This window comes from Lysinibacillus irui (assembly GCF_028877475.1).
GTDB lineage: Bacteria > Bacillota > Bacilli > Bacillales_A > Planococcaceae > Lysinibacillus > Lysinibacillus irui.
Window position 1 is genome coordinate 4,324,382 of sequence record NZ_CP113527.1, and the last position, 57,671, is coordinate 4,382,052.

General features: G+C 35.9%; 59 protein-coding genes (2 of these 59 running past the window's edge). 23 read left to right on the forward strand and 36 right to left on the reverse strand.

Going from position 1 to position 57,671, the window contains the following annotated elements:
- The 3 genes from OU989_RS21835 to adh all read right to left on the reverse strand — a co-directional run.
- Positions 1-683 carry the 5' portion of a DUF4003 family protein gene (locus OU989_RS21835; RefSeq protein ID WP_274794988.1) on the reverse strand. Its footprint begins 286 nt before the window's first position, so 683 of the gene's 969 nt are visible here — the first part of the coding sequence; it begins with the start codon at positions 681-683; its stop codon lies beyond the left edge, outside the window.
- Positions 684-1,042: 359 nt separating this feature from the next.
- A complete protein-coding gene (locus tag OU989_RS21840; RefSeq protein ID WP_274794989.1) occupies positions 1,043-1,402 on the reverse strand; it encodes a DUF779 domain-containing protein in 360 nt (119 codons plus the stop codon).
- Between the two features lie 21 nt (positions 1,403-1,423).
- The gene (adh, locus tag OU989_RS21845) at positions 1,424-2,944 is read right to left on the reverse strand and encodes an aldehyde dehydrogenase (protein ID WP_274794990.1); all 1,521 of its coding nucleotides are present in this window, start codon (positions 2,942-2,944) and stop codon (positions 1,424-1,426) included.
- A 241-nt stretch (positions 2,945-3,185) separates the two neighbouring features.
- On the opposite strand from adh, the gene rluF reads away from it, so the two are divergent.
- Positions 3,186-3,887, forward strand: a complete 702-nt coding sequence (gene rluF, locus OU989_RS21850) for a 23S rRNA pseudouridine(2604) synthase RluF (RefSeq protein ID WP_274794991.1) — start codon at positions 3,186-3,188, stop codon at positions 3,885-3,887.
- A gap of 24 nt (positions 3,888-3,911) precedes the next feature.
- Complete coding sequence (locus OU989_RS21855) at positions 3,912-4,631, forward strand: DUF6904 family protein (protein ID WP_274794992.1); 720 nt, start codon at positions 3,912-3,914, stop codon at positions 4,629-4,631.
- 40 nt (positions 4,632-4,671) lie between these two features.
- Here the strand turns inward: OU989_RS21855 and OU989_RS21860 are convergent, their stop codons facing one another.
- The 12 genes from OU989_RS21860 to OU989_RS21915 all read right to left on the reverse strand — a co-directional run bounded on the left by OU989_RS21860 (position 4,672) and on the right by OU989_RS21915 (position 16,566).
- A complete protein-coding gene (locus OU989_RS21860) occupies positions 4,672-5,169 on the reverse strand; it encodes a cupin domain-containing protein (protein ID WP_274794993.1) in 498 nt (165 codons plus the stop codon).
- Positions 5,170-5,285: 116 nt separating this feature from the next.
- The gene (locus OU989_RS21865) at positions 5,286-5,993 is read right to left on the reverse strand and encodes an ABC transporter ATP-binding protein (protein WP_048395515.1); all 708 of its coding nucleotides are present in this window, start codon (positions 5,991-5,993) and stop codon (positions 5,286-5,288) included.
- On the reverse strand, positions 5,993-6,772 hold the full coding sequence (locus OU989_RS21870; protein ID WP_274794994.1) for an ABC transporter ATP-binding protein: 780 nt from the start codon (positions 6,770-6,772) through the stop codon (positions 5,993-5,995). The genes OU989_RS21865 and OU989_RS21870 overlap by 1 nt, the downstream gene beginning before the upstream one ends.
- On the reverse strand, positions 6,772-7,707 hold the full coding sequence (locus tag OU989_RS21875; protein WP_274794995.1) for a branched-chain amino acid ABC transporter permease: 936 nt from the start codon (positions 7,705-7,707) through the stop codon (positions 6,772-6,774). The genes OU989_RS21870 and OU989_RS21875 overlap by 1 nt, the downstream gene beginning before the upstream one ends.
- A gap of 12 nt (positions 7,708-7,719) precedes the next feature.
- Positions 7,720-8,595: a branched-chain amino acid ABC transporter permease gene (locus tag OU989_RS21880; RefSeq protein WP_274794996.1), complete on the reverse strand. Its 876-nt coding sequence runs from the start codon at positions 8,593-8,595 to the stop codon at positions 7,720-7,722.
- Between the two features lie 144 nt (positions 8,596-8,739).
- The gene (locus OU989_RS21885; RefSeq protein ID WP_274794997.1) at positions 8,740-9,960 is read right to left on the reverse strand and encodes an ABC transporter substrate-binding protein; all 1,221 of its coding nucleotides are present in this window, start codon (positions 9,958-9,960) and stop codon (positions 8,740-8,742) included.
- A 429-nt stretch (positions 9,961-10,389) separates the two neighbouring features.
- Positions 10,390-10,992, reverse strand: coding sequence for a class I SAM-dependent methyltransferase (locus OU989_RS21890; protein ID WP_274794998.1), 603 nt, complete (start codon positions 10,990-10,992; stop codon positions 10,390-10,392).
- Positions 10,993-11,079: 87 nt separating this feature from the next.
- The gene (locus OU989_RS21895) at positions 11,080-12,855 is read right to left on the reverse strand and encodes a CotH kinase family protein (protein ID WP_274794999.1); all 1,776 of its coding nucleotides are present in this window, start codon (positions 12,853-12,855) and stop codon (positions 11,080-11,082) included.
- A gap of 42 nt (positions 12,856-12,897) precedes the next feature.
- Positions 12,898-13,581, reverse strand: coding sequence for a DUF4956 domain-containing protein (locus OU989_RS21900; protein ID WP_274795000.1), 684 nt, complete (start codon positions 13,579-13,581; stop codon positions 12,898-12,900).
- A 17-nt stretch (positions 13,582-13,598) separates the two neighbouring features.
- The gene (locus OU989_RS21905; RefSeq protein WP_274795002.1) at positions 13,599-14,300 is read right to left on the reverse strand and encodes a polyphosphate polymerase domain-containing protein; all 702 of its coding nucleotides are present in this window, start codon (positions 14,298-14,300) and stop codon (positions 13,599-13,601) included.
- Between the two features lie 180 nt (positions 14,301-14,480).
- Positions 14,481-15,896 carry a sensor histidine kinase gene (locus OU989_RS21910; protein WP_274795003.1) on the reverse strand — a complete coding sequence of 472 codons (1,416 nt, stop codon included), beginning with the start codon at positions 15,894-15,896 and terminating at the stop codon, positions 14,481-14,483.
- A complete protein-coding gene (locus OU989_RS21915; RefSeq protein WP_274795004.1) occupies positions 15,880-16,566 on the reverse strand; it encodes a response regulator transcription factor in 687 nt (228 codons plus the stop codon). The genes OU989_RS21910 and OU989_RS21915 overlap by 17 nt, the downstream gene beginning before the upstream one ends.
- 216 nt (positions 16,567-16,782) lie before the next feature.
- Between OU989_RS21915 and OU989_RS21920 the strand changes: the two genes are divergently transcribed.
- The gene (locus OU989_RS21920; RefSeq protein WP_274795005.1) at positions 16,783-17,118 is read left to right on the forward strand and encodes a heme oxygenase; all 336 of its coding nucleotides are present in this window, start codon (positions 16,783-16,785) and stop codon (positions 17,116-17,118) included.
- 107 nt (positions 17,119-17,225) lie between these two features.
- Here the strand turns inward: OU989_RS21920 and OU989_RS21925 are convergent, their stop codons facing one another.
- Entirely contained in the window at positions 17,226-18,245 is a 1,020-nt protein-coding gene (locus OU989_RS21925; RefSeq protein ID WP_274795006.1) for a YeiH family protein, read from the reverse strand.
- 113 nt (positions 18,246-18,358) lie between these two features.
- Between OU989_RS21925 and OU989_RS21930 the strand changes: the two genes are divergently transcribed.
- Complete coding sequence (locus OU989_RS21930; RefSeq protein ID WP_274795007.1) at positions 18,359-19,240, forward strand: LysR family transcriptional regulator; 882 nt, start codon at positions 18,359-18,361, stop codon at positions 19,238-19,240.
- Positions 19,241-19,255: 15 nt separating this feature from the next.
- Here the strand turns inward: OU989_RS21930 and OU989_RS21935 are convergent, their stop codons facing one another.
- Positions 19,256-20,173, reverse strand: a complete 918-nt coding sequence (locus OU989_RS21935; RefSeq protein ID WP_274795008.1) for a LysR family transcriptional regulator — start codon at positions 20,171-20,173, stop codon at positions 19,256-19,258.
- Between the two features lie 122 nt (positions 20,174-20,295).
- Here OU989_RS21935 and OU989_RS21940 point away from each other — a divergent pair, with 122 nt between their 5' ends.
- Complete coding sequence (locus tag OU989_RS21940; RefSeq protein WP_274795009.1) at positions 20,296-21,486, forward strand: coenzyme F420-0:L-glutamate ligase; 1,191 nt, start codon at positions 20,296-20,298, stop codon at positions 21,484-21,486.
- Between the two features lie 210 nt (positions 21,487-21,696).
- Here the strand turns inward: OU989_RS21940 and OU989_RS21945 are convergent, their stop codons facing one another.
- Together OU989_RS21945 and OU989_RS21950 are read right to left on the reverse strand one after the other, a co-directional pair.
- Positions 21,697-22,332 (reverse strand): RNA ligase family protein, encoded by a 636-nt coding sequence (locus OU989_RS21945; RefSeq protein WP_274795010.1) that lies wholly within the window; start codon positions 22,330-22,332, stop codon positions 21,697-21,699.
- Positions 22,333-22,356: 24 nt separating this feature from the next.
- Positions 22,357-23,313: an AAA family ATPase gene (locus OU989_RS21950; protein WP_274795011.1), complete on the reverse strand. Its 957-nt coding sequence runs from the start codon at positions 23,311-23,313 to the stop codon at positions 22,357-22,359.
- 424 nt (positions 23,314-23,737) lie between these two features.
- Here OU989_RS21950 and helD point away from each other — a divergent pair, with 424 nt between their 5' ends.
- A complete protein-coding gene (gene helD / locus OU989_RS21955) occupies positions 23,738-26,041 on the forward strand; it encodes an RNA polymerase recycling motor HelD (protein ID WP_274795012.1) in 2,304 nt (767 codons plus the stop codon).
- 44 nt (positions 26,042-26,085) lie between these two features.
- On the opposite strand, the gene OU989_RS21960 is transcribed toward helD, so the two are convergent.
- The 5 genes from OU989_RS21960 to OU989_RS21980 all read right to left on the reverse strand — a co-directional run bounded on the left by OU989_RS21960 (position 26,086) and on the right by OU989_RS21980 (position 30,425).
- A complete protein-coding gene (locus OU989_RS21960; protein ID WP_274795013.1) occupies positions 26,086-26,841 on the reverse strand; it encodes an amino acid ABC transporter ATP-binding protein in 756 nt (251 codons plus the stop codon).
- A 13-nt stretch (positions 26,842-26,854) separates the two neighbouring features.
- Positions 26,855-27,556 (reverse strand): amino acid ABC transporter permease, encoded by a 702-nt coding sequence (locus OU989_RS21965; protein WP_274795015.1) that lies wholly within the window; start codon positions 27,554-27,556, stop codon positions 26,855-26,857.
- A 12-nt stretch (positions 27,557-27,568) separates the two neighbouring features.
- Positions 27,569-28,276 (reverse strand): amino acid ABC transporter permease, encoded by a 708-nt coding sequence (locus OU989_RS21970; RefSeq protein ID WP_274795016.1) that lies wholly within the window; start codon positions 28,274-28,276, stop codon positions 27,569-27,571.
- 83 nt (positions 28,277-28,359) lie between these two features.
- The gene (locus OU989_RS21975) at positions 28,360-29,223 is read right to left on the reverse strand and encodes a transporter substrate-binding domain-containing protein (protein WP_274795017.1); all 864 of its coding nucleotides are present in this window, start codon (positions 29,221-29,223) and stop codon (positions 28,360-28,362) included.
- Between the two features lie 35 nt (positions 29,224-29,258).
- A complete protein-coding gene (locus OU989_RS21980) occupies positions 29,259-30,425 on the reverse strand; it encodes an acyl-CoA dehydrogenase family protein (protein WP_274795018.1) in 1,167 nt (388 codons plus the stop codon).
- Positions 30,426-30,867: 442 nt separating this feature from the next.
- Here OU989_RS21980 and OU989_RS21985 point away from each other — a divergent pair, with 442 nt between their 5' ends.
- Positions 30,868-31,614, forward strand: coding sequence for a YybI family spore inner coat protein (locus OU989_RS21985; RefSeq protein ID WP_274795019.1), 747 nt, complete (start codon positions 30,868-30,870; stop codon positions 31,612-31,614).
- A gap of 84 nt (positions 31,615-31,698) precedes the next feature.
- On the opposite strand, the gene OU989_RS21990 is transcribed toward OU989_RS21985, so the two are convergent.
- Positions 31,699-32,079 (reverse strand): VOC family protein, encoded by a 381-nt coding sequence (locus tag OU989_RS21990; protein ID WP_274795020.1) that lies wholly within the window; start codon positions 32,077-32,079, stop codon positions 31,699-31,701.
- Positions 32,080-32,305: 226 nt separating this feature from the next.
- On the opposite strand from OU989_RS21990, the gene OU989_RS21995 reads away from it, so the two are divergent.
- Positions 32,306-34,255: a methyl-accepting chemotaxis protein gene (locus OU989_RS21995; protein ID WP_274795021.1), complete on the forward strand. Its 1,950-nt coding sequence runs from the start codon at positions 32,306-32,308 to the stop codon at positions 34,253-34,255.
- A gap of 60 nt (positions 34,256-34,315) precedes the next feature.
- Here the strand turns inward: OU989_RS21995 and OU989_RS22000 are convergent, their stop codons facing one another.
- Positions 34,316-34,735, reverse strand: coding sequence for a VOC family protein (locus OU989_RS22000; RefSeq protein WP_274795022.1), 420 nt, complete (start codon positions 34,733-34,735; stop codon positions 34,316-34,318).
- Positions 34,736-34,970: 235 nt separating this feature from the next.
- Here OU989_RS22000 and guaC point away from each other — a divergent pair, with 235 nt between their 5' ends.
- Together guaC and OU989_RS22010 are read left to right on the forward strand one after the other, a co-directional pair.
- Positions 34,971-35,954: a GMP reductase gene (gene guaC, locus OU989_RS22005; protein ID WP_274795023.1), complete on the forward strand. Its 984-nt coding sequence runs from the start codon at positions 34,971-34,973 to the stop codon at positions 35,952-35,954.
- Between the two features lie 169 nt (positions 35,955-36,123).
- Positions 36,124-37,854, forward strand: a complete 1,731-nt coding sequence (locus tag OU989_RS22010; RefSeq protein WP_274795024.1) for a methyl-accepting chemotaxis protein — start codon at positions 36,124-36,126, stop codon at positions 37,852-37,854.
- Between the two features lie 49 nt (positions 37,855-37,903).
- On the opposite strand, the gene OU989_RS22015 is transcribed toward OU989_RS22010, so the two are convergent.
- Complete coding sequence (locus OU989_RS22015; RefSeq protein WP_004233486.1) at positions 37,904-38,128, reverse strand: hypothetical protein; 225 nt, start codon at positions 38,126-38,128, stop codon at positions 37,904-37,906.
- Positions 38,129-38,362: 234 nt separating this feature from the next.
- On the opposite strand from OU989_RS22015, the gene psiE reads away from it, so the two are divergent.
- Positions 38,363-38,818, forward strand: a complete 456-nt coding sequence (psiE, locus tag OU989_RS22020) for a phosphate-starvation-inducible protein PsiE (RefSeq protein ID WP_274795025.1) — start codon at positions 38,363-38,365, stop codon at positions 38,816-38,818.
- Between the two features lie 17 nt (positions 38,819-38,835).
- On the opposite strand, the gene OU989_RS22025 is transcribed toward psiE, so the two are convergent.
- Positions 38,836-40,095 carry a GNAT family N-acetyltransferase gene (locus OU989_RS22025; protein WP_274795026.1) on the reverse strand — a complete coding sequence of 420 codons (1,260 nt, stop codon included), beginning with the start codon at positions 40,093-40,095 and terminating at the stop codon, positions 38,836-38,838.
- 126 nt (positions 40,096-40,221) lie between these two features.
- Here OU989_RS22025 and OU989_RS22030 point away from each other — a divergent pair, with 126 nt between their 5' ends.
- Together OU989_RS22030 and OU989_RS22035 are read left to right on the forward strand one after the other, a co-directional pair.
- Entirely contained in the window at positions 40,222-41,229 is a 1,008-nt protein-coding gene (locus OU989_RS22030) for an HAAS signaling domain-containing protein (protein WP_274795027.1), read from the forward strand.
- 150 nt (positions 41,230-41,379) lie between these two features.
- Positions 41,380-42,528 carry a fused response regulator/phosphatase gene (locus tag OU989_RS22035; RefSeq protein WP_274795028.1) on the forward strand — a complete coding sequence of 383 codons (1,149 nt, stop codon included), beginning with the start codon at positions 41,380-41,382 and terminating at the stop codon, positions 42,526-42,528.
- Between the two features lie 44 nt (positions 42,529-42,572).
- Here the strand turns inward: OU989_RS22035 and OU989_RS22040 are convergent, their stop codons facing one another.
- Together OU989_RS22040 and OU989_RS22045 are read right to left on the reverse strand one after the other, a co-directional pair.
- Positions 42,573-43,427, reverse strand: coding sequence for a CheR family methyltransferase (locus OU989_RS22040; protein WP_274795029.1), 855 nt, complete (start codon positions 43,425-43,427; stop codon positions 42,573-42,575).
- Positions 43,428-43,432: 5 nt separating this feature from the next.
- Positions 43,433-46,186, reverse strand: a complete 2,754-nt coding sequence (locus tag OU989_RS22045) for an ATP-binding protein (protein ID WP_274795030.1) — start codon at positions 46,184-46,186, stop codon at positions 43,433-43,435.
- Positions 46,187-46,371: 185 nt separating this feature from the next.
- On the opposite strand from OU989_RS22045, the gene OU989_RS22050 reads away from it, so the two are divergent.
- The 7 genes from OU989_RS22050 to OU989_RS22080 all read left to right on the forward strand — a co-directional run bounded on the left by OU989_RS22050 (position 46,372) and on the right by OU989_RS22080 (position 50,832).
- Positions 46,372-47,562, forward strand: a complete 1,191-nt coding sequence (locus OU989_RS22050) for a M14 family metallopeptidase (RefSeq protein ID WP_274795031.1) — start codon at positions 46,372-46,374, stop codon at positions 47,560-47,562.
- A gap of 187 nt (positions 47,563-47,749) precedes the next feature.
- A complete protein-coding gene (locus tag OU989_RS22055; protein ID WP_274795032.1) occupies positions 47,750-48,079 on the forward strand; it encodes a PadR family transcriptional regulator in 330 nt (109 codons plus the stop codon).
- On the forward strand, positions 48,076-48,483 hold the full coding sequence (locus OU989_RS22060) for a permease prefix domain 1-containing protein (protein WP_274795033.1): 408 nt from the start codon (positions 48,076-48,078) through the stop codon (positions 48,481-48,483). Before OU989_RS22055 ends, OU989_RS22060 begins: the two co-directional genes overlap by 4 nt.
- Positions 48,484-48,776: 293 nt before the next feature.
- Complete coding sequence (locus tag OU989_RS22065) at positions 48,777-49,142, forward strand: hypothetical protein (RefSeq protein ID WP_274795034.1); 366 nt, start codon at positions 48,777-48,779, stop codon at positions 49,140-49,142.
- Between the two features lie 199 nt (positions 49,143-49,341).
- Positions 49,342-49,749 (forward strand): MarR family transcriptional regulator, encoded by a 408-nt coding sequence (locus OU989_RS22070; protein WP_312506380.1) that lies wholly within the window; start codon positions 49,342-49,344, stop codon positions 49,747-49,749.
- Between the two features lie 145 nt (positions 49,750-49,894).
- Positions 49,895-50,554 carry a hypothetical protein gene (locus tag OU989_RS22075; RefSeq protein WP_274795036.1) on the forward strand — a complete coding sequence of 220 codons (660 nt, stop codon included), beginning with the start codon at positions 49,895-49,897 and terminating at the stop codon, positions 50,552-50,554.
- Positions 50,551-50,832: a hypothetical protein gene (locus OU989_RS22080; protein WP_274795037.1), complete on the forward strand. Its 282-nt coding sequence runs from the start codon at positions 50,551-50,553 to the stop codon at positions 50,830-50,832. The genes OU989_RS22075 and OU989_RS22080 overlap by 4 nt, the downstream gene beginning before the upstream one ends.
- Before the next feature lie 118 nt (positions 50,833-50,950).
- On the opposite strand, the gene OU989_RS22085 is transcribed toward OU989_RS22080, so the two are convergent.
- The 4 genes from OU989_RS22085 to OU989_RS22100 all read right to left on the reverse strand — a co-directional run bounded on the left by OU989_RS22085 (position 50,951) and on the right by OU989_RS22100 (position 55,167).
- Complete coding sequence (locus OU989_RS22085; protein ID WP_274795038.1) at positions 50,951-52,030, reverse strand: ankyrin repeat domain-containing protein; 1,080 nt, start codon at positions 52,028-52,030, stop codon at positions 50,951-50,953.
- A gap of 227 nt (positions 52,031-52,257) precedes the next feature.
- Positions 52,258-53,739: a malate:quinone oxidoreductase gene (locus tag OU989_RS22090; RefSeq protein WP_274795039.1), complete on the reverse strand. Its 1,482-nt coding sequence runs from the start codon at positions 53,737-53,739 to the stop codon at positions 52,258-52,260.
- Between the two features lie 388 nt (positions 53,740-54,127).
- A complete protein-coding gene (locus OU989_RS22095) occupies positions 54,128-54,898 on the reverse strand; it encodes a nucleotidyltransferase domain-containing protein (protein WP_274795040.1) in 771 nt (256 codons plus the stop codon).
- A gap of 119 nt (positions 54,899-55,017) precedes the next feature.
- The gene (locus tag OU989_RS22100) at positions 55,018-55,167 is read right to left on the reverse strand and encodes a hypothetical protein (RefSeq protein WP_274797399.1); all 150 of its coding nucleotides are present in this window, start codon (positions 55,165-55,167) and stop codon (positions 55,018-55,020) included.
- A gap of 156 nt (positions 55,168-55,323) precedes the next feature.
- Between OU989_RS22100 and OU989_RS22105 the strand changes: the two genes are divergently transcribed.
- Positions 55,324-55,815 carry a hypothetical protein gene (locus OU989_RS22105; RefSeq protein WP_274795041.1) on the forward strand — a complete coding sequence of 164 codons (492 nt, stop codon included), beginning with the start codon at positions 55,324-55,326 and terminating at the stop codon, positions 55,813-55,815.
- A gap of 66 nt (positions 55,816-55,881) precedes the next feature.
- Here the strand turns inward: OU989_RS22105 and OU989_RS22110 are convergent, their stop codons facing one another.
- Positions 55,882-56,157: a hypothetical protein gene (locus OU989_RS22110; protein ID WP_274795042.1), complete on the reverse strand. Its 276-nt coding sequence runs from the start codon at positions 56,155-56,157 to the stop codon at positions 55,882-55,884.
- A gap of 173 nt (positions 56,158-56,330) precedes the next feature.
- On the reverse strand, positions 56,331-56,543 hold the full coding sequence (locus OU989_RS22115; protein ID WP_274795044.1) for a hypothetical protein: 213 nt from the start codon (positions 56,541-56,543) through the stop codon (positions 56,331-56,333).
- Positions 56,544-56,770: 227 nt separating this feature from the next.
- Here OU989_RS22115 and OU989_RS22120 point away from each other — a divergent pair, with 227 nt between their 5' ends.
- Together OU989_RS22120 and gntK are read left to right on the forward strand one after the other, a co-directional pair.
- Complete coding sequence (locus OU989_RS22120) at positions 56,771-57,502, forward strand: GntR family transcriptional regulator (protein WP_274795045.1); 732 nt, start codon at positions 56,771-56,773, stop codon at positions 57,500-57,502.
- On the forward strand, positions 57,495-57,671 hold the beginning of the coding sequence (gene gntK, locus OU989_RS22125; RefSeq protein WP_274795046.1) for a gluconokinase. It continues 1,365 nt past the right edge of the window; the window shows 177 of its 1,542 coding nt (coding positions 1-177); it begins with the start codon at positions 57,495-57,497; its stop codon lies beyond the right edge, outside the window. The genes OU989_RS22120 and gntK overlap by 8 nt, the downstream gene beginning before the upstream one ends.

Genomic DNA, 57,671 nt, shown 5'->3' on the forward strand with positions numbered 1-57,671 from the left:
TGCATAGCCCTGACCTTAATATTTTGCTTTTTGAGCGTATCTCTTAGCATCACAACATTTGGTACTAGTTGACCATCAAATTGAGGTGATAAAAAAGTTAATACTTGCGATAGCCATTGAAGCTCATTACCAGCGTTAAAATTATAGGTTCGTAATTCTTTATAGTAGCGATTCATTGTTTCTGCACGTAACTCACCATCATCATTGGAGCTACTTAGCAATACTGCATAAGGAATATCTTCATAAGATGTTAAAAATGGATGGTGTTTACGGATTGCATCGAACAAAGATCTAGCTGCCTGTGCATGTGCTTTTTTATCCTTTTCATCCTCTGTCAAAAATTGTGCTCCGATATAGCTAAAATTGCCGCTTCTAAATTTCGCGTCCCTTAAGATACTCACATTTGTTAATAAATCCTTTACGGCCTTTTCAACATTTTCTTGTTCCATTAAATTAGCAGCAATGCTGTATCCAACTGTTGATCGTAAAGGAGACATCCACGACGACTGCTTCTTCATCTCTTGCAATACACTTTTATACTTCGCTGTATCAAACGTTTTCCCTGACGCAACAAATGTACTAGCAATAGCTAATATAATTTTACGGTCCACTGTCCAGCCCGCAGCTTTGGATACTTCCTCTACTGTATTGGTAAATGTATTTTCAATCATCACGTAATCCATATTTAGCACACTCCTTTACTCATTTTACGTTACATATTGTGAGAAAGATTCACACGCTTTGTAACAATTAACATAAAAAGTAAACTTAATTTAATGTATGTTACTTAATTTATTTGTTTTAATAGGAAATATTAGTAACTATAAAAAGGGGGATTGACGATGATAGGAAAAACCACCAGGAAACTATTATTTACTATGACCTTAAAGGATCGATTAAAACTATTTTTATTATTAAGAAATTCATCACATAATATTGATTTACATACTCTTTTCCATAAAAATTAAACAATTTAGCCTCGTTAATCTTTGAATCAAGATAAAAAACAGCGGCAGAATTCTTTGCCGCTGTAACATATTTGTTAAATTAACCCTAGCTCCTGTAACTCTTCTGGTGTGAAGGCTCTTGACCTTGTTAGAAAACGTTTTCCTTCTACGCCCTCAAGCGAGAACATACCACCTCTTCCATCCACCACATCCAGTATGATTTGTGTATGCTTCCAGTAATCATACTGATTTTTGTGCATGTAGAAAGGAGAACCACCAATTTCTCCAAGACAAACATCCTGATCACCTAAAAGTAAATCACCCTCTGGATAGCACATAGGTGAGGAGCCATCACAGCATCCCCCTGATTGATGAAACATAACAGGTCCATGTTTCTCTTTTAAAAGTTCGATTAGTGCCAGCGCTTCTGTCGTAGCTAATACACGTTCAACCACGCTCATGCACCTCCCTACAAATTAGAAGAAACCAAGTTTATCTTCGCTGTAGCTAACTAATAAGTTTTTCGTTTGTTGGTAATGAGCAAGCATCATTTTATGGTTTTCACGACCAACACCTGACATTTTGTAGCCACCGAATGCAGCATGTGCAGGATAAGCATGGTAACAGTTTGTCCAAACACGGCCTGCCTGAATTTCACGACCAAAACGGTAAGCTGTATTAATATCTCTTGTCCAAACACCTGAACCTAAGCCATATAATGTATCATTCGCAATTTCGAGTGCTTCCTCTTTCGTCTTAAACGTAGTTACTGCAACAACTGGGCCAAAAATTTCCTCTTGGAAAATACGCATTTTATTATGTCCTTTGAAGACAGTTGGTTTGATGTAGTAGCCGTTTTCGAAGCCTTCACCTACATTATTTTTCTCTCCACCAATTAAACATTCTGCTCCTTCTTGCTTACCAATATCTAAATAAGAAAGGATTTTTTCCATTTGCTCGCTTGAAGCCTGAGCACCCATCATCGTATTTGGATCAAGTGGATTGCCAACTTTAATGGCTTCAACTCGCTGTATTACACGTTCCATAAATTTATCGTAAATAGACTCCTGAATTAATGCTCGAGAAGGACATGTACATACTTCCCCTTGGTTTAGTGCAAATAATACGAAGCCTTCAACTGCTTTATCTAAAAAGGCATCATCTTTATCCATAATATCTTCAAAGAAGATATTTGGTGATTTACCACCCAACTCTAATGTAACTGGGATAAGGTTTTGAGAAGCATATTGCATAATTAGACGGCCAGTTGTCGTCTCCCCCGTAAAGGCAATCTTCCCTATACGTGGATTAGATGCAAGCGGTTTCCCTGCTTCTAAGCCAAATCCATTCACAATATTAATAACACCTGGCGGTAATAAATCTTCTATTAATTCTACAAGTACCATAATAGATGCCGGTGTTTGTTCTGCAGGTTTTAATACAACACAGTTACCAGCTGCAAGTGCCGGCGCAAGCTTCCATACTGCCATTAATAGCGGGAAGTTCCAAGGAATGATTTGACCAACTACCCCTATTGGCTCATGGAAGTGATAAGCAACTGTATCGTTATCAATTTGGCTCACTGAGCCTTCTTGAGCACGTAAAGCTCCAGCAAAATAACGGAAATGATCAATTGCAAGAGGGATATCTGCATTTAATGTTTCACGTACCGCTTTCCCGTTATCCCATGTTTCGGCAACGGCTAGTTTTTCTAAATTTTGTTCGATGCGGTCCGCGATTTTAAGTAAAATGTTTGCGCGTTCTGTCGGTGATGTTTTGCCCCATGCATCTTTAGCAGCATGTGCTGCATCTAGAGCAAGTTCAATATCCTCAGCTGTGGAACGTGCTACTTGTGTAAAAACTTGTCCAGTAACAGGAGTAACGTTATCAAAGTACTGACCCTTCGTTGGAGGTGTCCATTCGCCACCAATATAATTATCATATTTCTCTTTGAATTGAACTACCGATCCTTCAGTGTTTGGAAATGCATAAACCATTTTACTTCTCCCCTTTACACAAATTAATGAGAACTATCTACAAAAATCGTTATTTTATGTCGGAATAACAATATTTTTATAGAAACCCTCTCACCTAATATATTGTCAGAAACATAAAATAATTTCAACTTTTTCAAAAACTTTTCCAATTAATTTATTTTTGCTAGAAAAGCTTCTAGAATTCACTGTATCCATGGCGTTAATGTATACTTAACAATAATATAAAATTTAGGAGAACATTATGCGTATTAATAAATATTTAAGTGAAACAGGAATCATATCACGTCGTGGTGCTGATAAATGGATAGCTGATGGAAAAGTAACGATTAATGGAGAACTCGCAACAGTTGGTAGTCAAGTTGAGGATGGGGATATAGTTTGTGTTGATGGAAAAGAGGTAAAGAAGGAACAACAGCTTGTCTATATTGCTCTCAATAAACCTGTCGGCATTACAAGTACAACAGAGCGCCATATAAAAGGCAATGTCGTTGACTTTGTCAACCATCCTTTGCGTATATTCCATATTGGACGTTTGGATAAGGAATCAGAGGGATTATTGTTATTAACCAATGATGGGGATATCGTTAATAAAATTCTACGTGCTGAAAACCATCATGAAAAAGAGTATATTGTTCAGGTGGATAAGCCTATAACAGAGCAATTTATCAAAAAAATGGGAGCGGGTGTCGATATTTTAGATACCACTACATTACCTTGCCAAGTTGAAAAGATTTCGGACAAAGTTTTTAAAATTATTTTAGAGCAAGGCTTAAATCGTCAAATTCGCCGAATGTGTTCTGCACTCGGTTATTCTGTTAAACGTCTACAGCGTATTCGTATTATGAATATCAAGCTTGGCAATTTAAAAGTCGGTCAATGGCGTGATTTGACAGATAAGGAACGAGCAGAGCTTTTCAGACTACTCAACTACACACCAAAATAAAATATTTAAGGGAGGACGGGGACTATGTTAGCTATTCAAAGTACAGAGCAACTCACAGGGGTACGAATTAGTGCCGATTATTGGGATTTAGACGAATTAATCAACGCTATTTATAAGGTAACTGGGGACGAAAACAAATACTATGATTATCAGGGTCCTCGACTACGTATTTTAAGCGTTTGCTACAAACTAAGACATGCTATGCTCGGTGAACATCACCTCGAGTTTGTCGGTAATGGACTTAATAAGAATGTCCTTACCCAACATGAACTGATCTTCCCAAATAAAAATGTTTATTTTGCCACAGAAATTCTTTGGCCAGAAATAATCTTTTGTACCATTGCATTAAATGATTTTATTGATTTACACCAAAAATTAAACAAAGCGGCTATGTGGAATAATGAGATGGCTATTATCCGCAAGTTTCAAGCAGCTATTGCTAATTGTTTAGAACAAGAAGTTAATGAGGAAGATTATATGGTTTTTTTAAGAATGCTTCATACTAAAAATCCGTTAACCTTTCGCTTTGCTACACAGTATGTGGATGTTCTGAATCTAGAATATATCCAATTAAGTAAAGAGGAACGTAAAGCACATTTAGCTGCATTTGCTGTACGCTTGCTGGTAGAGGACCATGAATATGTTGCTTTAAAAGCCCATCTAATGGAAGCAGCGATTGCGACTAAAAAAGCGTTACATGATATTCAAATTCAGCTCAATTATCCTGAAGAGATATTATGGTAAAAAATGATGCCGTCTCATAAGCAATGAGACGGCTATTTTTCTACATGATTTTTTTGTATGCCATTTTACGAATAACTTCCTCATGCTGAGGATAATCCGCTAAAAGCTCCTCTTGTGTAAATAATTCAAAATCCTCAAAATCAAAACCAGGTGCTACCATACATCCAACTAAACTAAACGTATCAGATTCCTCAACTGATGAGCCAAAAATTGTATTTTTCGGCACTGCAATTTGTGGTACTTCTCCAGCTCCTACGTTCAAGCCTAGCTTCTTCGCCTCATATGTACCATCTGGAAAGATCATATGTACTGTTAGTGGGCTTCCTGCGTGATAATACCATAGTTCGTCTGATTGCAATCGATGTAAGTGTGATATATCTTGCGATCGTAATAAGAAATAAATACTAGTGTAAATTGGTCTCTGAACATCTCTCACTGCTATATTATCTGAAGCACGAAATGATGATACATAGTAACCTCCTTCTGGATGTTCGGCTAAATTTAATTGTTTAATAAAATATTGTGCTGAATACTTCAAAAAGCATCTCTCCTTTTTTCCACCTTACCAAAAAATAAAGTAAACATGCTACTTTTGATTATTTAATAACAAGGAAAACCAAAAGGGCATCTCATTTCTGAGACACCCTTCTAATTTTATAAGCCACCTAAATAAGCCGCTTTTACTTGCTCGCTCTCCTGAAGCTCTTTTGCCGAACCAGATAAAACAATACGTCCCGTTTCAAGTACATAAGCACGGTTAGCGACAGATAAGGCCATATTCGCATTTTGCTCTACAAGGAGTACAGTTGTACCCTCTTTATTGACTTGCTCAATAATATTAAAGATGTTTTTAACCATCAATGGTGCAAGTCCCATGGAAGGTTCATCCATTAATAGTAGCTTTGGCTTCGCCATTAAAGCACGCCCCATTGCGAGCATTTGCTGTTCCCCACCCGACAATGTACCTGATTGCTGCTTGCGGCGCTCTAATAGCCGTGGAAATAACTCGAAAACATGATCCATATCTTTTTTAATACCTGCTTTATCATTTCTTAGATATGCACCAAGCTCTAAATTTTCCTCCACTGACATATTGGCAAAAACACGACGACCTTCAGGAACGTGAGAAATCCCCGACTTCACAATGGTTTGAGCAGCTTTCCCGGCAATAGAAAAGCCTTCATATTCAATAATGCCACCTTTGGGCTTCAATAAACCTGACAATGTCTTTAACAACGTACTTTTTCCAGCACCATTTGCACCGATTAACGTTACAATTTCACCCTCGTTTACTTCTAAAGAGAGGCCCTTTAATGCTTGAATGTTGCCATAAAAAACATCTATATTTTGTACTTTTAGCATTAGCCGATAACCTCCTCACCAAGGTACGCTTCAATTACCTTTGGATTGTTGCGGATTTCTTCTGGTGTCCCATCAGCGATTAATTGTCCATGATCGAGTACATATATGCGTTCACAAATACCCATAACTAGGCTCATATCATGCTCAATAAGCAAAATTGTTAAGCCAAACTCTTTACGAATAAAAGCAATTAACTCCATTAAATCATGTGTTTCCTGTGGGTTCATACCTGCTGCTGGCTCATCTAATAAAAGGAGCTTTGGCTTTGCTGCCAATGCACGAGCAATTTCTAAACGACGCTGCATCCCGTATGGTAAATTTTTTGCTAGTTCATCTTTATAGACGTCTAATCCAAAGATTTTTAAGAACTCTATGGATTGAAGCTCCATTTCTGCCTCACCTTTGAAGTGGTTGGGCAAACGAAAAATTGAAGACCACATTGAATGCTTAGCAAGCGAATGGTTGGCTACCTTAACATTGTCTAAAACAGATAGCTCTTTAAAGAGACGAATATTTTGGAATGTACGACTAATCCCCTTTTGTGTAACTTGGAATGGTGCAAGTCCATTTAATTTCTTACCATCAAAAGTAATAGTGCCTTCTGTCGGTGTATAGACTCCCGTCAACATATTAAAGCTAGTTGTTTTCCCTGCACCGTTAGGTCCAATAAGCCCTACCAATTCGCCTTGATTAAGGTACATGTTAACTCCCTGTACCGCCTTTAAACCACCGAATTGAATACCCATGTTTTCAACATTGATAAGAAGGTTTCCAGTCATTATTTCGTACCTCCTTTTTTACCAAACTTAAATAAATCAGTAATTTCTTTTGTTCCCATTAAGCCTGTTGGACGATAAAGCATTACGATAATTAAAACTAAACTATAAATGATCATACGAGTCTCTGGGAAGTTTGCTAGATACGTAGATACTACTGTTAGGAAAATCGCAGCAATCACTGATCCTGAAAGACTACCTAACCCACCCAGTACAACATAAATTAAAATATCAAAAGACTTTAAGAAGCCGAAAGTCGTCGGCTGAATAATATAAAAGTTATGGGCGAAGATAGCTCCAGCTAGACCGGCAAAGAAAGAGCCAATCGCAAATGCAACAACCTTATAATAAGTTGTATTAATACCCATAGCATCTGCTGCAATCTCGTCTTCACGAATGGAAATACATGCACGACCATGTCGAGAATTTGTAAAGTTTGAGATAACTAGGATGGTTAACACTACACCAAAGAATGCATACGTCCAGTTAGATAAATATTTAACCTGCATCCCTGCTGCACCACCAACATAATCCGTATTTAAGAAGATAATACGAATAATCTCTGCAAAACCTAGTGTGGCAATCGCTAAATAATCACCTTTTAAGCGAAGAGTTGGAATACCTACAATAAGACCTGCAATGGCTGCTGCAACTGCCCCTAATAAGATAGCCAGTGGGAATGGCAACATTAACTTTGTTGTTATGATAGCTGATACATATGCTCCCACAGCAAGGAACCCAGCGTGCCCAATCGAGAATTGTCCAGTAACCCCAATAACAATATGCAAGCTGACAGCCAACATGATGTTAATACACATAGTAATCAACATATTTTTATAGTACATATCAATTACTTCAGTCGTAATTAACAATTGTACAACGGCATAGATGACTAGCGCTATTACGGCATAGCCCCAGAAAACTTTAGACTTTTTCATAAAACCGCTCACCTACACTTTCTCACGGGCGTTTTTACCAAAGATACCCGATGGTCTGAAGATTAAGATTAAAATTAAAATAACGAATGCTGCAGCATCACGCCATAACGAGAAGCCTAAAGCACTTACTAATGACTCTACAACACCTAGTAACATACCACCGACCATAGCTCCAGGAATGATACCAATTCCACCAAGAACAGCTGCGATAAATGCCTTAACTCCTGGTATTACCCCCATTAACGGGTCAATTTTTGTATAATAAACACCGAAGATAACACCTGCTGCACCAGCTAAAGCAGAACCAATAGCAAATGTTGCAGAGATTGTATTATCAACGTTAATGCCCATTAAACGAGCTGCATCCGCATCATGGGAAACGGCACGCATGGCTTTCCCAATTTTTGTTTTATGTACGATGAATTGTAAAAGAATCATCAGTACAATTGCGACTGATAAAATTAAGATGGATGTACTGCTAATTTGTACCCCGAAAATATCAAATGATTTATTCTTAAAAACTTCAGGATAGGCTGCCGGTTGAGCACCTCTGAAGAAAATCGTTGTATACTCAATTAACAACGACACACCAATCGCTGTAATTAGCGCTGCGATACGTGTTGCATTTCGTAGACGTTTATAGGCAATACGTTCAATTAAAACACCAAAAATTGCACAAATGGCCATGGCCAATAATAATGCCGGGAAGAAGCCAAGCTCCCATTTAGCAATTGCGTAAAAGCCAATAAATGACCCGATCATGAAGACATCACCATGAGCAAAGTTAATCAGCTTAATAATCCCGTATACCATCGTATACCCTAACGCTATTAACGCGTAGATACTTCCAAGTGAAATACCATTCACAAGCTGCTGTATCCATTCCATGCGTATTCACTCCTTTGAATTATCTGAAAATTGAAAAATCAGTACATACATCTATACTAAAATATGATTTACTCTACCATTCTAGTTATCTAAAACATAAAAAAGGGAAGGCGTGTTTACCCGCCTCCCCTTGCTTACAAAACATTAAGGATTAACTTTAGAGTTGAACACTTGTTTACCGTCTTTAAATTCAAGAACTGTTGCTGTTTTAATTGGGTTATGATTTTCGTCAACTGAGAATGTACCTGTTACTAAAGAAAGATCTTTTGTTGCAGCTAATTCATTTTTAATTGCTTCCCCATCCGTAGAACCTGCACGTTTAATCGCATCCGCAATGTAGTAAATTGAGTCATATCCAAGTGCGTTGAATGCGTCAGGCGCTTTGTCTCCATTTGCAGCTTTAAATGCCTTTACGAAATCTTGAATTTTTTGATCTGGGTCTTCAGCAGAATAGTGGTTTGTGATGTATGTGTTATTCAATGCATCAGCGCCAGCTAGTTCTATTAAAGTTGGAGAATCCCAACCATCAGCACCCATTAGAGGTACATCAATACCCATCTCACGTGCTTGTTTTACGATTAATCCAACTTCTTCATAATATCCAGGGATGAAGATAAAGTCTGGATTTGCAGCTTTAATATTTGTTAATTGTGTACGGAAGTCTGTATCCTTCGCTACATATGCTTCTTCTTTTACAACTTTTCCGCCACTCTTAGTAATCGTTTCTTTAAAGGATTTTGCTAAACCTTTTGCATAATCTGATGCGTTATCTGCGAAGATAGCTACGTTTTTCGCATCTAGCTCACCAGAAGCGAAGTTAGCTGCCACAATCCCTTGGAATGGGTCAATAAAGCAAGTACGGAATGCATATTCATTAACACTACCATCTTCGTTCACTGTAATATTTGGAGCCGTACCTGAACCAGTAACAATCGGAATTTTATTATCATTAGCAATTTGAACCGTTGCTACTGTATTCCCCGATGTTGCAGGTGCAAGCATTGCTACTACTTTATCTTGTGTTGCTAGTTTAATAGCGGCCGCAGTTGCCTCAGAGTTTTCAGATTTATTATCTACTTTAATCAGTTCAATTTTCTTACCATCAATACCGCCAGCATCATTAATTTCTTTTACAGCAAGTTCTGCGCCTAGACCAATTGAAGAACCATAAGATGCTACATTCCCTGAAAGTTCTAAGTTTGCTCCGATTTTAATTGTATCGCCGTCAGATGAACCTCCACCTGATGAAGAACTTCCACCAGAACTTGAATCGTCTCCGTTACCGCAACCCGCAAGAACACCAGCAAGTAATGAAGATGCTACTAAAAGTGAACCGAACTTCTTAAGCTTTTTGCTCTCTTTCATAATTAAATTCCCCCTGAAAGTTTCTCAAATATTAGATATTTCAGATAATTATAAACAATTACATTCATTTGCTCAATAGCAAAAATAATTATTTATAACTACCTTAAACAAATGAAAAATATTATTCATATAAGCCTTTTACATTGTAAAACATTCTTTATATTTAGTCTAGAGTGATTTTTCAGTATAATTAGTTATTTGTGAATTATCTTTTAATTAGGTTTTTAATCTAGTGCTAAACTCTTAGATAGAATCACTTTTTCACAATAAAGTTTAGCTAATTATAATGTCTCCTATTACTACTACTACTACTACGATTATTTCCCTGAAAATAATCGCGCGAATAATCATGAAACTCTCATTCACGTCACTTAAAACTGTGTAATATTTGAAAATAGTAAAAAGCTTAGAACGGGTTTCTCCAAGGCTCTAAGCTTTTTTTAATACGAATACACAAAGACGTTCATTAATATTTGTTTCATTTTCTAAATTGACTTCATGAAGTAATTCAAATGGCGTTCCCTGATGTAAAAACTGTAAATAATCATATGGTGGATAATATAAAATTATATGAATATCTCGCATTTGCTGCTCATAGGATTTCCAAATATTATGAATGACTGTGCGAAAAATATGAATCGAAAAAGGATTAAAAAAGAAAAATACATTATCGCGTGGCTTTATTTCATAAGCCTCAGCTATCGTATGAATAAATGTAATAGGTGCATGTGCTCGTACCTTTTGGAGATAATTACGTTTATTATCTTCAGCTTCTGCATAAAACCCTGCATCCATTTCTACCCCAATTGTTGGAATATGAAATTTATGGTACACATAAATAGGAACACGCCCTTTTCCACACCCCATATCAATAAATACAGGATGATCAGGCATCTCATATGCTGCAAATAATTGTTCCAATCCTTTGTAGGGTGTAGGCTCATAACGATGGTAGTGTGCAAGCTTAGGAAAACCATATTGTTCTCCAACCGTGTTAATATGCAAAAGTTTATCAAACTGCTGTTCATTCATATGAAAGACTCCTCTGAAAAGAATGCTTTATTTTAGCACGATAAAAAGCAAAAACCATACCCAAAAGTTTTGGATATGGTTACTTTTTTACTGACCCCTACGCTTGAATCGAACAACAAAGAGGAGTGCTAGGAGAAGAATCACTAGGCAAGCAACTGCTGTAAATACTGTTTGTTTATCGATAACAGGTGCTCGATAGGATGTTTCAATAGCCGCATTCGGCATAGGCATACCTATCAGATTTCCATTTTCATCCGGACGTTGCATTTGTTCCCCATTCTGTCCTTCTCTTGGACCATTGCCCTCCTTGTTAAACGGTGGGCCCTGTGATGGATCAAAATCCTCTGGGAGCTGACTCGCATCAAAATCACCTGGCATAGAATTTATTTCACCATTTTCATTTGGAGTGCGTATCCCCCTATTCTGAGAGGCTGTAGAGGCTTCTACGACAAGTTCACCCGACAGTTGCTTTAAAATAGATTGAGAGCGCTGTTTAGCAAATTCAGGTAAGCTATTTTCACCTTCAACCGCTTCTAAAAACTGCTCTGTGGTAGAAAATTTAGTTGGATCTGCTTCAACATAAGTAGTTAATAAAACTGCTAACTTTTTAGTAATCGATTGCACATAGTCTTCAGTTAAATATGTTGTGGCAAACTCTTCTAAATAACTTTCATATTTATTACGATATTCCTCTTGTGCAAGCAAGGCATTCAACAGTGGTCGCTCCTCTAACGTTGTGCCAGAAACGGGGGTCGTTACACTAAAATTTATAGCACTCTCGGTTAATAAGTTGCTCGACATCCCCATTCCCATGTTAAAGCCACCGCCCTGCCGTTGCTTATTTCCATTAAAATCCTGATCAAGTGATTCATTGTTTTGCTCTAACGGTCTTTGCATCATAGTAGAATCGTCGGCTGTATTTTTACTATTTCCTCTGTCTCCTCCAACACCAAAGCCACCAAAGGACATATTATAATCCCAAGGAATCATAGAAAAAACTCCATTCTGTTCGTACAAATAGTAGTTATGTTTCATATTTCCTTGATAACTATCTAAATTTACAAGCGCCGTATTGACGGCAAAATAGCGTAACATTTCATCGACATCAATATATTTTTCTATGTCCCCGTTATTATTTATAGCATCTAGCATTTCAATAAACTTTGACTGATCTATATTGCCTTCATTAGTTTTCAATCCAATGCCCGTATAGTCTGCTATATTATCACTTATATATTTCAGATCACTGCCTACCCCATCTGGCTTAAATAAAAAGCCATCATTAGAGCCATAATTTTTAGCTAAGAATGTCTCATCCACTGCTTCTACTCCTAAAAACAAACCTCGATCCTTACCATTTACTGTAACATACATATAAGAATGTGCTGGCGTTGGTATACCCATTTGCTCCATCAATTCATAAGATATATATTCTCTCATCAGTGTAGCGTCACTATAATTATTATTTAAATTTAATTTTTTCAGTCCATATAAACTTTGAGTATCATCATAATAATCAAAATCAATTTTTAAACTATAACGATCAGAGTCACTGTTGACAACCGATCGTAATGATAAATTTCCTTTTGTTCGAATAGCAACATTCTCAATTTTTTTGCCGTTTACTGTAATATCCGCCTGTTTTAACTCCTCAGCAGCTGCATTTTCGAGCATGTCATCCCACTCTTCCTCATTTATCTCGATATCAACTGTCGTTACTTTATTGTTATTAAATACTAGATTCTCATAGGAAAACTCAGAATTTTTCGATTTAATTCCTACATTTGGAAGAACAGCATATATAACGACAAAGAGAAGGAGTAATATTGCCATGAACAGGTAGACTATTCGTGTTTTAATCATAGCTTGCACCTCTCTTTGTAATCCTTTGTATTAATGAGGTCATTACGCTGTGAAATTTCCATCGTAGCTAAGCATGATGGCAGATTTTACACCAGTCACTTTTGTCAGTTCATCCATCAATTGAGCATCATTTTGTTTGACACGAATTTCATATGTTGTTTCAATTTCTTCATTTTGCATTATTGATTTTGACTTAAGGGCGAATTTTTTTGTTTGTGTGGCAATAATTCTCTCCACCTCAGCATTTGCTCGCTCTTCTTCATACTTAACAATCAATAAATAAGGGTTTTCTACTGTAATTTTGTTAACGAATACTAGTAGTACAAGCCCAATTAATACAGCACCTATAATGACTAATGGGATAAAACCTGCACCACATAAAATACCTGAAACAATTGCCCAGAAAATATAAACTAAATCCATTGGATCCTTAATAGGTGTACGGAATCGTACAATGGATAAAGCACCAACCATCCCAAGTGATAACAGAACATTTGAGCTGATTCCCATTATGACAAGTGCTGTTGCCATCGTCATAATTAACAATGATATATTAAACGAATGGGAGTAAATGACACCATTAAAGGTTTTCTTATATACAGCGTAAATGAAAAGTCCGATAAAAAACGCTACTACTAAACCAATAATGGAATCGATTAATGAAAAAGAAGTTGTTTTTTCTAAAAAGTTGGATTTAAATATATCACTAAATTTAATTGTATCCATGTTTATTCTCCTTTGTATTAGCCATACATCCGACTAAGTTGATATTTTGAATAGGCCTCAGCATGTGTATCCACAGACTGTAGCAAATACTTAATGATATCCGGGAAATATTCATCGTATTTTACCTCTAAAATGACAAGATTCGACTCGAGTACATCTACCATAGGCAAGTTTTGATTAAACATATCTGTATTACGCAGACTTGATTGCACCTTACTATCAAAAGTAACTCGCACATTACCGTATGGATAGATATAGGCCTCTCGTTCATAATCCACCACCGTTGTAGGTTTTAATTGGCTATAATACATCTCTTGATATAAGTCTTGAATTAATCCTCGATTGTCTTTTTCCATCCATGATAAATCTCCAACCCGTATTTTTTCATATTCTGTTTGAGATATTGCACATTTAGTTTTAAACGTTAAATTATTTCGTTTACTCTTTCTTTCCAAATTAATAACGGTACTAGATCTTCCATATATGCGTACCCGATATTTATCTCGATTGATATAACCCTCCTTCTTCTCATTCAGCACTTTATTCGCGAAATTATCGAAATACGTACTACGAATTAAATATTTTCCGTCCATACCTGCATGCTTGTCTAACTGCATTACATGCTGAAGCTTCGTTTTTAACAATGTATAATCCGGATAGGAAATGGCTTGTTTAATTTCCTTACGCCCATTTGGATTAAATGAAGTTACTCTAGGCATTTCACACTCACTCTCCCTACTTAATTTCATTGACCATTGAAATATGGCGGTATGACGATCCCAAACTACGTCTTCTCTGTTTGTCGTCTACACTTTTTACTATAAAGAGCATTTGTGTCAGACAGATGTCAGCTTTACACTTTCTTCAACTATTTTTACAATAAAAAAACTACTCCGCTTTTATAGCGAAGTAGCTGTTTGTAGCACTAACTCAAAGGACGTTCCTGAGGCATTACTTTCAATTAATATCAAGTCACCTCCACTGGATTGTGCCATCATTTTACTAAGAGGTAACCCTAAACCCAAACCACGAATAGTATATTTTTTATTCTCTCCTCTATAAAAACGCTCAAAAATAAAAGCCTGATCCTCTAGAGGAATTCCGTGACCTGTATCCTTCACAATAATCGATAGTTTATCCCCTCGCTCCTTTAGTATGAGCGTGATCGTTCCTTTATCCATTGCCTGCTTAGCATTAGTTAATAGGTTTGTCATGATTTGTTGAATACGGACAATGTCTACCTGTACATACACTGCTTGTTCAATCAAATGTAAATTTACTTTTACACTGTCTTCATCCTGTAAAACTTCCCATTGCGCCACGGCATCTCGCAACAGCTGATTAACATCCACGGACTGAATTTTAACTGGAATTGCGTCCACAGCAAAATGGTTAAAGGCAAGTAAGTCACCGACCATTGTTTTCATTTTTGTTGTTTCAACCATAGCCATTTCAATAAAATCCATGGCATCCAATCCTGTTACAACACCATCTTTTACAGCTTGTAGTAAGCCACTTATGGAGGTAACAGGTGTTTTCAATTCATGGGTAACGCCCGCTAATAACTCCGTTCGAGTTTTCTCTAGCTGCTCTAATTTGTTTGCCATATTTTCAAAAGATGTAACAAGCTCATAGACCTCTTTTTCCTTACTATCTTGAGGCAAATCAACAGTATAATTACCTTCCTGTATATGCTTGGCTGCCTCTGCTACTTGTTTAATTGGACGAGCTAAACGTTTTGATAAGAAGTAAATAGCAATCCAACCCAATAAGGCTAATGCTCCAATTAATAAAGCAAGCTGACCATATGCTTGGTTAACTCTTGTTAGATTGTCCTTCTTCTCCTTCACAAGTACCCAGCCCAATAACTGATTATTACCTTCTATCTTTCTTTTCACCACATATTCAGGCTCTAGCCCCCCTGTTATTTCCTTCGTACCTTCTTCATCGTCCAACAAGCCCGCTACATTTTTAGCACTACCAGGTGGTACGGGTCGGTTACTTGTAAGGATATTGCCTTCTGTATCAACGACATATAAAATAGGATCTATTTCTCTCATATTAAAACGCTCTCGATCCCCAATAAAACCTGGTATACCATTAATTGGACCATTATTTGGGTTTGTTGTATCCGTTAAACGATAGACCGTCTCGTCTGCTAAAAATTCCATTAATTCTAATCGATTTTCAAATGTTGTATGGCGAATCCACGCTGCCGAGATGAGAAAAATGATAGCCAATCCTATAAAAAGTGTAAGTAAATAACGGCTTGTCCAATAATGAAGTAAGGATATACGCTTATTTTTTTTGAACACTTAACTGATACCCCAATCCACGTAGCGTTTTTATTTCTCCTTCTTTCACATCCCAATCTTTTAAAGCCCTTCGTAGCCTTTTTATTGCTAAATCTACCGCACGATCACTACCTTCATACTCCCAACCCCAAATTTGATCTATTAGCTGCTCACGGGTAAATGTTTGATTAGGATGATCAACTAAAAACATAAGCACCGATAAATCTCTTGGCGTTAATATAATTTCTTCGCCTCCCAGAAATACTCTATGTGCTTTCCTATCAATTTGGAGCGATCCATAACGTTTTATTGTGGATGAATCTAGGCTTCCTTCGGCACGTCTTAAAACAGCCTTTACTCTTGCAACAACCTCATCCGCTATAAAGGGCTTGGCAATATAATCGTCTGCTCCATGATTAAATCCTTCTAAGCGGTAATTAACCTCTCCTAATGCTGTCAGCATAATAATAGGACACGTACTTAACTCCCTAATCTCCTGTAAAATAGCCCAACCATTTTTTTCTGGTAACATAATATCTAACAACACTAAGTCTGGCTTTGTCTTAAGAAACATATCCAAGGCTTCCCCACCATTAAAACATTGTGACACCCCATACCCTACTTTTTGTAAATATACCTTTAAAACCTGACTTATTGCATATTCATCCTCTACTACTAGTATGTTTACCATCGTCATTCACCTCGCTACTAGCTAGCTTTTGGCTTTATTATAGCATCGGATTATGTCAGTTAAATGTCAGCCTTCCTCTGCTTATAACCCCGTAAGAGAATATCTAGGGGGCATCTATTGACAATGTCTTCCTACGCCAATTATCATTGATTGCGAATGATAATCATTGATAATTCATTCATAGACCTACAAAAATAAAATAAGGGGGGTAATAGCATGATTATTGTGACTAATCGTATTCAAGTAAAGCCAGGCTTTGCTGCAAGAATGGCACCAAACTTCACAAAGCCGGGACCACTTCAACAATTTGAAGGCTTCCATAAAGTAGAGGTATTAATTTCAACCGATGATCCTACTTATGATGAAATGAGTGTAAATATGTATTGGGAATCTAAGGAGCATTTCCAAGCATGGCGTAATAGCGATGCATTTGCTGCAGCCCATCATCGTCCAAATTCGGGTTCTGAGGGAGATAAAGCTGATAGCCCAATTATCGGTAGCAAAATCGTAGTTGCAGAATTAGCAACTTCTATTGAAGCTTTACGTTCATAAACAACAACTAAAATACTTATCTTCTGATTCTATCTAAAAAGCCCTGCACGCTGATCTACCATGCAGGGTCTTTTTTCTATTTAATTAGACCACTTTCCAGACCCGTATCAAGTCAAAAATATGACTAGTATATAGCCCAGTATGGATAGACAGACAGAGCCAACTAAACCAGCGATAAATGCCTTTACACCAAGCTCCTTAAATGTTTTAATCTCGACATTTAATCCAAGACCAGCCATCGCCATAGCAATTAAAATATAAGCAATATTTACAAATGCTTGCGCCACATTCGCTGGTATTATCCCTAATGAATTGATAGCGCTCATCGCTAAAAACCCTAAAATAAACCATGGAATAATAGACAATGTAAATCCCTTTTTCTCTTCGCTTTTATCCATTTTTCGATAGAAAATACCAATAATAATGGCTACTGGTACTAGCAGTGCAACACGTGTTAATTTCACAATGACAGCTATATCAATTGCTTCATTCCCGCCAGCTGAAGCTGCTGCAATAACGTGGGCGATTTCATGTAATGTACCACCTGCGAAAATTCCATACTCCGTCGGTGTTAAGTCAAGAATAGAGTAGAGTACTGTATAAATAAGTGTAAATACAGTTCCTAATAGGGCCACAATTGCTGCCCCTACTGCCGTTTCCTTTTGATTTGCTTTAATTTGTGGTGCGATTGCCACTACAGCAGCTGCTCCACAAATTGCTGTCCCACAGGCAGTTAATATTCCTAGCTTCTGATCAACTTTGAGCATTTTTGTTAATCCGTAGACAACCATTAACGCAAACAACAAATTAATAACTGCAATCAAGAAAACGCTCGCACCTGCATGATAGATATCCGCTAAATTTAAGCGCATGCCCAATAATATGATTCCCAACCTTAAGAGTTTTTTGCTAGAGAATGCAATCCCCACTTGCCAGGTATCCTGTACTTTAAATGCTGCTCGCCAAGCCATTCCTACTATAATGGCAATAACCAACTGTCCCAAAATAGAGAAGAAAGGGAATGTAGCAATATATTTCGCTACTAAAGCAATAAGGAGCGTTAACAATATTCCCTTCAAGAAATTTGGAGTAAGGGTGGATTTTTCTTTATTCTGTCTTATAACCATGTTGTTCACTTCTTTCTCCCTTGTTGATTATTACTTTATTAAAAAGCACACTATTAGTAAAATACATATATATAATCGTTATTATTAATATTTCTAATAATAGAGGTGGAGCTATGCAATTCGACGCTTTAAAAACTTTCGTCACACTAGTTGAGGTGAATAACTTTACGAAAACCTCTGAATTACTTCATATTTCTCAACCAAGTGTTAGTCTACACATTAAAAATCTAGAGCAGGAATTACAGACAACCTTATTTATTCGTTCACCTAAGTCTGTACAAATTACACCAACTGGTGAAATTCTTTATAAAAGAGCTAAACAAATCATGGCTATTGCGGAAGCAGCGAGAGAAGACATAGCAGCCTACCATCAAGAAGTCCAAGGTACACTAGTAATAGGGGCGAGTTTTACGATTGGAGAATATATATTGCCTCCCATCATAGCAGGCTTGCAGCAGCAGTTCCCTCAGCTTGAGCTTCAAGTTATTATTGGCAATACAAAAGAAATCATTCAATATACAAAATTATTGCAAGTTGATATTGGTCTCATAGAAGGGCAGGCTCATGATAATGAACTATTGATTAAACCATTTATGAAGGATGAGCTATTTATTGTCAGTGCCAGCAATCATCCTCTCACAAGGGAACAACCTATTACTGCTGACAAACTTCAACAGCAAAGTTGGGTTGCACGTGAAGAAGGGTCTGGAACACGCTATTATTTAGATCATTTATTCAGAGCAAATGGTCTACAGATTCATTCCCTTTTGACTATTAGCAGTAATCAAGGGGTCAAGGAGAGCGTTATCCAAGGACTTGGACTTTCCCTGCTGTCTGCCTGTGTGATTGAACGTGAATTAAAAAATGGCGATATGACCATTTTGCCACTTGAAGGACAGCATTTTATGCGGACATTTTCTTATCTTTGCTCACCAACCGTGAAAAATAAACGCAATGTCGACATTCTCATTGATGTATTAAAAAAGAAAGCTTAGCAACTTTTCTAGTCGCTAAGCTTTCCTGATTGTCCTTCTCGTATTCAAACTTTTTGATTCAATGATTTCGACAAATTTTGTCGCGGCTCTAGAAAGAGGTACTGTTTTCAAATAACACATACCAATACTTCTTGCCGGGATACTTTCCTTTAAGGTTAATTCGTAGAGGTGACCTCGTTGAAGATAATCCTTTGAAAACTCCTTTGTTACACACGCAATGCCGAGGTTACTACGGGCAAACTCTAGCACTAGATCGTGGGAGCCTAGCTCAAACTCTGGTTCAATATAGATCCCTCTTGCAAGGAGATAATCTTCTACATATTTTCGTGAATTTGATTTTTTCTCAAGGAAAATAAGTGGGAATTTCAACAGATCCTCATAGCGTAAACTTTTAGATGATAGTGTTTTATACTTCTCCCCGCAGACAAAGATATCTTGAATATCTGTGCATACTGTTAACTGTAAAGTAGAATCTTCTATTGGAAAATTACAAAATCCTATATCTACCTCACCTGATTTAATAAAATTACAAATCTCAGAGGTTGTACCATTTAGCATCTGTAATTTAATATTCGGATACATAGTATGAAACGCTTCTAAATAAGGCATTAAAAAGAAGCGTGAAATGGTATCTCCTACCCCAATCTTTAATTGCCCTGTCGTTAAATTTTTAAATTCCAGTAACTTCTCTTCTCCAGCATCTAGAAGTCCTAAAGCTGAATTTGTATATTCGAAAAGTAGGCTGCCCTCTGTGGTCAAAGTCACACCTTTCGGGGTCCGATTAAAAAGACGTGTACCGAGCTCTTTCTCCAATTGCATCATAGCCTGACTAACAGCTGGCTGTGTCATGTATAAATCCTTAGCAGCCCTCGAAAAGCTATTATTTTTTGCTACAACACTAAAAACGCGATATAAATCTAATTTCCCTATCATATAAGCACCCCTTATAGCTATTATATGAACTATTAATTTTACTTATATCATTAATGAAGAGTATAGTAAAATCATATGGATTTTATTTCATTTGACGTTAGAGAGAATGAGGAGAGATTAAATTGGAACGTGTAATCGGTACAGTTGTAAGAGGTCTTCGTGGTCCTATTATTAACGAGGGCGATAATATTGAACAAATCGTTGTAGATACAGTGTTAAATGCTGCAAAAATTGAAGGATATGCAATCGAGGATCGTGATATTGTCACAGTAACTGAGTCTGTCGTGGCACGTGCACAAGGTAACTATGCAACGATTGACGATATCGCAGTAGATGTAGCGGCAAAGTTCGGTGATGATACGGTAGGTGTTATTTTCCCAATTTTAAGTCGCAACCGCTTTGCAAACTGTTTACGTGGAATCGCAAAAGGTGTAAAAAAAGTTGTATTAATGCTTAGCTACCCATCCGATGAAGTTGGTAATCACCTTGTAGATATTGATGAGCTTGATGTAAAAGGTATTAACCCATGGACGGATACACTAAATGAGGTTGAGTTCCGCGAGCATTTTGGCTATAAAAAACATACATTTACTGGTGTAGATTATATTGAATACTATAAAGAGTTAATTGAAGCGGAAGGGGCTTCCTGTGAGGTCATCTTCTCTAATAATCCAAAAACAATTTTAAATTATACAAAGAGTATTTTAACATGTGACATTCATACACGTTTCCGCACAAAACGTATTTTAACAGCGAATGGTGCAGAAAAAGTTTACAGCCTTGATAACATTTTAGCTGAATCTATTAACGGTTCTGGCTTCAATGCGGAGTATGGCCTTCTTGGCTCGAATAAAGCAACTGAGGATAGTGTGAAATTATTCCCACACACTTGCCAACCAATTGTTGACGGAATCCAAGCAAAAATTAAAGAAGCTACTGGCAAAACTGTAGAGGTCATGATTTACGGTGATGGCGCATTTAAAGATCCAGTAGGCAAAATTTGGGAGCTTGCAGATCCTGTTGTTTCGCCAGCGTTCACAGCGGGATTACATGGTACACCGAACGAAGTAAAATTAAAATACTTAGCAGACAATGATTTTGCGGACCTTCGAGGTGAGGAATTAAAAGCTGCTATTTCGGAATATATTCAGAATAAAGATGAGGATTTAACTGGTCAAATGGCTGCACAAGGAACAACACCTCGTCGCTTAACTGACCTAATCGGTTCCCTATCTGATCTTACATCTGGTTCAGGTGATAAAGGAACACCTATGATATACATTCAAGGCTACTTTGATAATTACACTAAATAAACAAAAATGAACTCTCGTCCTAATGAAGAGAGTTCATTTTTATTTATGATGAGGATGACAGGAATCGAACCTGTAATCTCTTTGAAAAGGGATATGCTATCCTTGCACACTTCCTCATAGTTTATAATTTTTGAAAGATTATTATAGTATTACATTTTTCTCAGTCCTTTTTATTGTATAATTCGTCACCTTAATTTCATTAGCTCCATTTTATTTTAAGCCATTAGGTATGATTTCTTCTTGTAGCCAATGCTCACTTGTTTGAACATGCTGTGGTCTCACAAATTTCCCCAAATTATATCGAAAATCATCATAATGGAATGCGTCAATATTTCTAATGACATATCCCTCTTGTTCACCATCAAATATTGATTTACCAGTAAATGTACGTTTTATCTTTTCTTCATCAAAAATACCCCGATATAAAACAGGAACCGTTTCAATACCTAATTCAGCCGCATATGCTACTGTTTCGTCCCAACTTAAACATATATTTTTTTCATTCCAAATACTAAATAAATAAAAATAACTTGTTAGTGCTTTATAATAAATGGAATGCTTCGCATACACATTTTCCCCGCATAATCGCCAATCATTCGGTATATGATAAGCAAAACTCGCATGAAATGTTTTTACCCAATGTCTAGAGGGATGATTAGCGGAATGGATGCTTCTAGCATGCATATAGTCTTTATATAGTGTTGTACCTTCCCCGTCTAACTTTTCAGTTACAACAACCTCTTTCCCAACAAAATGATTTACATTTTTAGCAACCTTATCATCATGTGTGTAGCCTCTGCTCCATGGCAAATGAAAGCTTCTTGGATATTTCATTAACTTCGTCATATTTTCACTCCCTTTCCCTATTGTTTATTTGGCAAATTGATCTGCCTCACGGAAAAAATAAAGCCTTGTTAATAAATCACCATCTAATAAGTGATAAATTTGGCTTCCTCCTCGATCGCCCCCATACTGGATTAACATATGAAATTGCACTAAATGAACAACCTTTAACACAAAGTCCTTTTCAAAGCCTAACTCTAATAGAAAATGGCACACCAGTTGAGCAGATACGTTTTCATGTCCAAAATAGCCATAGCGTTGTTGTAATGGTTTATATTTTTTGCAAAATGGTTTACCGACATCATGAAACAATGCAGCTATTTGTAGAGCTAGTTTATCGCTTTCTAAATAATACTCATTGATATACGCATACACAAAATACGTATGCTGACATAATAAAAATTGATGGAATGAGTTTTCTTGATCGAATTGATAAATTTCTTTAAAAAGTGGAACTGATCGAAGTGTTTGAAAAAGTTCTTCATAAGTGGGCTGGCTTTGTAAGAGTGAAATAAATTGTTGTTGAGAAATATCATAAGGACCTGATTCATGTACAATATGCACTTCATCAAAACCTTCTCCTACTGTCGGGAATTCTAAATACTTTCTCATTTTCTCCATTACCATTAATGGGACATGCCGTTTCCGTTGCTGGTTTCTTTCTACACAGGTTACATAAGGTGTATCAAAATAATAACACTCCTTTTTAAAGGTACTTGGTAACTTTCGTAATGCAAATATCCTGCGCTCCCGTTCAATATTGGTTGCATCCACAATGACAGAAAACCCTTTTGCCACTAAGTTATTAAGACGCTCATATAATGTACGAAAGACCACACGCGATTTCTGCTTAGTTGCGTCACCAAACAATTCATCCCGTATAGCGTCACTAGATAGGATAACCGCATTTTCTCTTTTCGCTAGCTCTTTTACAAATGTACTTTTTCCACTACCAGGCAACCCCACTGTAAAGATCACCTTCATTATTTTCACCTCCCTTCAAGTTTTTATATCGTGTAATGTGGCGTCATCTTTAGTATATCGCCTATCATTTCTAATAAAAATTTATGGTCATCAGTCATAATATGATGCAATTTTACATATAAAAAAGACTGCTCCACCTTTTTTAGAGCAGTCTATGTATATCAATAACTTATTAGCTTATACATTTATTATAGCATAAATTTACAAAAATTACTAGACTATACTTCCTTCAGGAGTAGAGGTATGATAAATTTCCTACTTCAATCACCCTATCGAATAATTGCATTGAGGCTCTTTTGCTTTTTCCTAGGGTCTTTGGACAACCTATAAAAGAGAATCACAATTACCTTCATCTTACCATTTATATAGGTGAGGGTTATTGTCAAGGTAAGCAAATAACTACGGAGAGGAATGTGAGTAAACGTTGGAAAATCAAAAAGAATGGCTAGAAGAAAAGCTTTATCTTGAGGATTCTTTAAACCTCATTCATCACAAAATAAAAGAAATACAGCTAAAAGAGAAAGGCTTCAAAGAAAATGCTGTCGCCTTAAAGAAAACGTTTTGGAATGACGTCAGGGTTAATTTAGATACGGCTGAGGATGTCGATGAAACTTTTTTTGCCATTAAGCAACAGGTAGAGCTTTTATCTGACTCAGAGCTTGCACAACAACGTGCGATTCGAAATGTGAAGGTCTATGAACGTTTACAACAATCACCCTATTTTGCTCGTATTGACTTTTTACAAAATGGGGAAAAAGATCCCTTAAAAATTTATATAGGTGTTGCTACATTATTGGATGAACAGGATGAAAATATAATCATATATGACTGGCGAGCGCCTATCTCAAGTATGTATTATGATTACACACCTGGCGATGCATCCTACGAAACATTAGGTGAAGAAATTCATGGAGAAATGTTATTAAAAAGACAATTTATTATTAAAAATGGCCAACTACAATCGATGTTTAATACAGGCCTTACAATTGGCGATGATTTATTGCTAGATATTCTTGCCCAAAATGCAAACGAGCATATTCGTAGTATCGTTGCAACGATTCAAGCTGAACAAAATAAAATTATTCGACATGTAAACTCCCGATACCTCATCGTCGAAGGTGTTGCTGGTAGTGGTAAAACTGCGGTGGCCTTACAGAGGGTCGCCTATCTATTGTATCGTTATCGCAATGAAATGACTGCCGATCAAATATTACTAATAACGCCTAATCAACTTTTCAATCAATATGTCCATACGGTCTTACCCGATTTAGGTGAAGACAATATGCAACAATTAACTTTTATAGAGTATGTGGAAAAACGATTAGGTCGTCAATTCCAATTGGAATACCCTTATGAGCAACTAGAAGATCTTTTAACAGAAAAGGATGACGCTCATTATGAAACTAAATTAAGTATTATTTCATATAAAGCGAGCCTTGATTTCAAAGATTTAATGGATCACTATGTAAGCTATTTATCGAATAAGGGCTTATTATTTAAAAATATTGTATTTCGTGGGGAACGTATTATTACTGCACAGGAAATTTCGGAATACTTCTATTCCTTCCCTTCCTCTATATCGATACCGGATCGCCTACAATTCGTGAAAGAGTGGTTATTACAGCAACTAACGAAATTTGAAAGAGCTGAGCGTACAAAGGAATGGGTAGAAGAAGCAACTGAACTTTTAGATAAAGAAGACTACTCTAAGTCTTACAGTGAGCTTTTATATGAGGGAAGCTATACAGAAAACTCCTTCGATGATTTTGATCAAGAACGCCAAAAATTAGCGAGACAAATTGTTAAAAAACACTTTAAACCGTTACGTAATTCTGTTACCAAGTTAAAGTTTGTTCATATTTTAGGTATATATCGCCAACTCTTTGATCAAAATAGCCCTTTTTACAAAGCTTTACAGCATCTTATGCCCGATCATTGGGAAGATATTTGCCAACACACACATACTAATTTAACAAAACGCCTTATTGCCTATGAGGACGCCGCTCCATTTTTATATTTACAGGACAAAATTGAAGGGCAACAGACAAATACGATGATCCGTCATGTTTTAATTGATGAAGCACAGGACTATTCACCATTCCAACTCACAGTATTACAGCAACTATTTCCAAAAGCTCGAATGACCATCTTAGGGGATGGACACCAAACGATTCACCCTCATACCTTTGAGAATCCTTCACTACTTGACCCTGAATTATATGGTGGGCAGGCCGAAAAAATGATTTTAACCAAAAGCTATCGTTCGACAAAGCAAATCATTTCACTCACTTCCAATATTTTAAATGATGGTAGTGAAGTAGAGGCTTTTAACCGCAATGGTCCTGAACCTTCAATTACCATTGTGCCAAATGAATTAGAGTTAGTTGATCGAATTATCCAGAACATCAATAATCTTTCTACCAAATTTGAAACAATTGCAGTCATTTGTAAAACTACAGCTGAATGCTCTGCTGTATACGAACAATTAAGAAACCAAATAGATATTCAACTCATTACTCACAGCACTAAGCAATTTAAAAAGGGTATTTTATTACTTCCAGCGTATATGGCGAAAGGAATTGAGTTTGACGCTGTCATTATCTATAATGCGTCTGCCGCTAATTATTCAAGAGAAAGTGAACGGTACTATTTCTATACAGCCTGTACGAGAGCTATGCATGAGTTGTTCATCTATTCCATTAATAAAGTAACTTCTTTCCTTCAATAACAGGTTACAGGAGATTCTGCATTTTACAGACTCTCCTGTTTATTTTATATATAGAACGTATAGTCTTCTGGAATGACACGTTTTAAAAATTTCTTTGTGCGCTCCTCTTTTGGGCTTACGAATATATTATGGGGACTACCCTCTTCAACAACAACGCCTCCATCCATGAAAATCACGCGATTGGCGACATCTTTGGCAAAGCCCATTTCATGTGTGACCACAAGCATTGTAGTACCCTCAGCCGCAATATTTTTCATGACTTGCAATACTTCTCCTACTAATTCGGGATCAAGTGCAGATGTTGGCTCATCAAATAAAATAATATCAGGATTCAATGCTACTGCTCGTGCAATGCCTACACGCTGTTGCTGACCGCCAGATAACTGACTAGGATAGGCGTTGTATTTTTCAGATAAGCCTACTTTGTCTAGTGCCTTTTTGCCAATTTCCACAGCCTGAGCCTTCGGGATCTTACGTCCAACGATTAACCCTTCGGTAACATTTTCTAATGCCGTTTTATTTGTGAACAGATTATAATTTTGGAAGACAAATGCGACGCGCTGACGAATTGCATGTACGTCTTTTTTCTTTACATGTTGAAAATCAACTTCGATATCTCCAAATGTCGCATAGCCTTGATCTGCCTTTTCTAAAAAATTGATGCAGCGTAATAATGTTGTTTTCCCTGAGCCACTAGGACCTAAAATAACAACAACATCCCCTTTATCAATAGCTAAATCAACACCTTTTAAAATTTCATTGCCACCAAATGACTTATGAATATTTTTAATTTCTAACATAATTATTCACCCCTTAGGCATGTGCCGCTTTGTATTTGCTTAAATACTTTTCATAGCGCTTAAACAAGTATTCGACTGTACTACATAAAATTAAGTACACGATAAAGATATCCAAATAGGCTTCTACGTAATTATAGCCAACGTTTGCTGCCACTTTTGCCTTCAATGTAATTTCAGGAAGGGACATTGCGTAGCCTAGGGAGGTAGCCTTAATAAGATTAACGGTAGCTGTGCAAATATTCGGCAATGCAACTACTAAAGCTTGCGGAATGATGATTCGAGTATATGCTTGGAATGTTGTTAAACCTACTGAATGCGCTGCCTCTAATTGCCCTTTTTCAATTGTACTTAATGCAGAACGAAATACCTCTATTAAAATTGCCGTTGAACTGAACGCGAAAACAATAAATGCATACCAAATTGGATTGATTTTATAAATATCATATTCTATATGATACTTTTCAAAAATAACTTTTAACATTAACGGGATACTACTATATATAATAAAGATTTGTATAATGATCGGCGTCCCTCGTACGAAAGAAACATAAATTTTCGCTAGATGGTGGATAACTGGAATTTTATTAATCCTCGTAAGTGCCAGTAAAAAACCAAGTGGTAGAGCTATCAACAAAGCAACAACTGTCACAAGGAGAGCGATAGGAACACCAGATAATGCAACAAAAAATGTTTCAAGTAAAAATTGATAATTCACAGTTATGCCTCCTTACGTTGTTTCTAAGGTCTTCTTACCCTTGCCAAATACCTTTTCTAATATAGCAAATATTTTTTCTATAATAATTGATAACACCCAATAAATAATGGCTAATGCAATATAAATTTCTAATGCATGTGCATTGATATTACTTGCGATAATTAAATTTGCCTTACCGACAATATCAATTAAACCAATTGTATAAGCTAGTGCACCTTCCTGTAATAAAGCGATCATGCCATTCCCAAAGTTCGGCAGAGCAACTACAAGTGCCTGCGGGAAAATGATTCGACGGTAGGCCTGGAATGGTGTTAGCCCAACACTAACAGCTGCTTCAAACTGTCCTTTGGGAATTGCTAAATAAGCGGATCGTATTACCTCAGACATAATTGCTGCAAACTGCAGGGTGAAAGTTACGACTACGAAAATAGCCGTCTCAATTGAATGGAGATTGAGACCGACATTTTCAGCTAATGCTGGGACACCATAATAAACAAGAAATAATAAAACAATAGAGGGCGTACAACGCATAATTGTTGTATACAAGTTTGCGATTTTTTGTAACCATTTCAAGGAAGATAGTTTAGCTGCCGCTAACAATAAGCCAAACAGTGTACCTAAAATAATAGAGGACCCTGCAACTAGGAACGTAATTTTTAAAAAGGGTACTAACACAGGGATTGCGTTCCAAATATATGTTGCGTCAAAATATTTATCCATTTCCTCACCAACTTTTGTTTTTATGAATAAAGACTGCTGAGTGTCACTGACTCAACAGCCTTATAAATTCGTTATTTTTTCAACTAACGATTAACATTTTCTAATACTTCAAATAAATCACGGCCATAGAACTTAGTGCTTAATTCATTTGTTTTCTTTTGTTCCTTAATTTGTGCTATCGCTTTATCATAAGCATCAGCGAATTCTTGTTCCTTTTTATTGAACAATGGCCATGTTTTAATGACAGCAAATTCGTTATAAACAACCTCATCTTTTAAGTTATAATAAGGGCCATCTTCGGCAAGAACCTGTTGTTTAAATGGTCCCTCAATCATGACACCACCATCAACACGGCCTTCATTTACCCACTGCACAACATCAACTGTAAATGCATCGCCAGCCTCAAGCTTAACTTTATTATCAGGGTTTGCCGTATTGTATTCATCAATAATTGTATATTGAGCGTTATTAGCAGCAATCGGTGCTAACGAATAGCCCTTTTTCGCAAAATCAGCTAATGTTTTCACACCTTCATCCTCTTTACGTAAAACTAGACCTGCACTACTTAACCCTAAAAACTCCTTCGGGAAAATAAATTTCTCTGTTCGCTCTTGCGTAAAGAAGGCATTTTTCACCCCTACTTGATATTTCCCTTGCTCTACACCAATTAATAAATCATCACTCGTTGTGCCTACATATTCGAATTGATAGTCCGGCAATAATTCATCTACTAATTTCATTACTTCTACATCATAACCTGTAGGATTCCCATTATCGTCAATATAACTAATCGGCTTTGATGCTTGATCATAGGCAACCTTAACCGTACGAACCTTATCACCATCGCCTGAATCCTTTTCAGCTGATTCTCCAGAATTACAAGCTGTTAAAAGTGCTATAGAAGCCAAACCAACCGCAGCAAGTTGAAAAATTTTATTTTTCTTCATATGTCATTTCTCCTTATTCCTCATGTAAATTTTCATTAACTTTCAGATAGCTTCTTTTGTTCGATTGCAGCAGTCGCTAATTTAATAATCGTCATATCATCCATTGGCGGATTATGAAGTCCTGCACGAACGTTGCGATAGTAGCGTTGTAATGGATTTGTCAGCTGTAAGCTTTTTGCTCCAACTACCCGCATTGCCTTATCCACTATTTCAATAGCCAGATTTGTAACTGTATGTTTAGCCACAGCCATTTCATTTGTGATAAGTCCGCGTCTAGCTGGATCATCGTAGGCTTCAGCCACCCCATACAGGACAAAGCGTGCTTGATGGAGCTTTAATTCAATATCTCCTAAAAGCTGTTGTACATTTGGTAACGTACTAATCGGAGCATTCAAGCTATTGGGCTGATGATGATTAGCAAAATGAATGGCATAATCACGGGCAGCTTGTGCAATACCTAAATAGGTAGCTGGAATATGGAGTATCCAGCCGTTTATCTTACCGCCACTAGGATGACTTGGTAACTCAACTAAATGCTCCTTTGCTACAACGACATCTTTTAACACAAGATCATGGCTACTTGTGCCTCGCATTGCAGACATTTCCCAATTTTCTTCAATGGATAACCCTTTCGAATCTTTATGAATGAGGAAAAACCCAATTTGCTGCTTTTCTTCAATCCAAGCTGAAGTTAGAAAATAATCGAGTACTGGAGATGCAGTCGTAAAGATCTTGCGTCCATTTAATAGCCAGCCATCTTTTGTAGAAACAGCGGTTGTTCCAGGTCGACCACCACGCGTTGGACTTCCCGTTGCTGCCTCACTAACAGCTCTATTAATGATGGCACCTCCCTTTATTTCTTCAGCAAACGCTGTTAATAAATTCTCAGTCCATAACTTCGTTTCATATATTTCACCGACAACGCCTAATGTCCACCCAAGGGATAGAGATGCGTTCTCGTCATAGCTTGCTAACGTTTCTTGCACAAGCACCATATCATAGACTGATAGACCTTCTCCGCCATATTGCTTCGGTAAAGTAAGCTGCGGGTAGCCCATTTGCAAAAGTAATCGATACGCCTCGAAAGGGAAACGAGATTGTTCATCCACCTCAACAGCCTTGGACTTGATCGGCTCTGCAATAGCTGCGAGTTGCCCTAACCAAAATCGTTGTCGCTCTGTTTTTACAAATAAATTTTTCAAGTAGATCTCCTTCTTCCCACAATATATCAATTACACCTCGGCATATTTGTATCTAGTTTTTTTTGGGCTTGCTCGAAAAGCTCCCCTTCAAAATCCGATACTTCCGAAGGGTTTATCTTGATTGAGCACCCAGTGAAATGAAAAATCATCTTCCTCTATAGAGGAGGAGTATTCCGTTCAATTAATATAAATCATATAAATTTACTAAGAATTATTAGTGAAAAAAAATCTCTACCTACTTATTGTAGGGAGATGCTATTAGGTACTGAATTTTCAGATTCGTTGACACTTATAATACTTTTCACATTTAAAAATGTCAATGGGTAATATACAAGTTTTTTTGTTAGTTTAATATGAATTAAAATGATTCAACTTTACCCTTTGATTTATGCACCAAGCTTTGTTTACAACATATGCTAAGACTAATGAAAGAGGTGTATACATGACGAACAACTTCACTTCGCCACAAAATGGTGGCACCTTATCCTATTTCGCTCCACAAGTAATTCAAACTAAGTTTGGTGATATTAATGGTGATGGCTTTTTTGAAACCATTTTTTTAATGGGCACTAAACAGCCTGATAGTCCCTTATGGAAAGATATAACACTCGCTATTTTTTATGGTCAAACAAGACAAATGGAACATATTCCACTGAAACAAAATATAGGCTATAACCCAACCCTTTTCTTAGGCGATTTTACTGGTAATCATATTGAGGATATTTTTGTAATCTCCGATACAGGAGGTAGTGGAGGTATAATTAATGGCGAGATATTTGCCTCGATCAACAACCAAATACTTTCTATTTTTGATGCAGAGTCTTTCAATAACAAACTAAAATATAGTGTCCGTTATGTTGATCACTACAAGGCTGATGTTCAAAGTTCGAATCCTGCTAAACGATACACCATCGATTTACAGTATAAGGGTACAGACTACTTAGCAGAAATCTATAATCCAGATGGCACTTTAAAGCAACCAATTGAAGGCTGGGTAGACCCTTTTAGTGGACTATATCCCGTTGATTATGATCGAGATGGGACATATGAAATTTTAGGATATCAAGAAATTGCCGGTAGATATCATGCTGACGGATTAGGTTATGTAGAAAATATTTTAAAATGGAATGGTCGTGAATTTATAATAGACCGACAAACAGTATCTATTTTTGGAGAGGATTTATCATAGAGACTATCTCTATTAAATAAGATAAAAAAGTAAATCTGCTCGTTTTAATGCAATAATCTAACAAAAACGAGCAGATATTGGTATTTATACTTGTTTTTCAACTAAAGCAAAATAGTTATTTTCAGGGTCTGCAAAATTAAAAACTCTACCCATTGGCATCATTACTAGATCCCCTACCTTAATGCCCTTTGCTTGAAAGTCTTGGTACATTTCTTCAATTTTATCGGCGTAAAACATAATGGAAGGTGTTCCTAAATTTAGTTCTGGCTGCATTTTAGCGATAATTTCTTTATTGTGCAATACAAAGGATGTTTGAGCTTCCTTCGTTGGGGCAATTTCTATCCAGCGCATCCCAGCTTCTTCCTGTTCAGCAACGACAACAAATCCTACTTTTTCAGTCCAAAACTTTACCGCTACATCTTGATCATTAACATAGAGCATTACCTGTCCAATTTGATGAATCATGATATTCCTCCCTCCTCTTTTGAGATTAGTATACATCAATCTTGACCTTTATATAGCTTCTAACAATATTTAATTTTGAGAAATTTCGAATAATTGATAGTCATATATATTACTCACAAATAATTAATCTAAAGTACTTAACTTTTCTTTTTTTTCTGATAGAATGAGAATTATTTACCTTCTAGGGAAAAGTATAGAACAAAAAAATTATGTGAGGATAATACAAGTGAAACAACTAAGTTTAAGAAAAAAGCTTATTTTCTCGTTTTTAGCAATGCTTCTCATCCCAACACTGTTAATTGGAATTGTTTCCTACCAAAGTGCTGAAAAGCAGATTTCAGAAGAACAACAAGCAAGTGCAACTGAAAGTGTACGTATTCTTAATACCAACATTACGAACATGATTAAACCAAAATTAGAGGATGTACAATATTTTTCAAAGAAATTTAATAAATCCTTCTTTCAAGATGAAAATGTTCCAAAACTTAAATCATTACTAAATGAATACGTTAATATGCACCCTGAAGTAGAATTGATTTATATTGGTACTTCTGATGGCAAACTATTGGACGAGCCTGCTCAAGACTATCCTGATGGCTTTGATCCACGTACACGGCCTTGGTATACACAGGCTTTAGATAGTAATGGCGGGGTTTCTATTACAGCTCCATATGTAACCCAATCTACAGGTGACATCGTTATTACAATCACTCAAGCATTACCAGATGGCTCTGGCGTATTAGGACTAGATTTAAATATTTCGACACTAAGTGACATAACGAATAATATTCGCATTGGAGAGACTGGCTTTGCTTCCCTTTTAGATAACAATAAAATTTATATTGCCCAGCCAGATAAAGAAAGTGGTACCGAGGCAGCAGAAAGCTATATTACAAAAATTTATGAACAAGAAAGCGGATCTATTGTTGAAAAGGACCGTCATATGCAGTTTATGACCAATGAACTAACTGGTTGGAAGGTAATTGGTACAATGTTTACTGCAGAGGCTGCAAAGGCTGCTACCTCCACATTGAAGATTAACTTAATCATTATTGTAGTTTCAATTTTAGTTGGCGTTTTGTTTATGCTCTTCATGATTAAATCGGTTGTCAACCCGATTAATAAACTTAAACAAAGTGCCTTAAAAATTAGTGATGGTGATTTAACAGAGTTTATTGACATTCATTCTAAAGATGAAATAGGACAACTCGGTGAAGCATTTGTCTCGATGAAAGTTAGCCTAAAAAAGCTAATTCGTAATGTTGACCAAAGCTCACAACAGGTTCAAAATTCTGCCCAAAGTCTTTCTGCAAATGCTGAGCAAAATATTGCAGCATCGGAACAGGTAACAGAAGCTATGCAACAGGTTGCTATGAGTACTGAGAAGCAAACAACCAGCATTGACCAAAACGCTATTTCAGTTGAGGAAATTGCTAAAGGGGTTGTCGAAGTTGCTGATAGCGCACTCCAAGTTTCAGACCTATCCAGTCAAGCCATTCAACTAGCTGAAGAAGGAGGCCAATCTGTCGAACAAACTGTACAACAAATGAATTATATTCATGAATCTGTTACACAATCGGATAGAATGATTAAAACTCTTTATGACCGCACTAAAGAAATCGGTTCAATTTTAGAAATGATCAGTGCTATTTCTGACCAAACCAATTTACTAGCTCTAAATGCTGCTATTGAAGCAGCACGAGCAGGAGAACACGGCAAAGGCTTTGCAGTCGTGGCAGATGAAGTTCGAAAATTAGCAGAGCAATCCCATCAATCAGCGGAACAAATTTCTGCGCTTATTACAGGTATTCAACAGGATACGGCTAAATCTGTTCAAACAATGATGAAAGCTTCCACAGATGTCCAAGAAGGTCTACAGTTATCCAAGGATACAAAAAAGAAATTTACAAGTATCATTGAAAGTCTTCGAGAGATGGCACCGAAAATGGAGGATATTTCTGCATCAGCACAGGAGATGTCTGCGGTGGTGGAAGAAGTGTCAGCAACAGCGATTGAACTGTCAGACCATGCAAAACTTAATGCTGCTGCCTCTGAAGAAGTGGCAGCATCAACGGAGCAAACATTATCTTCCATGCAGGAGATTGCTTCTTCAGCTAAAACGTTACTCGATATGGCTGATGAATTACAGGGCTATGTAAATCGTTTTAATTACTAATGAAACAGCACGATGATCGTTGGGTAAAACCCAGGATCATCGTGCTTTTAATTGCGCTATTTATTCATTTACCTCATGGCTAAATTGCCATTCAACGCCGAATTTATCAGTAAGCGAGCCGTAACATTTACTCCAAAAAGTTTCTTGTAACTCCATTGTCACTTTTCCACCATCTTTAAGCTTGTCAAACGCTTTTCGCATTTGTTCTTCATCATCGGAAACAATCGCTAGCGTGACATTATTCCCAACTGAGAACGGTGAGCCCGGAAATGTATCTGAGAACATAATTCTACTACCAAATACAGAAAGTCTTGTATGCATAACAAGATCCTTCGCTTCCTCTGGTAAGGGATAATCAGGATTTTGGGGTGAATCTCCAAACGTCATAATTTCAGCCTTGTCCGTATTAAAAACATCTTCATAAAACGTAACAGCTTCTCGACAATTCCCATTAAAAATTAAATATACCTCTACTGCCATTTCCAACACTCCCTTGTCATTTTTTGAAACAATTCTATTGTACATGGATTACAAATCAGAACACAAATTATAAATGAAAAATTCATTTACCCAAAAATTTTACTACATTTAATTTTAAATTTTTTATTTATTTTCACAAAAGCTTTGACATTTACTCAAAAATCATGTAAATTACCAAATGGCGAACAATTTAAATTAAATCTTTAAAAATATTCGTATTTTAGGAGTGTATATAATGGATAACGTATTTGACTATGAGGATATTCAACTAATTCCCGCAAAATGTATTGTAGAAAGTCGTTCAGAATGTGATACTTCTGTTACTTTAGGAGGACATACTTTTAAACTTCCTGTAGTACCTGCAAATATGCAAACAATTATCGACGAAAGTCTTGCTAAAAAGCTAGCTGAAAACGGTTACTTTTATATCATGCATCGCTTCCAACCAGAAAAACGTAAAAACTTCATTCAAGAAATGCAAGGTGATGGCTTAATCGCTTCCATAAGCGTTGGTGTAAAAGAAGAAGAGTATACTTTTATTGAAGAATTAGCAGCTGCCCAATTAGTACCTGATTTTATTACAATTGATATTGCACATGGTCATTCAAATGCTGTTATTCGTATGATTCAACATATTAAGAAACACCTACCAAGCAGCTTCGTCATTGCTGGTAACGTTGGAACACCTGAGGCAGTACGCGAACTCGAAAATGCTGGAGCAGACGCAACGAAAGTAGGAATTGGACCAGGGAAAGTTTGTATTACTAAAATCAAAACAGGCTTTGGTACAGGGGGCTGGCAATTAGCTGCATTACGTTGGTGTGCAAAGGCTGCTACTAAGCCAATTATTGCTGACGGTGGTATTCGTACACACGGAGATATCGCTAAATCTGTACGCTTCGGTGCTTCAATGGTGATGATTGGTTCACTATTTGCTGGTCATGAAGAATCACCAGGTGAAACAATCGAAATCGATGGTAAAACAGTGAAAGAATACTTTGGCTCTGCTTCTGAATTCCAAAAAGGCGAACGTAAAAATGTCGAAGGTAAGAAAATGTATGTTGAGCATAAAGGAAGCATCAAAGATACTTTAATTGAAATGCAACAAGACTTACAATCATCTATTTCCTATGCTGGTGGTACAAAACTAGAAGCTATTCGAAATGTTGATTATGTGATCGTGAAGAACTCTATCTTCAACGGTGATAAAGTATACTAATAAATCGTAACCCCAATTAAGAGCAAACATCTTAATTGGGGTTTTTTATGAACCTTACCTCTTTTATAATTCTTTATAAACTTACATTTATTATCAGAATTTTCTATTTAATTAGAAAACTTTGTATTATAATGTAACTATATAGAAGTTGGAACGGAGGTTTTGTCTTATGAAGACAGTACGTCATAAACTTGTTAGTCTTGCCATTATCGTTATTCTGATATCCACAGGACTAGTTGGAACGGTCAATTACATTGTCGTAAAAGGCGAACTAGATCAAGTAGGCCAGCAAAGTCTTAAGAATGGCACACTAGGTATACTTAATTTAATTGAGCAGCTAGATGCCCAAGTTCAGAATGGAAAGCTAACTCTTGAAGAAGCCCAAGAAAGTGCAAGAACACAGATTGTTGGTAAAAAAGTTGAAGATAATAAACGCTCTATTGATAATCCCGTCAAATATGGAGACAACTTCTACTTCTATGCCTTCCAGGATAATGGCCTGGTCGAAACACATCCATCTCTAGAAGGACAAGATATATCTGATTTACAAACAGAGGATGGTCGTTATTTTGTAAGAGAAATGATTGAAGCTGCAAAAGCTGGTGGAGGGTATGTACGTTATGATTGGGCAATCCCTTCCAATCCTGAAGTTGTTGCGCCCAAAATTACTTATGTAGAAATGGATAAGCATTGGGGCTGGATTATCGCGGCTGGTACATACGAAATGGATTTTAATGCTGGTATTAACAAGGTTTTATATTACACGCTCGGTTTGACAGTACTTGCAACTGCAATCGGTGTAGCTCTTTTCTGGTTCTTCTCTGGTCAAATGACCACTTATATACGCAAAATTATGATCATCACATCGGATATTTCGAAAGGTAAGCTAACTGGGGATGACTTACCTGTAACTACAAAAGATGAATTAGGTATACTGGCTAATAATGTGAATAATATGAAACAAAGCTTACACGAAATGGTCAATAACACCAAGGATAGTGCATCGCACATAAGAGTTTCTTCAGAAATGCTTAGTGCCATTACAGAGGAAACTACCGCTTCAGCAGATGAAATCCATCAAGCAATCAATGCTATTTCTAAGGGAGCTATTGTGCAAGCTGAAGAAGCAGAAATGGCTATCAGTAAAGTTGAAACACTATCATCACTCATTTCAAATGCTACAGAGAAATACAGTGAGATTACTGAAAATATGGGTATAATTAATCAATCTCAAGATAACGGTAGGCAAAAGGTTGATGTCTTACTGCAAAATTCAAGTGAATTCACACAGGTAATTGAGGAGTTAAGGGCAAATTTTTCAAGTTTGACAAGTCAAATGAAAGAGATTCATCAAGTGGTACAAACTATAACATCTATTTCGGAGCAAACAAATTTATTGGCACTAAATGCTAGTATTGAGGCTGCACGTGCAGGTGAACATGGTAAAGGCTTTGCCGTAGTAGCTGAAGAAGTACGAAATTTATCTGAGGATACCAACGAAGCTACTAATCGTGTTAGAAATTTATTGCAACGTATTGAAGTTGATACCGCTAATTCAGATGCAAAGATGATACACACGCTGCAACTTTCACAAAGTCAGGCGATGTCAATTAGTGAAGTAAAAGGGGCCTTTACTTTCCTCGCAGACTCCATCCGCGACATTTCGGAGCACCTTGTCTCACTCGATAAGGGGATGAACGAAATGTCTGATAATCGGATTATTGTGATGAAAGCTATTAATGAAATAGCCAGTGTAGCTACTCAATCTGCAGCAGCTACTGAGCAAATTAATGCTTCTATTGACGAACAAAAGTCAGCAGTAACCTCTATCATGAACTCCTCTATGGAACTTCATACAGAGGCCGAGCGTATGCATGACTTAGTAGAACGCTTTACATGAATTTATATAAAAAGAATGCTACGCATAGTCCGTAGCATTCTTTTTATTATTATAGTTTGTTAATAACCGCGTGGATTGTTTCCTTAAGTTCTGCATCATGATCAGCAAGATCTACAAGGTTACCTAGACGCTCACGTAATACAGGACGCTCAATTACTAACTTTTCATCAAGTACTTGTACTAGTAGTTCAATAATTAGACGGTCACGAACATTTAACGCTTCTTCTAAACGTTCTGGTGTAATTTTCGCATCAGTTTTTGCAGCTTTTGCCATTTTAAAAACCCCTTTTAAATTTTATATTCATGCACATCTATTTTAGCATACCACTAAATTATTTTGAAAACTTTCTTTCATGAAAATATACCAAAACTTTACAAAACCAAAAGGAAACATTAACGATAAATTGTTATATTCATATCATAATGTATCTAAGCTTAGCCATATAATGACGTGTTGCTCCCTCATTATTTAGAAACGTTTAATAAGGAATTCGATTGGAGGAATTACATGAATCAAAAAAACTCAACTTACTTACAGCTCATTAAAGCTGTGCCTAAATCTCTCCAGCTATTTCTCAATGTCTGCCTTGTATTACTAGCTCTCATACTTTCATTTTTACTTTTTAAGGAGCTAATTGAATTTCTAAAAATTTTATTATTTGCCAAGGAAGGCGGCGATTATAAACAATTCCTTGCCAATATTCTTATTTTCTTTTTATATTTTGAGTTCATCACAATGATTATTAAATATTTTAAAGAGGATTATCATTTCCCGCTTCGCTATTTTATATATATAGGTATCACAGCGATGATTCGTTTAATTATTGTAGAGCACGATCATCCTTTGAACACGTTAATTTATTCTTTAATTATTCTAATATTAATAATAAGTTACTTTATTATTAATATCACACCACTTGAAAGACCCTCGAGATCATCTCTTTTTATAGAAAAAGAACATTAATAAACCGTGAGAGTCTTTTAAAATGCCGATAAACATGTTGGCTTTTCAATGACGAAGAAAAATTGCTGCAATACCTGTAAATAGTGCTCATCGCTAACCGTTATTTGACTAAGCATAAAGAGCTCTTGGACTGTTACGACACCCATTATCAATGAAGAAAGCTCTGCTACATCAATGCTTACTTCAACATCATAGCTACCACTTTCTAAAATGTTAATGGTACCATTAACGGCTTCAATAATGAGCTGTTGGCTATTCTCAACGAGTAAAGAATCCATAACGATCAATTTAATTGTCAGGGTGACACCGTTAAAATTACGCGTCTTAAGCTCATCAAAAAAACCCTTCACATTAATAATACGATACATTAGTCCAACTCCTGACATGGCACTTGCATGATAGACACTTGGAATTAATTGATTTGTACCATTCCTAACATCCCCTAGAAAGAAATGAACATTTTCTTCTTGGGTATTCCATTCAATCCTATTTACCTGGTCTGCCTGGCTGTTTAAGAATGTACTAAGCTCTAATAAAGCTTGTGGAGTCTCATAGATGAACTCTTTAATAACCAAATTGTTCAGCATAAAATTATCGTCACTTTGCTTTTTAAACGAAAAGACTAAATAGCCCTGTACAGTACCTTGCTGTTCCATCGCAATCACATAATTTTCAATGTTTTTAAAAATAAAGGATACCTCAGATGTTGTTTTAAGAAACATCCCATGCTTTTTAGCTGCAACTCTGTTATAGCAATCTATTAGCTGTTGCTGACCTTCAATGGTTAAATATTTTAGGTGCTTTTTCGTAGGCCCCTTAGGAAAGCTTAATGGCTCTACTAAGTATTGATAGATTTTTGGTCCATACCCAAAGCCCATTTTCTTATAAAAATCCGGTCTAAATGGATACAGTGCCACGAAGTGAATATTCTTCTCTAGAAAAATACTAAAAAAATGCTCGATTAATTCCTTTGCAACCTTCTCTTTTTTATATAATAAATCCACTGCAACTAATCCTACCCCACCGACTGGTAGCATGTTAGAGAATAGGTTCATTTGAAAGTCATGTAGTCGCATACCACCTATGAGTTTGTCATTTTCCCATAGTCCATAATAATGAAGAGACTCGTCATTGCTCTGATTGTACATAAATAGATTCTTTAGCTGCTCTTTTGTCGGTTGTGCCCCATCCATTCTTCCCGGATAGGCTCCTACAACGATATTTACAAAGGATACAAAGTCTTGTTCCTTTACTATTTCCTCTATCACTCTCACCATTTCCCCTCCATTTTTAAAGAATTGCATGTTGTTCTTGATTTTTTCATATTAATTTTTAGATGCCATAATAACATATATTACCACAATAAATCATGAGCATTGAAAATGATTAAAGGAGGAATTTGAATGACTTTAATTGATTCTTATCTTCACGAAGTGTCTAAAAAGCTACATAAGAATACGCGGCGTGAAGAAATATTGCTTGATCTAAAGGCTACTATAGAGAATATGTTGCCTGAGCAATATTCAGAATCTGATGTGAAAACCGTACTCCAAAAACTCGGTAACCCTGTAAAAATTGCTGCAAGCTATCAGGATACACCCCGTTTTTTAATTGGCCCAGATATTTTTGACCAATACATCGGAACGATCAAACTAGTCATACCTTGGGCAATGTTCATGACGATCATTATTCAAGTAATTAAAAAAATAGTGCTGTTTGCAGGGGAAGAGGCACTTCTCACAACAATTATTTCAACATTTTCCATGATCATTGTTGCCATGATTTCTGTATTTTTTCACGTATTGTTTTGGATCACGGTTGTCTTTATCATCGTTGAGCGATCTGGTTCTAATAAAATTCAACTGCCTTTTTTGAACGCGAAACAATGGTCCCCTGATGATTTAGTAAAAATAAAAAATATTCCTAAAGACAAAGTCATCACTTTAAGCGATACAATTTTTAGTCTTTCAGGGATCTTTATTTTTGCTTTTGTTTATTGGAATGCCTATCGTCTTTTAGGTATTTATACAACAAACGACAACGGTAGCTTGAAATTCGTTATGCCGATCTTTAATCAAAATATTTTACAAACGTTTGCCCCTATAGTCTTCCTATGTATTATTCTTAGTGTCGTTTTAACGTTCGTCAAATGGCGCTCAGGTCAATGGACAATGCCAATCGCTATAACTAATGCACTGCTTCAAGGTGGAGGAACCGTTGTATTTATTGCCCTGGCAATGCATCAAGATTTTATTCATAGTGCCTCCATCCCCTATATAGCCACTATCACAGATACAGCTTCAGCTAAGGTAACATTTTTTATAGATAAGATTTTACTCCTCGGTATGATTACTGCTGTATTAGTAAATGCATTTGATATATATCAAGGATTTAGAAAAGCTAAAATGTAAACTCTCTTTCATTCAATTTCTAGCAAACTATACATTCAGATCGCCAAAATACCTTTATTCTCTGATGTTTTGTATAATGATAAAGTTGAAAGTATTTTATATACATGAATAATAATCTGCACAATTCAATCAGAGTAAGGAGAAGTAACTATGACCATTCTTCTAGTAGATGACAATCAAGTCAATTTATTTGTCATTGAAAAAATACTAAAAAATGCAGGTTATGATAACTGTGTTTCTCTTTCATCTGCTTATGAGCTATTTGATTATTTACAATTAGATGCACCAAATCCAACAGGAAATTCAGTAGATTTAATATTGTTAGATATTATGATGCCAGAAGTAGATGGTATTGAGGCCTGCAAACGTATTAAACAAAATGAAAGTTTGAAAGATATTCAAATTATATTTGTCACAGCGCTCGAAGATAAAAACAAGCTAGCAGAAGCATTAGATATCGGTGGTGTAGATTATATTACAAAACCAATTAATAAAACGGAGCTGCTTGCAAGAATTCGAGTTGCATTACGTTTAAAATCGGAATTAGATTGGCACACTCAGCATGAAAAGAAAATACAATATGAACTCGATTTAGCCACTCATGTACAACGAAGCCTACTAAGCCCACCATTAAACGAGAAGGATATCCGTATTGAAGTTTCTTATTTACCATCCTCAAATTTAGCGGGTGATATGTATTATTGGTATAAAATAGATGATCATCGCTATGCCATTATACTTTTGGATATGATGGGTCATGGAATATCTGCAGCACTTGTTTGTATGTTTATCTCCTCTGTTTTAAGAGAGGCTGTTAAACAATTAAACGAGCCTGAACTTGTCATTAAAGAACTGAATCGTTATATGACCCTGTTGCAAGATGGAAAAGACAATAATCTTTATTATTTTACAGCCATATATTTAGTAATTGATACAGAGCAAAAAACAGTCGAATATATAAATGCTGGTCATCCTCCTGGATACGCACTAATAGACGAAAAAACATGTATTCCATTAAATCAAGGAAGCTGTGCGGTTGGCTTTTTCGATGAAATTAAAGTTAAAAAGCAATGTATTCAATATGAACAGGATATTCAAATTGTGCTATTTACAGATGGCGTATTAGAAGCAATGGGACCCTGTGAAATTGAATCAGAAAAGCATTTGCAAACGCTAACATCCTCCAAGTGGGATTATTCACAATGCCTGATTGACAATTTATTACCGAAGGATAAACAAGAAAATCAACCTGATGATATGTGTGTATTAATGATTCAAGCAACTAGCACTTCTATATAAATAACAAAGAGAGGCTATCCAATGTTAGGATAGCCTCTTACTCGTTAATATATTTTTTGATAAATTCTTTCATTGCTAGCAATTTCACTATATTTTGAAATAACCTCATCAAAGCGCAATGTTTCTTTATCCCCTAAGCATAGAAAACCTTGCTCACTTAGACTTTCATAAAACAACTGATGTACTTGACTCTGTAGCTTAGGTGAAAAATAAATAAGGACATTTCGACATAAGACTACATGAAACTCATTGAATGATTGATCTGTTACTAAATTATGTTGAGCAAAAATAATATTTTTCAATAATGTTGGGTGGAAGTAGGCATATTGATAATCTGTATTATAGTACTCCGAAAAAGCGTGGACACCCCCAGCAAGCATATAGTTTTTCGTATAAGCCTGCATTTTATGAATAGGAAAAGCGCCTTTCTTTGCTTTTTCTAATACTTGCTCATTCATGTCTGTTGCGTAAATTACTGCCCTATCGATTAGCCCCTCTTCTTGAAGCAAGATAGCCATAGAGTATACTTCCTCACCTGTCGCACAACCAGCATGCCAAATCCTTATTTCTGGGTACTCTCGTAAAGTGGGGATCACTTTTTCACGAAAGGCTTTAAAAAAACTAGGGTTACGAAACATTTCGGTTACATTTATCGAAAAGTCATTCAAAATTTGCTCTAAAAATTCCTTATCATGAATGACCTTTTCTTGTATACGTGAAATCGTTGGAATGTTATTTATTCTCATCCTATTGAAAATTCTACGCGAAATCGATGAGCGATTATATTGACGAAAATCATACCCAGATAAACGATAAATAGCCTCTAGTAACAAATCAATTTCTAAATTTGTTTGCTTATTTAATTGTATATTTTGCTCCAAAGGCTGAAATTGTTCCATGTTCATTAACTCCCTTTAGAAACCAACCATACTCTTAAAACCGATATTAATTGATCTAAATTTAATGGCTTACTAATATAATCTGATGCACCAGCCTGTAACGATTTATCGCGATCATTTTTCATAGCTTTTGCTGTCAGCGCAATAATCGGTAAATCTGTGCGTTTCATTTGTTGACGAATAATAGTCATCGCTTCATAGCCATCCATATTAGGCATCATAATATCCATCAGAATAAGATCGATCTCAGCATTAGCTTGCATGACCTCTAAACATTCAAGTCCGTCTTTGGCCACTAAAATGTTCATACCTCTTTTTTCTAGAGCAGTTTTTAACGCATAAATATTACGGTTATCATCATCTACTATTAAAATATTTTTCCCTTGGAAGACCTCTACTTCTTGTTGAAGAGCTTCCTCCATTTCTTGTGGTTGTTCTTCTATTTGTTCTTCTATTTGTTCCTCTTCTACCGTCGTAGCGGCAACTTCGTTCATAGCAAGCTTTTGGCAATGTTCCTCTTCAATTCCATTTGGTAAACTTGGAATCGTTAACGTAAAGCTACTTCCTTGTCCCTCTGCACTTTGCAGCGTAATCCAGCCACCAAGCAGCTTAGCAAATTCCTTACAAATTGAAAGACCGAGCCCAGTTCCACCATATTTCCGAACTGTAGCACCATCTGCTTGCTGGAATGATTCAAAAATTAGCTGATGCTTGTCTTTTGGAATACCTATCCCTGTATCAGATACGGTAATTTCCAGCCAATCTGTGCTTATGTCTTGCATATTATTTGTTAATTGTTGTGGTGTTAGCTGGTTAATGGCTAATGATACAGATCCTTGTTCCGTAAATTTAAACGCATTTGATAATAAATTTTTTATGATTTGATGGAATCTCTTTTCATCCGTATAGAATACATCTACAACATGATCTGCCTTTGAAATATCGAATGCTAAATTTTTCTTCATTGCAACAGGTGCAAAGGTATGTTCAATTTGCACTGGTACTTCACTCATATTCACTTCATTAAAAATGATATCAAGCTTCCCAGCCTCTACTTTTGATAAATCTAAAATATCATTGATTAAAGCAAGTAAATCTTCTCCAGAAGAATGAATCACTTTAGCAAACTCTGTTTCCTCGTCTGTTAAGTTTTGTTGACTATTTTCTGCTAGCATCTCCGATAAAATTAATATGCTATTTAAAGGTGTTCTTAATTCATGTGACATATTTGCTAAGAACTCGGATTTATAATTAGAATTAAGTATTAGTTGTTCTGCACTTTCTTCTAATTCCTTCTTCGCCCTCTCCAACTCTTTAGATTTAGATTCAGCCTCTTTCGTGCGCTCTTCTAGTTGCTCATTAATCATTGTCAGCTCTTCTGTTTGCATTTGTAACTCTTCAGATTGTGTCTGAAGCTCTTCTGACTGAACCTGTAATTCTTCTGTCATTGCTCTGGATTCATTTAATAGACGAACAATTTCCATACGCCCTAACACACTATTCACTGTTAAGCCAAATGTTTCAGTAACTTGCTGCACTAATTCTTGCTGCAACTCACTAAATTTAGTCATTGTTGCGATTTCTACCACTGCTATAACTTCATTCTCAAAAATTATAGGGATCAATAAAATATTTTGTGGCCTTACTTCACCTAAACCCGTTCTAATTAAGCGATAGTCTTGCGGAATATTATCATAAAATAATATCCTTTTTTCTAATGCGCATTGACCGATTAATCCTTGTCCCATTTTAAAGCTTTCAATACCGACACGGTCATCTCCATCAGCAAAAGCAGCCTTTTTCACAAAATGTACTTGTTCCTCTGTTACTTCTCTGACATAGAATGCACCAAGGGAGGCTTGTGTTTTCTGTGCTACTTCTGATAGGAAGATCTCAGCTAATTTTGTAATTGCTGAAACACCTTGATATTTTGTCACGATTTCTGCAATATTACTTTGTAACCATTCTCTCTTTTCTACTGACTCTAACAGTATATTTGTTGCTTCAGCAAGATCATTTATTTCATCATTAGAGCTCACATGGATTCTTCTCGTGAAATCACCTTTCGTAGCAGCCATTTCTTTAATGGTTTGTGTAACTTCCGTTATCGTTCTCACGATTGAACGTGAAATTCCACTAGCTATCACAATGGCAATGACAGAAACTAAAATTAAGATCCCAAATAAGCCACTTGTTAATTTACTATTCTGTTTGTCTAATTGACTTGCCTTTGCTTGTGTATAAGCATTTTCAGTTGAGCGGAAGGAATCAAATAATTTGCGCATTTTCTCCATATCTTGGCGCCCACTATCTACTTTAAAAAATTCATTCAACGCTTCTATATTATTATCCTTTTTCAATTGGATTGTTGGCTTACCTGAAGTATTTATCCAATGTTCAATCGTTTCCTCTATCTCTTTTAACTTTTCCTGTTGAGAAGGTTTTTCCTTCATTTGCTGATAGAGATTATTAAAATCTAACTTCCAATTTTCAGCCGCATTATCATAGGGCTCTAGATAACTTGGTTCACCTGTAATGATGAAACCTCGCTGACTCGATTCCATATCTAATACATACTTTTCAATCTCATTGGTTAAAGTTTGAACATTGGAATCGTATTTAATAATAAAATTCCGTTCTTTTTGTAAAGAAGTAATTTGATTATTTAATATGACAACGGCAGCAAGTAAGCAAAGAATGATTACGATATAACCTAATGTAATCTTGGAGCGTATACCCAATTTCAATTTATTTAACATTTGGTTTTCCTACCTTTACCTTTCTTTCACTTTATTATTATTACTAGTATACATGCAAAAATAACTAATTATCTCTTCTTTTAACATTCACAATAAAGAAACTTTGCCAATTTAATATTAATAAGTCTAGAATTTTTTCATATACATCATATAGTGAACGAATTCTAATTAAGGAGAGAATACATGTGGATATCATCGTAAGGCCAGGAGATTCACTTTGGCATTTTAGTGAAGTGTTTAACATACCACTTCAACTAATTCTAGATTCCAATAAAAATATTAATCCCCAATTTTTAAGAGTTGGACAACGCATTCGTATTCCTGGTTTTATAAACATTAGCTATCAAATCAAACAAGGGGACTCTTTTTGGCAGATTGCACAGAGTCGAAACCTGCCCCTCATCGCCATATTACTCGTTAATCCTGGTCTCAACCCCAATCACTTACAAATAGGTCAGATCATTCACATACCTCAACGCATTACATGGCGCTTAGTTGAAGGTAAACAAAATTACACGTACACTCATATGATGAATGATATAAAAAAGCTGCTCAACGTATATCCTTTTCTCCAAAGTACAAGCATTGGGAGCTCCGTTTTAGGGAAAGAACTCCCTGAGCTTTTAATTGGCAATGGAGCTAAACGTATTCATTATAACGGCTCGTTTCATGCGAATGAATGGATTACTACACCTATTATTCTAACATTTTTAAATGACTATTTGCTCGCCCTCACTAATCAAAGTAGTATTCGTGGCATTTCTCCATTTTCTTTATATCAACAAACATCCCTTTCTATAGTACCCATGGTGAACCCTGATGGAGTCGATTTAGTATTACAAGGCCCACCAAGTGATGAAGCATTAAAAAATCAATTGATTACATGGAATAATGGGAGCTCCGATTTTTCTGGTTGGAAAGCAAATATCCATGGGATCGATTTAAATGATCAATTTCCTGCAAAATGGGAGCTAGAAAGTGCCCGCAATCCCAAATCACCTGGCCCTAGAGATTATAGTGGGGAAAGGCCTTTATCTGAACCCGAAGCCATTGCAATGGCCAACATGACCAAGCAACGTGATTTTTTAAGAGTTCTAGCATTTCATACACAAGGTCGCGTTATTTATTGGGGCTTTGAAAATCTTGAGCCCCCAGAATCCGAAGTCCTTGTGAATGAATTTAGTAGAGTTAGTGGCTATGAGCCCATTCAATCTGCAGGTAGCTATGCAGGCTATAAAGACTGGTTTATTCAAGATTGGCGTAGACCGGGCTTTACCGTTGAGCTGGGAAGTGGTACAAATCCTCTCCCCCTCAGCCAGTTTGATGACATTTATGACGAAGCTTTAGGGATTTTCCTCGCTGCATTGTATATGTAAAAAGATTGTGCGAACTCCACTCACCATGAAAGAATCCTTTTAGGATTTTCAGTGAGTGGAGTCTTTTTGTGTGGTATTGTCTCGGCATACTAGCACTATAAAAAAGAAAACAAATTACTTTGACAGGTAGAGTAATGTTTGCTAATATTACTCTAACAGATAGAGCAATAAATAAAGTAGGTGACTTATGGTTCGCAGTGATATTATCCGAGGACATTTGGATTCGATTATTTTACGGCTAATTTCAGAAAAGGATCGTTATGGCTACGAAATTTCTCAGGAAATAAGTCTCCGTACAAACAATCGGTTTCAAATCAAGGAAGCAACTTTGTATGCAGTTTTTCAACGACTTGAGAAAAAGGAAATTATTGAAGCCTATTATGGAGATGTTTCACATGGAGGCAAAAGAAAGTATTACCGTATTACTCCATTAGGTAGAGCCTATTTAAATGAGTTAGTGAAAGAATGGTCGGAAGTAAAAGAAATAATCGATTTATTTATGGAGGGCTTAGAATGAAAAGAATAAAAAACCATATTGATGAGCTTTTTAAAGATATTCCTCGTAACAACGAGACTGAAATGGTCAAACAAGAGATTATTGAAAATCTTGAAGAAAAGGTATTTTATTTGATGGATCAAGGAAAAGAACAAGAAGATGCTATTAATAAAGCAATTGTAGAATTTGGAGATATTGAAGACTTAAAAAAAGAATTGGGTGTTAAAGAGCCTGCAAAGAAAAACATGGCAAAATTAAATTTAGAGTTTTCAATTTGGGGAAGTAGCTTAATTATTGCCTTTTTTATTTTCATTAATCTTTATTACACGCCGCATACAATTTGGGCAATCTATCCGATCTTCGCTATTCTATGGTGGCCTTTATCTATGTACTTTGTGTGGACGCGTAAGAGATGGGGTGAATAATCATGAGGAACTTTATTAACTTTTCTATAGCTGGGAGCTTGATGACAATGATTTTCTTAGGGATTGTCAATTACACGACATCGCCCCAAACAATATGGTTTATCTACCCTTGCATACTGCTTCTACTATGGCCTATTACATTATTTTTTATGTCAAAAAAAATGTATAAACAATACTCTCTCGTTTGTAGTGCTATAATTATCTCGTTTCTTATTATCGAAAATTATCTATACGCTCCAAATCATTTATGGTTCATTTATGCCATCTATCCGATTATCTGGTGGCCACTTCTAATGTATTTAGGAGAAAAAGCAAAGACGTTACAAACAGCACTTATTGGCTGTGCTTCTACAATTATATATTACGCATTGCTAAATATCATGGTATCTCCACAATATCCTTGGGCGATTTATCCCGCATTTTTAGTCATGTGGTGGCCTCTTGCTTTATATCATGCTCAACGCAAAACTTTTGTAGCCTTCTCCGTTACAGCTACATTGCTAATTAGTATCTTTTTCATTACAGTCAATGTTATTTCTTCACCAAGCGTTATATGGGCAATTTACCCTATTTTCGTGACACTATGGTGGCCACTAAGTATGTACTTTTATGTCTATAAAAGAAGAATGTATCACGCTACTTTTGTGAAACGAATGTAAAAAAGAAGTCTATTAAAAAATTCATAATATACCTTGATATGATGTTTCCTTTCTTTTATTGGCGCTACTATTCCCACCATGGACTCATCTATAAAAGGGGCTAAGGTACTTGTAGCTTTTAAACAATTATTAATGATTGGAAAGGTTAATTTAGTTGCTATATAATTTAACCATTAAATATTTTAACGGACGTGATTATATGGCTGAAAGTCTACACAATGTAGAGATTATTATGAAGGAAATGCTAGATATACAGCAAAAGTCAAAAATGTTTGTAGAGCTTTTATCTAAAGGGGAAGCGTTATCACAAAACCAATTAATTTTACTCCTGCAACTAAAAATAAATGATGGTATGAAGGCGACAGAAATTGCCGAATTCTTCAGTATCACTCCTGGAGCTGTCACTTCCATGTGCGATAAACTGGAAAAACTAGAGCTGATACAACGAATTAGAGAAAATAATGACCGCCGTGTCGTCAAAATGACTTTAACAAGCAATGGGGACAAAAAGGTTCAAGAAATCTTTTTAAAGTTTTCACAGGATAAACTCATAGATATGGCCAATATTTTACGTGAAGTAAATCAATTAATGAATAAAATTTTTTAGGATTTCAACAAATTGAAATCCTTTTTTATTGCCTCAAAATTAGGGAATTCATTTGTTCTTGACAAAGGGAAGTTGCATATACTTTAATTAATATATATTTTAGTAATTAAAATATATATTAATTAAAGTATATGAGGTGACTTTTATGTTTCAACAACTGCGTACCCTAACACTTACGAATGGCCGTATTAAATATTTGGATATTGAGTATGAGCAATTAAATATTCGTGGAGCCGTAACAATACATCAAGAAGTTCGCATGCAAAAAGTGTCTACTCATGGCCATAGCTCATTTTATTTTCCCGTTATTGTCCATGAATTTAACAGCACAGGTTCATGTACGTTAAAAGATTATTGTGAAATCGATGAACTAACAAATGCAGGTAACCTTAAAGTAAAAAAAGGTTGTGTCCAAAAAATCAATAGTACCGGGAAAGTAATAATTGAAGGGAAACTACAGAGCGAACATTTTGAGGCTCTTGGTGTAGTGAAAGCCGCTGAATTAGTAGCTAATCACTTTCAGTTGAAATTATCAGGAGAAAGTAAAATTGGCAGGCTGCGAGCTGAAAATGTAATGATAAAAAAAGATCGAGTGACACTTCTTCCATTATTTAAGAAAAGGTTAATTTGTCACACAATCTGTGGAAAACAGTTAAAGCTATCTTATACAAATGCACAAATTGTGGAAGGTGAAGTAGTTATAGTAGGAGAAAATTGTCTCATCGAAAGGCTTTATTATACAGATGATTATTCAATCGATTCAAATGCAGTCGTGCATCATATTATTCGGAGGGAAATAGAATGATATTCCTAAAAATGCTACAAGCTTTTTTTTGCTCACTAGCTCTTGTTGTATTGTCAGTTCTATACATTGGCTTACTCTTAAGTGCTATACTATCTATATTCGCTGGCTTTTTACGAACATTCGGACTGGATCAAATTAAAATGAGTATCTGGTACGGTGTAGATATACCTATTATTTTCAGTATCCCTCTAGCACTTCTAGTAGCTGTACTTCTGTTCTTTTGCGCCACATACATCAAACGTTCTATTGTATTCTGTATATCCAAACTTCGCGTTTAGAATAATCAAGAAAAGGCATATTCTTTTGGGAAACTGCCTTTTCCTGAGCAATACGATGACTCTTTTTATTAAGGTAATCATTGTTCCATTCTCAGTTATCAAGTATTAAGGAACATTGCTAAAGCTCCCCTTCTAGAAAATTGATGATGTAGACTTCTGGTCTAGCAAGAAACTCTGTAAAGCTGCATAAATCAGCGTATTCTTCATGCTCCACATCATAGCACCCAATTTGGCCCTTTCCATTTGGGTTCCACACTACTTCTATGTCAGAATAATTATCAACATATGCCGAAAGTCGGAGAAGTTTTTGACGACCAAGCTTCATCTCAATTGTGTCTGTAAGCTTAAAAAACTCAATATACTGAATGTCATAATCATTTGGTGGAAGTTTAAGATACAATTTATCACCCGTTAGAAAATCGACCAATTCATCTGGTAAATTATATTTATTTAACGCATATTTTTTATTTACTATTGAATGAAGTTCCGCAGGTTCTTGTGCTTTCAAATAATTCGCTAGCTCTTCATTTTTCAAACCTACGGCAATAGTATAAGCTCTTTCTCCATTTTTCTCGGTTAAAGAGACATCTGCACCACGTTCAACCAAATATTTCACCATAGCAATATTCCCCATGCGTGAGGCAATAGTTAACGGTGTGGCAGCATAGGGGTAAACCATGTCAGACTTTTGATAATTAATATCTGCCCCCTCATCGAGTAAATAAGTGACTGTTTTCATATCATAATTAGCTACAGCCTCACGTAATACGGCCCCACCATGTTCTTTAATATCTAGTCCGAGCTCATGAATAAGTGGGATATTTTTTTTATTCCCATAGTAGGCCTGTGAAAAGGCTCCAGAACCAACCTGATTATATCCATCTAGATTTGCCCCTTGTTTGACAAGGTAACGGATGATATTCTCCTTACAATATCGAACAGCAACTAAAAAAGCAGGGTTTTTTTCGACATTCAAGTTGACATTATATTCAACTAACAGTTTTACTACATCAAATTTTTGTAAAATCAGTGCTAAGTTTAATGGACTTAACGTGGTATGCTTACTTAATATAAAATGTTCTTCAATATTCCAGCCCCTATTCTTTGCTACTCGTAAAGCGGTGATATTACCAGTATAAATATGCATTGCAATCTCTGGTAGCTCCTGAAATGTCCCAATATCTTTTAGCTTAATCATCTATTGAATGGCTCCCTTCCTACATTTACGAAAAGTATAGAAAACAACCTATAACAAAACAACAGGATATATGGCTCCAGTTTTAAAAAGATCATGATGAAGTCAAAAAGATTTATACTAATTTTTATAGTTACTTTGTTAAAATTGTGGCAAGCATTAAAAATTTCCCAGGAAAAGGCATACAAAAAGAGCTCTCAATTTTAAATAGATTGAGAGCTCTTCCTTATTTATTTCAAACCTAGTGCTTTATCTGTTGTTGCATTAATTTCTTTTAGAAGCTCTGGGTTTTCTGCTAAAGATAAACCATATGATGGAATCATTTCTTTAATTTTTGGTTCCCACTCTTTGATATGTTGAGGGAAACATTTATTAAGAACCTCAAGCATAACATGTACAGCAGTAGACGCACCTGGTGAAGCTCCGAGTAAAGCTGCAATTGAACCATCAGCAGCACTTACAACTTCCGTACCAAATTGAAGTGTACCTTTACCGCCCGCTTCTGTATCTTTAATAACTTGTACACGTTGACCAGCAACGATAATATCCCAATCATCACTCTTCGCGTTTGGAATGAACTCACGTAACTCTTCCATACGTTGTTCTTTTGAAAGCATAAGCTGTTGGATTAAATACTTTGTTAATCCCATCTCTTTAACGCCTGCCGCTAATAAAGTTGTGATATTATGCGGTTTAACAGAAGCAAATAAATCCATATTTGAGCCTGTTTTTAAGAACTTAGGTGAGAAACCTGCGAATGGTCCAAATAGTAGTGATTTTTTATTATCAATATAACGTGTATCAAGATGCGGTACTGACATTGGTGGAGCACCAACTTTTGCTTTTCCATACACTTTTGCATGATGCTTTTCAGCTACTTCTGGATTATTACATTGTAAGAATAGACCACTAATTGGGAATCCACCAATATGTTTTCCTTCAGGAATACCAGATTTTTGTAGTAATTCTAGGCTTCCTCCACCAGCTCCAAGGAAGACAAATTTCGCTGAATGATATTCCATTTTACAGCCGTCTAAATCATGCACACGTACTTCCCATGAACCATCACTAGTTTGTTTTAAACTTTCAACACTGTGTTTGTAGTTCACATCTACATCTTGTGCTTTTAAGTGGTCAATTAACATACGTGTTAAAGCACCAAAGTTAACATCTGTACCAGTGTCAATTTTCGTTGCAGCAATATCTTCACCAGCTGGACGATTTTCCATAATAAGTGGAATCCATTTTTTTAGTGTTTCAGGATCTTTTGAGAATTCCATTCCTTCAAATAAAGGATTTTTTGTCATCGTTTCATGACGTCTTTTTAGAAACTCAACATTTTCTTTCCCTTGTACTAAACTCATATGTGGTAAAGGCATAATGAAGTCTTGTGGATTATTGATCAGCTTATTGTTTACAAGATACGACCAAAATTGTCTTGAAACATGGAACTGTTCATTAACATTAATCGCTTTTTTGATATCGATTGATCCGTCTTTTTTCTCTGAAGTGTAGTTCAGCTCACATAGTGCAGCATGTCCAGTTCCAGCATTATTCAATTCGTGAGAACTTTCCTCGCCTGCTTTCTCAAGCTTTTCAAACACTGTAATTTTCCAATCTGGTGCTAATTCTTTGAGTAATGTTCCCAAAGTTGCACTCATGATTCCGGCACCAATTAAGATAACATCTGATTTAATTTGTCTGTTACTCATTTTTACCTTCCTTATATATTAAGATTTGCAGAAAGGATGTAAGCACTCCTGCTTTAGAAGTACTGTAAGCCATGGAGCAACCTCGGAGCACACCATTTCTGTATCAATTATTACCTTATTGCAGTTTATCACAATTAGTTCAAGAATAAAATATCAACTATTTATATGAGAGTTATCCGCTTTTTTCGAGTCTTTCTGTTCATAATTCAAGCAAAAAACTCACTTTTTCTTACGGATAAAACTAGGATTATTTAAGCTTTTTGGAATAATCGGCCTAAAAATGGTTGACATTTTCATAAAAAATAGGTTCTTTTTTTATTATATCTATATAATAACATAAAATTAGGGAGCTCGTCTTGTTTCTGAACTAACTCCCTACTCCTTAAGTTTAATCATCGATCGGACTTTTCATTTGCCAGCCATCTATATGAAAACCACCCATTTTTTTGAGTACATAATTGACTAATGCTTCAAATAACTCCATCTTCTTTTGAGCATCATCTTCTTGCATTGCTTTCATAAAAGATTTTTTAAAGTCATCATCTGGAAATGCTGTCTTACAATATTTTTGTAGATACAGTGGATCTTCAAGATACGCACAGATTTGATAAGAAGGTATCATTTCTAAATTCAAAAAGTGACAGTACTCCGTAAACAAATTAGCTAATTCGTTATGGTACGTAAAGGTAAAGTCTTTCCTATCTTGTTCATAACAGTCCTTTAAATTATCTAATGCATCCCATAATCCGTATTTTTTTATTTCTAAGACAGTTTTATTCACTTTCTTATATCTTTTGCTTAGCCACTCTTCTGCTTCATATTTCAGGTCTTTTATTATTCCAGTATAATCATATAAAATTCTACCTGTTTTAAATTGCACCATCGACATAGTTCTACGCTTGTTAAAATCATCTAGGAAATACCGACGAATTTGACTTGGAGGATTAGCAAAGTATTCAATTAGAAACCCATTAATCACTCGATTGCCTCTTTCCCGCCATGCCACATCTTCTGCCAAAATAATATGTACATCGATGTCAGATCGCTTAGAGGGATTCCCCGTAACATAACTCCCACAAACAAGCGCTCCTATAACCTCATCTCTGTCTTGCCAATCTTTTAAGAACGTTTCTAGTGCTGTTTTCCATTTGTCCAACAATTAATCAATCCCTTTTGTAATTTTTTAATAGTATTATTTTTTTCTTCAGTCATTCCCTATTTCTATAATAGAGTTCATTGAATAAAAAAACCGTACTCTCTTTCAAGTACGGTTCTTAGTTAAAATAAACTTGATAAAAATGTTTGCATAGATGTTGGTAATAGCTGATAGAACAGTCCTTCATATTTAATATCGAGTACGCCCGCAATGATGATAATAACGATTATGAAAAATAAAAGAATTTTCTTATTTTTAGAAGTCCACTTCAATAGATTCACTCCCCTGACTTTATAGTAAGCATGTTCAGTATAGATGGGTTTATATAAAGTAGTCATCCCTAATTTATAGTTGTCAATTAATTTTATAATGTCACATAAATTAAAATAATACGGTAAAATCGATCATTATGTAAGAAAGGAATGACTATGGTAAATTTTAAATCTTTTCGTGGTGTGATAACAAACATAAATAATTTTCCTGTAGGACAAAATGGGGACCGAGATGGCTGTTATAAAATGATGACTGTAGAAGATGGAACTGGTGGAGTCGTAAATTTTATCATTTCTCCTTCTACTTATTTTGTAAATCAAGAAATCGTTACAACAGGTCAATGGGTTACAGGTTATTATGATGGTGATGCACCAGTACCAATGATTTATCCACCGCAATATCGTGCATTGATTGTTGTCAAAGAAAGTAATTATCAAAATGTTAAGGTGGACTATTTTAATAACCAATTAGTTAGTAATGATGGACAATTACAATTAAATCTTTCATCTACTACTATTATTTCACTTAAAAACGGTCAACCTTTTTCAAATAATCCAGCTAATCGCAACCTCATTGTCATTTATGGTCCTACTACTAGAAGTATTCCTGCGCAAACTTCACCATATGAAATCATTGTTTGGTGTTAGTTACATCACTAAAATGATAAACGGCTTAGTTCCCTCTTTATGGGTGTAAGCCGTTCATATTTGTCATTATCTATTCATATCATTTTTCATTTCATGCAATTGCTGTTTAATCTGATCCAAATATTCTTTATTTTGCTGAACAGTATCTAAATGTTCACCATATTGCTCTGCATTAAAACGAGCATTTTCTGCATGCTTAATTTGGTTAAAGGCATGCTCTATTGCTATTTCTTCTGGATGTGACTTTGCATGCTTTAACATGCGATCAGCCTTTTGTACAGAATTACTAAACAATGTACTAGGATGATCCTGCTTCCAACTTGTATCTGAGTGTTTAGCCAATTGATACATCTTCCCTTCCTAAAGAAATTTCATTGTTCTAAAAGTAGTATTATGAATTGCTTAGGAAATATGTATGGAAGAAAATTAAAAAACAGTATTTCCCAGGACATAAAAAGAACTAAGGCTAAATCCTTAGTTCCTCTCAATGTGTTGAATAGATAGTCAAATATAAACTAGTGCCACGCAGTTCTCTCACTAACCGGTTGTTTGATACCTGTTTTTCCTTGCGTTTCAGCAAAGTTCTTGACCTGTGATGAAGCCGCATCAAGCCCAAATTCAGCACCAAACTCTTCCTGAGGAAGTTTCTGACGCTGCTGAATTGATTGCTTTGCACTTCTCGTTCCATTTGCTTTTGCATTGTTACGATTTGTTTTCATATTTGACATAACCATCCTCCATCGATTATTTGAAAAGTTTCAAAACCGTTTATTTGGTTTTTTAAACTTCTCACTCTAAAGTTTGTCCATCGAGGAATAAAAGAATGTGCATTAAATTTTCTATTTAGCTAAGGATAATGTTGAGGCTTTTTCAATGTTAAGTCGCTTGCAATCTTATTTTCTTTCTGACTATAATACTTGTATACAAGTATACTCTGGATCGAAAAGGTGATATTATGAGCGAATTAAAGGATTACTTATATCCACAAAAATGGCTTTCTAAGGCTTCAACAGGCGATCGCGTAGCATATGAACTTAGAATGCGTATTATTTCAGGATTAATTGAAAGCGGTACCATTCTTTCTGAAAATAAACTTGCAGCAGATTTTGAAGTAAGTCGTTCGCCCATTCGTGAAGCATTAAGAATATTAGCGGCTGAAAATATCATTCGATTAGAAAAAATGGGTGCTGTTGTCCTTGGTTTATCGGAAAAAGAGATTGAAGAAATTTATGATGTTCGATTGCTGATTGAAACATTTGTGTTTGAACGTCTTATAAAAATGGATACAACTAACTTAGCGCTAGAGCTTAGCAAAACATTAGAAATGATGAAGGTTGCCATTAAATATAACGATGCAGACGAATTTTCTTATCAGGATATTATGTTCCACGAGGCAATTATTCGCTCCATCGGACATTCCTATATCACCATGATTTGGAATAATTTAAAACCAGTAATGGAAGGCTTAATTTTATTATCAATGCGTATGCGCTTTAAAGAAAAATATGAGGATTTTACTCGCATTGTGAAAAATCACGAACTCTATATTGATGCTATTAGAGCCAAAGATCGAGAGCTTATGATCAAATCCTTACATGAAAATTTTGATGATGTTCAAGGCAAGGTAGAAGACCTATGGCGGTCACAGCAAATGCTATCTAAAGGGGTTGAGCCACAAAATGACTAACTATATGTTAGGTGTTGATATAGGGACTACTAGTACAAAAGCTGTGTTATTTAGTGAACAAGGTAAGGTTATTCAACAAGAAAATATAGGGTATCCATTATATACGCCTGATATTTCAACAGCTGAACAAAATCCAGAAGAGATTTTTCAAGCTGTACTGCAAGCCATT

What these genes read in the sequence shown, in the direction of transcription:
- adh (WP_274794990.1), bottom strand. Translation starts at nt 2,944, where the DNA reads ATGGTTTATGCATTTCCAAACACTGAAGGATCGGTAGTTCAATTCAAA.
- rluF (WP_274794991.1), top strand. Translation starts at nt 3,186, where the DNA reads ATGCGTATTAATAAATATTTAAGTGAAACAGGAATCATATCACGTCGT.
- OU989_RS21855 (WP_274794992.1), top strand. Translation starts at nt 3,912, where the DNA reads ATGTTAGCTATTCAAAGTACAGAGCAACTCACAGGGGTACGAATTAGT.
- OU989_RS21865 (WP_048395515.1), bottom strand. Translation starts at nt 5,993, where the DNA reads ATGCTAAAAGTACAAAATATAGATGTTTTTTATGGCAACATTCAAGCA.
- OU989_RS21870 (WP_274794994.1), bottom strand. Translation starts at nt 6,772, where the DNA reads ATGACTGGAAACCTTCTTATCAATGTTGAAAACATGGGTATTCAATTC.
- OU989_RS21875 (WP_274794995.1), bottom strand. Translation starts at nt 7,707, where the DNA reads ATGAAAAAGTCTAAAGTTTTCTGGGGCTATGCCGTAATAGCGCTAGTC.
- OU989_RS21880 (WP_274794996.1), bottom strand. Translation starts at nt 8,595, where the DNA reads ATGGAATGGATACAGCAGCTTGTGAATGGTATTTCACTTGGAAGTATC.
- OU989_RS21885 (WP_274794997.1), bottom strand. Translation starts at nt 9,960, where the DNA reads ATGAAAGAGAGCAAAAAGCTTAAGAAGTTCGGTTCACTTTTAGTAGCA.
- OU989_RS21890 (WP_274794998.1), bottom strand. Translation starts at nt 10,992, where the DNA reads ATGAATGAACAGCAGTTTGATAAACTTTTGCATATTAACACGGTTGGA.
- OU989_RS21895 (WP_274794999.1), bottom strand. Translation starts at nt 12,855, where the DNA reads ATGATTAAAACACGAATAGTCTACCTGTTCATGGCAATATTACTCCTT.
- OU989_RS21900 (WP_274795000.1), bottom strand. Translation starts at nt 13,581, where the DNA reads ATGGATACAATTAAATTTAGTGATATATTTAAATCCAACTTTTTAGAA.
- OU989_RS21905 (WP_274795002.1), bottom strand. Translation starts at nt 14,300, where the DNA reads ATGCCTAGAGTAACTTCATTTAATCCAAATGGGCGTAAGGAAATTAAA.
- OU989_RS21915 (WP_274795004.1), bottom strand. Translation starts at nt 16,566, where the DNA reads ATGGTAAACATACTAGTAGTAGAGGATGAATATGCAATAAGTCAGGTT.
- OU989_RS21920 (WP_274795005.1), top strand. Translation starts at nt 16,783, where the DNA reads ATGATTATTGTGACTAATCGTATTCAAGTAAAGCCAGGCTTTGCTGCA.
- OU989_RS21925 (WP_274795006.1), bottom strand. Translation starts at nt 18,245, where the DNA reads ATGGTTATAAGACAGAATAAAGAAAAATCCACCCTTACTCCAAATTTC.
- OU989_RS21930 (WP_274795007.1), top strand. Translation starts at nt 18,359, where the DNA reads ATGCAATTCGACGCTTTAAAAACTTTCGTCACACTAGTTGAGGTGAAT.
- OU989_RS21935 (WP_274795008.1), bottom strand. Translation starts at nt 20,173, where the DNA reads ATGATAGGGAAATTAGATTTATATCGCGTTTTTAGTGTTGTAGCAAAA.
- OU989_RS21945 (WP_274795010.1), bottom strand. Translation starts at nt 22,332, where the DNA reads ATGACGAAGTTAATGAAATATCCAAGAAGCTTTCATTTGCCATGGAGC.
- OU989_RS21950 (WP_274795011.1), bottom strand. Translation starts at nt 23,313, where the DNA reads ATGAAGGTGATCTTTACAGTGGGGTTGCCTGGTAGTGGAAAAAGTACA.
- OU989_RS21960 (WP_274795013.1), bottom strand. Translation starts at nt 26,841, where the DNA reads ATGTTAGAAATTAAAAATATTCATAAGTCATTTGGTGGCAATGAAATT.
- OU989_RS21970 (WP_274795016.1), bottom strand. Translation starts at nt 28,276, where the DNA reads ATGGATAAATATTTTGACGCAACATATATTTGGAACGCAATCCCTGTG.
- OU989_RS21975 (WP_274795017.1), bottom strand. Translation starts at nt 29,223, where the DNA reads ATGAAGAAAAATAAAATTTTTCAACTTGCTGCGGTTGGTTTGGCTTCT.
- OU989_RS21985 (WP_274795019.1), top strand. Translation starts at nt 30,868, where the DNA reads ATGACGAACAACTTCACTTCGCCACAAAATGGTGGCACCTTATCCTAT.
- OU989_RS21990 (WP_274795020.1), bottom strand. Translation starts at nt 32,079, where the DNA reads ATGATTCATCAAATTGGACAGGTAATGCTCTATGTTAATGATCAAGAT.
- OU989_RS22000 (WP_274795022.1), bottom strand. Translation starts at nt 34,735, where the DNA reads ATGGCAGTAGAGGTATATTTAATTTTTAATGGGAATTGTCGAGAAGCT.
- guaC (WP_274795023.1), top strand. Translation starts at nt 34,971, where the DNA reads ATGGATAACGTATTTGACTATGAGGATATTCAACTAATTCCCGCAAAA.
- OU989_RS22010 (WP_274795024.1), top strand. Translation starts at nt 36,124, where the DNA reads ATGAAGACAGTACGTCATAAACTTGTTAGTCTTGCCATTATCGTTATT.
- OU989_RS22015 (WP_004233486.1), bottom strand. Translation starts at nt 38,128, where the DNA reads ATGGCAAAAGCTGCAAAAACTGATGCGAAAATTACACCAGAACGTTTA.
- psiE (WP_274795025.1), top strand. Translation starts at nt 38,363, where the DNA reads ATGAATCAAAAAAACTCAACTTACTTACAGCTCATTAAAGCTGTGCCT.
- OU989_RS22025 (WP_274795026.1), bottom strand. Translation starts at nt 40,095, where the DNA reads ATGGTGAGAGTGATAGAGGAAATAGTAAAGGAACAAGACTTTGTATCC.
- OU989_RS22030 (WP_274795027.1), top strand. Translation starts at nt 40,222, where the DNA reads ATGACTTTAATTGATTCTTATCTTCACGAAGTGTCTAAAAAGCTACAT.
- OU989_RS22035 (WP_274795028.1), top strand. Translation starts at nt 41,380, where the DNA reads ATGACCATTCTTCTAGTAGATGACAATCAAGTCAATTTATTTGTCATT.
- OU989_RS22040 (WP_274795029.1), bottom strand. Translation starts at nt 43,427, where the DNA reads ATGGAACAATTTCAGCCTTTGGAGCAAAATATACAATTAAATAAGCAA.
- OU989_RS22045 (WP_274795030.1), bottom strand. Translation starts at nt 46,186, where the DNA reads ATGTTAAATAAATTGAAATTGGGTATACGCTCCAAGATTACATTAGGT.
- OU989_RS22055 (WP_274795032.1), top strand. Translation starts at nt 47,750, where the DNA reads ATGGTTCGCAGTGATATTATCCGAGGACATTTGGATTCGATTATTTTA.
- OU989_RS22060 (WP_274795033.1), top strand. Translation starts at nt 48,076, where the DNA reads ATGAAAAGAATAAAAAACCATATTGATGAGCTTTTTAAAGATATTCCT.
- OU989_RS22065 (WP_274795034.1), top strand. Translation starts at nt 48,777, where the DNA reads ATGTATTTAGGAGAAAAAGCAAAGACGTTACAAACAGCACTTATTGGC.
- OU989_RS22070 (WP_312506380.1), top strand. Translation starts at nt 49,342, where the DNA reads ATGGCTGAAAGTCTACACAATGTAGAGATTATTATGAAGGAAATGCTA.
- OU989_RS22075 (WP_274795036.1), top strand. Translation starts at nt 49,895, where the DNA reads ATGTTTCAACAACTGCGTACCCTAACACTTACGAATGGCCGTATTAAA.
- OU989_RS22080 (WP_274795037.1), top strand. Translation starts at nt 50,551, where the DNA reads ATGATATTCCTAAAAATGCTACAAGCTTTTTTTTGCTCACTAGCTCTT.
- OU989_RS22085 (WP_274795038.1), bottom strand. Translation starts at nt 52,030, where the DNA reads ATGATTAAGCTAAAAGATATTGGGACATTTCAGGAGCTACCAGAGATT.
- OU989_RS22090 (WP_274795039.1), bottom strand. Translation starts at nt 53,739, where the DNA reads ATGAGTAACAGACAAATTAAATCAGATGTTATCTTAATTGGTGCCGGA.
- OU989_RS22105 (WP_274795041.1), top strand. Translation starts at nt 55,324, where the DNA reads ATGGTAAATTTTAAATCTTTTCGTGGTGTGATAACAAACATAAATAAT.
- OU989_RS22115 (WP_274795044.1), bottom strand. Translation starts at nt 56,543, where the DNA reads ATGTCAAATATGAAAACAAATCGTAACAATGCAAAAGCAAATGGAACG.
- OU989_RS22120 (WP_274795045.1), top strand. Translation starts at nt 56,771, where the DNA reads ATGAGCGAATTAAAGGATTACTTATATCCACAAAAATGGCTTTCTAAG.